Here is a 57,325-nt window from a genome sequence, read left to right on the forward strand (position 1 = left end):
CCAAACCAGCCGGCCGCGATCGTCCTTCAGCCAGGCGATGGTGTCGCTGCGATCCATGAAGGCGCGCAGCAGCAGGCTGTCGCGACGGATCAGATCGGACTCGGCGATGCGGAACTCGGCAGCCGACAGCTCAAGCTGCAGACGTGCGTTCTCGGCTTCCAGCGCGGCCAGGCGCGCCAGCGCAGGGTCGACGGCGGGCAGGCGATGGGCATCGGCAAGCGCAGCTGGGGAAAGTCGGGTCATCGGCATCGCGGGCACCAGGTCTGCAACGGAATGGGCGGCAGTCTGCGCGTTCGACTTCGTTCCCCGTCACCGACAATCCGTCTTTCACGACGGCCGGCAGCGATCCGCTGAAGCACGGCGGGCGGCGCTCCGGTGCGACGTAAATCCGTCGCCGAAACGGGGCCCGGATGGGGGTTTCGAGCCGGATTCCCGCGTGTTTGCGCGTGGAACAGGTCTTGCTCCCCGGCATGCAAACCCAGTCGGACCCGGCCATGAACTCCATCGACGTCAACCGCGTGCTGTCGCAGATCCGCACGTTGCAGGCCCAGGCCGGCAACCGTCCGGCCAGTGCGGCGGCGGCCGGCGCTCCGGCGGCGGAAGGCGCTGCCGCCAACGGCTTCAGCGGCCTGCTGAAGAACGCCGTCGATTCGGTCGCCAAGGCCCAGAACACGGCTGGAGACCTGCAGAAGAAATTCGAGCTGGGCGACCCGAACACCGATCTGGCCACCGTGATGCTGGCGACCTCGAAGTCGCAGGTGTCGTTCAAGGCGATGGTCGAGGTGCGCAACCGGATGGTGTCCGCGTACCAGGACATCATGAACATGCCGCTGTGATCTGAAGAACCCCTACGACCATGGCTGAAATCGCAGTTCAGGCGGGATTGGCGTCCCGCAAGCTCCAGGACCTTCCGGGCGTTCGCCAGCTGGTCGCGATCGCCGGCGTGGCGCTGGCGATCGCCGCCGGCATCACGCTGTTCTTCTGGGCCCAGAAGCCGAACCTGGCACCGCTCTATCCGAATCTGGGCGAGAAGGATTCCGCCGAAGTCGCCGATGCGCTGCGCGCCGCCGGCATCGAGTACCACCTGGACGCTGCTACTGGCAGCGTCACCGTGCCGGCCGACAAGCTGCATGAAGCGCGCCTGCGGCTGGCCTCGCAGGGCCTGCCGAAAGGTTCATCGCTGGGCATGGAGATGATCCGCGAGGAGCAGGGTTTCGGCACCAGCCAGTTCATCGAGACCGCGCGCTATCAGCTGGCGCTGGAAACCGAGCTGTCGCGGACCATCGGCAGCCTGATGGCGGTCAAGGGCGCACGTGTGCATCTGGCGCTGCCGAAGCCCTCGGCCTTTGCCCGCACCCGCGAGCAGGCCAGTGCCTCGGTGCTGCTGGAACTGCATCCGGGCCGGCAGCTGGAAGCCGGGCAGGTGGCGTCGATCGTCCACATGGTCGCGTCCAGCGTGCCGAACCTGCTGCCGTCGGCGGTCACCGTGATCGACCAGTACGGCCACCTGCTGACCAAGGACGGTGCCGACAGCGATGCCGATGCCTCCGCCGAGCAGTTCGCCTTCACGCGTCGCGTCGAAGCCGACTACGTGCGCCGCATCGAACAGCTGCTGGCGCCGATGATGGGCGCCGGCCGGGTCAGCGCGCAGGTCGCCGCCGATCTCGACTTCAGCGTCACCGAGGAAGCCCGCGAGGCCTACAACCCCAATCCGCAGGCGATCCGCAGCGAACAGACCAGCGAGGAAGCCAACCGCAACGGCAGCGGCACCCCGCCGCAGGGCGTGCCGGGCGCCACCTCCAACCAGCCGCCGAGCCCGGCCCAGGCCGTGCCGCTGAACACCGTCAACGGTCAGCCGGTGCCCGGCAGCGGCACGAGCGCCAGTGCCACGACGCCACCAACCAGCGAATCGCGCAGCGCCACCCGCAACTTCGAGCTGGACAAGACCGTCAGCCATACCCGGCGCGCGCCGGGCAGCGTCCGGCGGCTGTCGATCGCGGTGCTGGTCGACAACCTGCCGAAGGCCAACGACAAGGGCGTGATGGTGCCGACCGCGCTGAACGCCGATGAGCTGGCCAAGGTGCAGGCGCTGGTGCGCGAAGCGGTCGGCTTCGACGAGAAGCGCGGCGACACCGTGACCGTGCAGAACGCGCCGTTCATGCCGGCCGATGCGCTGGCCGAGATCGCGCCGCTGCCGATCTGGCAGCAGCCGGAAATGCGCGACTACGCGCGTCAGGGACTTGGCGCGCTGGTGGTGCTGCTGATCGCGCTGCTGGTGGTGCGGCCGATGCTGAAGAGCCTGATGTCGCCGGCCGCCGCGCCGCAGACCGTCGATGCGGTGCTGGAAACCATGGCCGAGCGGCGCGCGGTGGCCGCCGCCGCCGGCAACGAGCTGCCGGGCGAGGTCGCCGAAGACCGCCTGAGCCTGGGCACAAGTCCTGCACCGGAGGTGCCGAAGGTCTACGAGCAGAAGCTCGAAGTGGCCCGCGCCGCCGTCGCCCAGGACCCCAAGCGCGTCGCCCAGCTGGTCAAGAACTGGATCGGGAGTGAAGGATGAGTGCCGTTGCCAAGCAGGACATTCCGGGGCCCGAGCGCGCGGCGATCCTGCTGATGTCGCTCGGCGAGGCCGAGGCCGCCGAAGTGCTCAAGCACATGGGCGCCAAGGACGTGCAGAAGGTCGGCCAGGCGATGGCCACCTTGACCAACGTGTCGCGCGAGCGCGCCACCGAAGTGCTGGAAAGCTTCGTCACCGAACTCGATTCGCAGACCAGCCTCGGCGTCGGCGCCGACGACTACGTGCGCCGCGTGCTGGTCGGCGCGCTCGGCGAGGACAAGGCCAATGGTCTGATCGACCGCATTCTGCTGGGCCGCAATTCCAAGGGCCTGGAAGCGCTGAAGTGGATGGAAACCCGCGCCGTCGCCGATCTGGTCCGCAACGAACACCCGCAGATCGTCGCCATCGTGCTGGCCTATCTCGATCCCGACCAGGCGGCGGAAGTCGTCCAGCTGCTGCCGGAGCGGATGCGCACCGACGTGCTGATGCGCATCGCCAAGCTCGACGGCATCCAGCCGGCGGCGCTGAAGGAACTCGACGAGATCATGGAGCGCCAGTTCTCCGGCGGCTCCAACCTGAAGTCGTCGAGCGTCGGTGGCGTCAAGGTCGCGGCCAGCATTCTCAACCTGATGGATTCGGCGATCGAGTCGGCGATCACCTCCAGCATCGCCGCCGCCGACGAAGACCTCGGCCAGCGCATCCAGGACCTGATGTTCGTTTTCGACAACCTGGCCGATGTCGACGATCGCGGCATCCAGACCTTGCTGCGCGAGATCCAGACCGACCAGCTGGGCCTGGCGCTGAAGGGTGCGGATCCGAAGATCCGCGACAAGTTCCTGAAGAACATGTCCAAGCGCGCCGCCGACATGATGGTCGAGGACATGGAAGCCAAGGGCCCGGTGCGGCTGGCCGATGTCGAGGCCGCGCAGAAGGAGATCCTGGCCACCGCCCGCCGGCTCGGCGAATCCGGCGAGATCATGCTCGGCGGCAAGGGAGAATCCTTTGTCTGAAGCCTGCCCGCGTCCTGAGTCCGGAGTGCGCTGATGGCCGAAGCCGCCTACTGGTCTGCCGAAAGCCTCGGCACCGTGCAGCGCTGGGATCTGCCGGATTTCTCGCCGCCGCCGGTGGTCGAGCCGGTGCTGCCGCCGCACACCGCCGAACACTTCGACGAACTCGAACGCACCGCCTATGAAGACGGCTACGCCCGCGGCCATGCCGAAGGCCACGCCCAGGGTTACGGCGACGGTGCCGCCCGGGTGCGCGAACAGGCTGCCGCGCTGCGAGCGCTGTTCGATCACGCCGGGGCGCCGCTGAAGGCGCTCGACGCCGAGGTCGAACGGGCGCTGGTGGCGTTGGCGCTGGAAGTCGGCCGCCGGCTGGCCCAGGCCACCTTGCTGCAGTCGCCGGAGGCGGTCGCCGGCCTGATCCGCGAATCGCTCGGCGCGCTGGCGCAGCCAGCCCGCGACGCCCGCATCCACCTGCACCCGGCTGATGTCGAACTGGTGCGCGAAACGCTGGAACTGCCGGACGACTACGCCGGCTGGCGGCTGGTGGCGGACAAGGAGCTGATGCGCGGCGACTGCCTGATCGCCACCGATTCGGCGCGCGTCGACGCCCGGCTCGACAGCCGCGAAGCGGCCGTCGCCCAGGCGCTGCTCGGAGATCGCCGGTGAGCCTTGCCGCCGCCCGCGATGCCCGCCTGGTGCGCACGCTCGGCGCCGCCGCCGACCGCGTCGCCAACACTCGCAGCGTGATCGTCGAAGGCGTGCTCAAACGGGTCGTCGGCCTGACCCTGGAAGCGGTCGGCCTGCAGTCGCAGATCGGCAGCCGCTGTCGCGTGGTCAACGCCGATGGCGGCATGCTGGAAGCCGAAGTGGTCGGCTTCAGCGGCGATCGCACCTATCTGATGCCGACCGGCGAAATGGCCGGCCTCAAGCCCAATGCCCGGGTGATTCCGATGCAGCGGATGCCGCGGGTGCCGGTCGGCGACGGTCTGCTGGGCCGCGTCCTCGATTCCGAAGGCGAACCACTCGACGGCCTTGGCCATCTGCTCTGCGAGCGTCGGCCGGCCAGCCACACGCCGATCAACCCGCTGGCGCGGGCGCCGATCAAGGAGCCGCTGGATGTCGGCGTGCGCGCGATCAACGCGCTGCTGACTGTCGGCCGCGGCCAGCGGCTCGGCCTGTTCGCCGGCACCGGTGTCGGCAAGTCGACCCTGCTCGGCATGATGACCCGCTTCACGGCCGCCGATGTGATCGTCGTCGGCCTGGTCGGCGAACGCGGCCGGGAAGTGCGCGATTTCATCGACAACGCGCTCGGCCCCGAAGCGCTGAAGCGCGCCGTGGTCGTGGCCACGCCAGCGGACCGCTCGCCGCTGGCCCGCGTGCGCGGCGCCTGGCTGGCCACGCAGATCGCCGAAGCCTTCCGCGACCAGGGCAAGAACGTGCTGCTGCTGATGGATTCCTTGAGTCGCTACGCGCAGGCGCTGCGCGAGATCGGCCTGGCGGTCGGCGAGCCGCCGGCCACCCGCGGCTATCCGCCGAGCGTGTTCGCGCAACTGCCGAAGCTGGTCGAACGGGCCGGCAACGGCCTGCCGGGTGGCGGCTCGATCACTGCGTTCTACACCGTGCTCGCCGAAGGCGATGACCAGAACGACCCGATCGCCGACGCCGCGCGCGGCATCCTGGACGGTCATTTCGTGCTGTCGCGGGCGATCGCCGATGCCGGCATCTACCCGGCGATCGACATCGAGCAGTCGATCTCCCGCGTCGCCCACGAGGTCACGGCGCCGGAGCACCAGCGGCGCGCGCGCGCCTTCAAGCAGACGGTGTCGAGCTACCAGCGCAACCGCGACCTGATCAACATCGGCGCCTACAAGGCCGGTTCCGATCCCAAGGTCGATCAGGCGCTGGCGATGTGGCCGAAGCTCGAAGCCTTCCTGCGCCAGGACGTGCGCGAGCCGGCACTGTTTCCGGCCAGCCGCGATGCGCTGGCCGCCCTGTTCCCGTAAACCCCGAACCTGCCGATGAGCCTGTCCAAGAGCCGTCTCGAACTGCTGCACCGCGTGGCCGAACGCAACGAGCAGCAGGCGCTGGCCGCGCTGCGGGCCGCCGAAGCCCGGCAGGCCGAAGCGGCGTCGCTGCAGGACGAACTGCGCCGCTATCTCGACGACTACCAGGCGCGGCCGGTCGGCGTGCCGAACCCGCTGCTGCTCGACAACCAGCGGCAGTTCCTGGTCAAGCTCGATACCGCGCTGCGCGCGCAGGCGACGGCGGTCGATACCGCCAGCCAGCGGGTGGCGGTGGCGCGCGAAGCCTGGCTGGCGACGCGCCGCGAGCTGCGCATCAGCCTGCTGCTGCAGGAGCAGGGCGCGGCCGAGGACCGGCGGCTGGCCGATCGCCGCAGCCAGAAGGAAACCGACGAATTCGCGCTGAACCGCCACCTGGCCCACGGAGCCCCGCAGCCATGACCGCCGCCCTTGCCGCTATTGCCCCGGGCAGCGCCCGCGACCTTCGCCGCTGCAAGGCCGGCGACGCGGCCGATACCGACAGCGCGCCGTTCGCGAGCCTGCTCGGCAGCGAGCCGGCCGGCGCCGCACCCGCCAAGTCACCGGAGAAGTCCGCCGCCAAGGACGCGCCCGAAGACCCTGAGAGCCGCGACGCCAGCGACCCGGCCGACGGCGCGTCGGCGCTGCCGGCTTGGCTGCTGGCGCTGCGCGAGCCGCCGCCGCCCGCGACCAGCGGCGATCCGCTTGCGGCCGAAGGCGCGCTTGAGGACGGCGGCCTGCTGGCCGGTGCCGCGGCCGCTTCGGGTCCTGGCTCAGCGCTCGGTTCGGGCGCGGGCATGAGCCTCGACGAGCTGCGGGCGCTGAAAGGCGCGCCGGGCACCACGCCGCCGACCCAGACGCCGCCGCTGCCGACGGTCGCCGAAGCCGGTGCGGCAGCGGCCGCCGATACGCCGATCGGCGACGGCGCGTTCGCCCTGCCGTCGACGGTGGCGACCGGGGCGACGGCAGACCTGAGCCTCGACGCCCAGCAGAGCGCGGCGCTGGACGCCGCGCTGGCCCGGGTCGATGCCGGCAGCGCCGCCACCAGCCTGCCGGCGGCGGTGGCGGTCGACCGCGCGGCATCACCGGCGCTGGCCAGTGCGCCAGCGACGGCCGATCCGGCGGCGGCAGGCGCCCCGAACAGCGCGCTGGGCGGTGGTCTCGCCGACGCCGTCGATGCCTTCGGCGAGCCGCTGTCGCTGCAGGGGCACGATGCGGCGCTGCGGCTGGGCGAGCGGCTGCGCTGGCTGCGCGATTCCGGCGTGCAGGAAGCCCGGCTGCAGCTGCATCCGCGCGAACTGGGCAGCGTCGACATCCGCATCCGCATCGAAGGGCAGGGCGCGTCGGTGTGGTTCGGGGCCGATCATCCCGGCGCCCGGGCGGCGCTGGAAGCCAGCTTGCCGCAGCTGCGCGACCGGCTGGCCGGCGAAGGCCTGCAGCTGGCCCAGGCCTCGGTCGGCAGCCAGACGGCCGATCCCGGCGCCGGGCAGCCGCAGGGCGAGCGCGGCCGGTCGACGCCTTGGGCCGGCTTCGGCAACGGTGGCGACGACGCGGCCGCCGCGCGGTCATCGGTGGGATCGCAGCCGGCAGTGACGGGCCTTGCCCAGCGCCTCGGGCGCGGCCTGATCGACCGCTACGCCTGAGCGCTGACCACGGCGTCCGCCGCTACGGCGCGACGCAGATTTGACGCGCGGCCTGCCCCGGCGCGGCGAGAACAGGTCTTGCAACCCGCCCGGTGACAGGGGCGGACCACGGTCCTTCCCGCCGATCCGGAGGGCCGATGCCGAAGTCGATTTCCCAGTTCCTGAGCCAGCTGCGCGGCTTCGCGGGCAGCCGTGGCATGGCCGCTGGCATGGGCGCGCCGCTGATGCTGATGATCATCCTGGCGATGATCGTGGTGCCGCTGGCGCCGGTGGTGCTGGACCTGCTGTTCACCTTCAACATCGCGCTGGCCATCGTCATTCTGATGGCCGTGGTCTACGTGATGCGGCCGCTGGAATTCAGCGCTTTCCCGACCGTGCTGCTGCTGGTCACCCTGCTGCGGCTGGCGCTGAACGTGGCCTCCACCCGCGTGGTGCTGCTGCACGGCCACCAGGGCGGCGCGGCCGCCGGCCACGTGATCGAAGCCTTCGGCAACTTCGTGATCGGCGGCAACTACGCGATCGGCTTCATCGTCTTCGTGATCCTGACCCTGATCAATTTCATGGTCGTCACCAAGGGTGCCGAGCGCGTCTCGGAAGTGTCCGCGCGCTTCGTGCTCGATGCGCTGCCCGGCAAGCAGATGGCGATCGACGCTGATCTCAATGCCGGATTGTTGACGCGCGAGGAAGCCAAGCACCGCCGCGAGGAAGTGCGCGAGGAAGCGGACTTCTACGGCTCGATGGACGGCGCCTCGAAGTTCATTCGCGGCGACGCCATCGCCGGCATCCTGATCCTGTTCATCAACATCGTCGGCGGCCTGTTCATCGGCATGCTGAGTCACGGCCTGCCGTTCGCGGCGGCGCTGAAGAACTACACGCTGCTGACCATCGGCGACGGTCTGGTCGCCCAGATCCCGAGCCTGCTGATGTCGACCTCGGTGGCGATCCTGGTCACCCGCATGTCGAAGTCCGGGCAGATGGGCACCCAGGTGATGACCCAGGTGTTCGCCGAACCCAAGGTGCTCGGCGTCACCGCCGGCGTGCTGGGTTTGATCGGCGTCATTCCGGGCATGCCGAACCTGGTGTTCCTGAGCCTCGCCTGCATCTGCGGCGGTGTGGCCTGGGTGGCCGCGCAGCGGGTGAAGAAGAAGGCGGCGAGTGCCGCCAATCCGCCGCCGGCCGTGGCCAGCGCGCCGGCCGAGCTGGGCTGGGATGACGTCACCCAGGACGATCCGCTGGGTCTGGAAGTGGGTTATCGGCTGGTGCCGCTGGTCGACGCCAAGCAGGGCGGCGAGCTGATGGCGCGGATCAAGGGCGTGCGCAAGAAGCTGACCCAGGAGCTGGGCTTTCTGATCCAGCCGGTGCACATCCGCGACAACCTCGAACTGCAGCCGTCGAGCTACCGCATCACCCTGCACGGCGTGCCGATCGGTTCCGGGCAGGTCTATCCGGACCGCGACATGGCGCTCAATCCGGGCCGGGTGTTCGGCACCGTCGAAGGCATCCATGCCAAGGACCCGACCTTCGGCCTGGATGCCGTCTGGATCGAGCGCGGTGCCCGCGACCACGCCCAGACGCTGGGCTACACGGTGGTCGATCCAGCCACGGTGATCGCCACCCACCTGTCGCAGATCGTCAAGGACCACGCCCACGAACTGCTCGGCTTCGACGAGGCGCAGGCGCTGCTCAACGCGTTGGCCAAGAGCGCGCCGAAGCTGGTCGAGGACCTGGTGCCGAAGAGCCTGAGCCTGGCCGTGTTCGTGCGCGTGCTGCAGACGCTGCTGGCCGAGCGGGTCGGGCTCAAGAACCTGCGCGGCATCGCCGAGGCGCTGGCGGAAGCGGCTCCGCGCAGTCAGGAACCCGTCGTGCTGGCGGCGGCGGTGCGGGTCGCGCTGTCTCGTCAGATTGTTCAGGAAATCAATGGTATGGAGCCGGAACTGCCGGTGCTGACGCTGGCGCCTCAGCTGGAACGCGTCCTGCAGGACAGCGTGCAGGGAGGTGGTGCCGTGCTGGAACCGGGACTGGCGGAACGGATGCATCAGTCGCTGACCGAGCAGGTCCGGCGGCAGGCCCAGTCCGGGCAGCCGGCGGTGCTGCTGGTGGCCGCCAACCTGCGGCCCTGGCTCGCCAAGTTCACCCGCCAGTCGCTGCCTGACCTCCACGTGCTGGCCTACAACGAAGTGCCGGACAGCAAGCAGATTCGCCTGATCGGTGCGGTGTCCTGAGCACACGCCCCGACGCTTTCGACGGAGTCGACGCAACATGAAGATCAAGCGGTTCATCGGCAGGAACATGCGGGAAGCGATCCGCATGGTGCGCGAGGAACAGGGGCCGGATTCGGTGATCCTGTCGAATCGCCGCGTGCCCGGCGGCATCGAGGTGGTGGCGGCCGTCGACTATGACGAGGCGCTGATGCAGGCCAGCCTGCGCCGCCCGGCCGAGCCGGCAACGGCAGCCGCGCCGCAGCCGGAAGCGGAAGCCGAGCGGCTGCCGCCGAGGCCGCCGGTGGCGCCGCATCCGCTGGCTCATCCGCCGGTCGATCGTCTGCTGGCCGAGTTCGGCGAGCCGGACGCGGTTCCGCACAGCCCGTCGCGGCCATCGGCCGCCGCCGGCAACCAGGCGGCCAGCCTGGTCCACGCGGTGTCGGGCGCCCATGCGATGGCAGCCGCGCCGTCGGGCGAGTTCCTGGAACTGCAGCGGACCATGAGCCAGGAGCTGGGCGGCATGCGCCGGATGATCGAGGAGCAGCTCGCCGGGCTGGCCTGGAACGAGCTGCGCCGCAACCGCCCGCAGCGCTATGCGGTGCTGAAGACGCTGACCGATCTCGGCCTCGATGCGCCGCTGGCGCGCGAGATCGCCGATGCGCTGCCCGACGCCACCAGCGACGAGCGCGCCCGTTTCCTGCCGCTGGGCCTGCTGGCCCGGCGCATTCCGGTGGCGCGCGAGGACCTGATCCTGGAAGGCGGTGTGATCGCACTGGTCGGTCCGACCGGCGTCGGCAAGACCACCACGATCGCCAAGCTTGCCGCCCGCTATGCCGAACGCCACGGCCTGCGTGACATCGCGCTGGTGGCGATGGACCACTACCGGATCGGCGCTGCCGAACAGCTCTACACCTACGGCCGCCTGCTCGGCGTGCCGGTCTACACGGCGACACCGCAGCAGAGCCTGCGCGACGTGCTGACCCGCCTCGGTGATCGCCGGCTGGTGCTGATCGACACCGTCGGCATGAGTCCGCGCGACCACAACCTGCGGCAGCAGATCGAGATGCTGGCGGCGGCCAGTCCGCGGCTGAAGTTCTGGCTGACGATGTCGGCCACCAGCCAGTCGCACGATCAGGATGAGGTGATCCGCCGCTTCAGCGGGACCAGCGGCGACGGCGGCGACAGCCGGCTGGCCGCCTGCGTGATCTCCAAGCTCGACGAAACCACGCGGATCGGCGGCGCGCTGAGTGCCGCGATCCGCCACCGCCTGCCGCTGGCCTATGTCACCGACGGCCAGCGGGTACCCGAAGACCTCCAGATTGCCCGCGCCGATGGCCTCGTGATCCGCGCCCAGCAACTGGCCCGCAACGCCCCGATGGAACTGGACGACGACACCATGGCCCTGCGCTTTGCACCCCGTCTCGATGCGGCAACCACCACCGGAGCCCAGGTCCATGGCTAAGGCCCAGAACCCGGTGCTCGACCAGGCCGACGGCCTGCGCCGTCTGAAGCCGCCGTCGCCGGTCCGCGTGATCGCGGTGACCAGCGGCAAGGGCGGCGTCGGCAAGACCAATGTCTCGGTGAACCTGGCCGTGGCGATGGCCGGCAACGGCAAGCAGGTGATGCTGCTCGACGGCGACCTGGGCCTGGCCAACATCGACGTGATGCTGGGCCTGCAGCCGAGCTACAACCTGGCGCATGTGCTGGAAGGCAAGTGCCGCCTCGAAGACACGCTGATGTTCGGCCCGAACGGCGTGATGATCGTGCCGGCGTCCAGCGGCAAGCGGCACATGGCCGAGCTGTCGCCGGTCGAGCATGCCGGCCTCGTGCAGGCGTTCTCGGAACTGAGCAGGCCGCTCGACGTGCTGATCGTCGACACCGCCGCCGGCATCGCCGATTCGGTGATCACCTTCAGCCAGGCCTCGCAGGAAATCATCGTCGTGGTCACCGGCGATCCGACCTCGCTGACCGACGCCTACGCGCTGATCAAGGTGCTGAACCGCGATCACGGCATCAGCCGCGTACAGGTGCTGGCCAACATGGTCCGCGATGCCGGCGAAGCACAGAGCGTCTACGAAAGCTTGCGCCGCGTCGCCGAGCGCTTCCTCGACATCACCTTGAGCTTCGTCGGCGGCATTCCGCACGACGAATGGCTGAAGCGTGCCGTGCGCCGCCAGCGCGCGGTGGTCGAGGCCTATCCGAACTGCCCGGCCTCGGAAGCCTTCCGCCAGCTGGCCCGCAAGGCCGACAGCTGGGGCATGCCGGCCGGCGCCCGCGGCAATCTCGAATTCTTCGTCGAGCGGCTGGTCAATGCGCCGGTATCGCCGCTGCCCGCCGCGCTGCTCAACGGCCCGTCGATGGCCGGGGCGGTGCTGTCATGACCGCGATGCCGCCCGTGAAGGCCTATGCCCGCACCGTGGCCGCTGCCGACGAGGCGCGGCTGGTGCGCGAGCACCTGGAGCTGGTCAAGCGCATCGCCTGGCATCTGGCCGCGCGGCTGCCGGCGTCGGTGGACATCGACGATCTTGTGCAGGCCGGCGTCATCGGCTTGATCGAGGCCGCGCGCCACTACTGCGGCGATCGCGGCGCCAGCTTCGAGACCTACGCCGGCATCCGCATTCGCGGCGCGATGGTCGACGAGCTGCGCCGGGGCGACTGGGCGCCGCGCTCGGTGCACCGGCGGATGCGCGACGTCTCGGCCGCGATCCGCGCCATCGAACAGGATTCCGGCCGCGAGGCCCGCGATGCCGAGATCGCCGAGAAGATCGGCGCTTCCTTGAGCGAGTACCACGAGATCGTCCGCGACGCGACGCAGTGCCAGGTGCTGTCGATGCATGCCGCCGGCCGCGACGACGACGAGGACCGCGATTTCGAGGTCGCCGATCCCGGCGCCACGCCGTACGACGAGATCGAGCGCGCCGCCTTCATGACCGCGCTGACTGCCGCCATCGGCGAACTGCCGGAGCGCGAGAAGCTGGTGATGAGTCTGTACTACGACGACGAGCTGAACCTGCGCGAGATCGGTGAGGTGCTGGACGTCACCGAATCGCGGGTCTGCCAGCTGCACGGCCAGGCGCTGCTGCGCCTGCGCGCCCGCCTGGCCGAATGGCGCGATGCCCGCGATGGCAAGGCCCCGACCCCGCGCAACGAAACCCGCACGCGCAAGCCGCGCGCCGCTGCTGCACCCGCCCTTTCAACCGCCGCCTGACTCCGCGAGCCCCGAACGATGGACAAGAACCTCCGCATTTTGATCGTCGATGACTTCTCGACCATGCGCCGCATCGTCAAGAACCTGCTCGGCGACCTTGGCTTCACCAACACCGCCGAAGCCGACGACGGCAAGACCGCCTGGCCGATGCTGCAGGCCGGCGGCTTCGACTTCGTGGTCACCGACTGGAACATGCCGGGCATGACCGGCATCGACCTGCTGCGGGCGATCCGCAGCGACGACAAGCTGAAGGGCCTGCCGGTGCTGATGGTCACCGCCGAAGCGCAGCGCGACCAGATCATCGAGGCCGCCAAGGCCGGCGTGAACGGCTACATCATCAAGCCGTTCACCGCCGTCACGCTGAAGGAAAAGCTCGACAAGATCTTCCAGCGCTTCGAGGCGGCGGCGTAATGGCCGCCGTGGTGGTCAACATCAACGCGCGCTCGGCCGAGCGCGAAGCCGCGCCGTCGATCCCCGATCGCGCCGAGTACGTCAACCGCCTGCGCGAGATCCTGTCGGCGCTGGAGGCCGACGACCAGGCGCTGTTCGAATCGCGGCTGAACCAGCTGATGCGGCTGCGCGAGGACGGCCTGTTCGTCAACCTGGCCAAGCTGACCCGCGAGCTGCACCAGGCGGTCAAGGATCTGAACTTCGACGAACGCCTGCAGCAGCTGGCCGGCAGCGAGATTCCCGATGCCTGCGTGCGGCTCGACTACGTGGTCAAGATGGGCGAGGACGCGGCCCACAAGACGCTGGATGTCTGCGACGACAGCCGTGCGCTGGTCGATCGCCTGAACGGCTGCATCGGCACGCTGGACACGCTGCGCGAGCGGCTGCCGACGGTCGCGCCGCTGCCGATCAAGGGCCTGACCCTGGCCAACGACATCGAGCGCGTCGAACAGACGATGCGCGAGATCGGCGGCCAGCTGCGCAGCAACTTCTCGACCATCGCCCAGGCCCAGGAATACCAGGACCTGTCCGGCCAGGTGATCCGCCGGGTGATCGCGCTGGTGCACAACATCGAAGGCGCGCTGATCAAGCTGCTGATGGCGACCAACGAAGGCGTGCGCGGCCCGTCGACGGCCAGCGCGGTGACCGCCGGCGAACTGGCCGGGCCCACGGTGCCGGGACTCGGCAGCGGCGGCCAGAGCCAGCAGGACGCCGACAGCCTGCTCGCCGAACTGGGCTTCTGAGCCACGCCGCTACCCGAACTTCCCTCCGAGCACGCCATGAGCGCCAGTAACAACGGGATCGATGACGATATCCGGGCAGACTTCCTGACCGAGGCCGGCGAACTGCTGGACCGGCTGGGCGAGCAGCTGGTCGAGCTGGAACGCAATCCGCAGGACCGCGAGCTGCTGAACGCCGTGTTCCGCGCCTTTCACACGGTCAAGGGCGGCGCCGGCTTCCTGGCGCTGACCCACATGGTCGAGCTGTGCCATATCGCCGAGGAAGTGTTCGGCGTGGTGCGCGCCGGTGGCCGGCCGATGACGCCGGAGCTGATGGACGCGACCATGCAGTCGCTCGACCAGCTGGTGTCGATGATGGCCGAGGTGGCCGCCGGCCATGATCCGTCGCCGGCGCCGGCCGCGCTGCTGGCAGCGCTGAAGGCGCAGACCTCGGCGCCGCCGGCATCGGCTGCTGCTGCTGCCGTCGCGCCGGTGCCGGCCGAGGCCGCGCCCGCCGCGAAGCCGAAGGCAAAGCGGGTCCGCAAGCCGAAAGCAGCTGCGGCAAGCGGTAGCGATCTGATCAGCGAGGACGAATTCGAGGCCTTGCTCGACCAGCTGCATGGCGGCAAGCCGCCCGGCGTCGATACGCCCGCCACGCCCGCCCAGCCGGCCGCCGAGATGAGTCTGGAGGACGAGTTCGAGAAGCTGCTCGACCAGCTGCATGGCGGTGCCGCGCCGGGCATGACGGCACCCGCGCCGCCAGCGGCCGCGCCCGCGACGCCGCTGCGCGAGCCGGCGCTGCCGGCCGGGCCCGCCGCCGCTGCGCCGGCAGCGGAAACCACGGTGCGGGTCGATACCGTGCGCCTCGACCAGATGATGAATCTGGTCGGCGAGCTGGTGCTGGTGCGCAACCGCCTGAAGACTTTGCGGGCCCGCAATGCCACGCCCGAGGCGTACGCCAAGAGCGTCGGCGAGCTGGATCACATCACCCGCAGCCTGCAGGCAGCGGTGATGAAGATCCGCATGCAGCCGATCAGGAAGGTGTTTTCCAAGTTCCCGAAGCTGGCCCGCGATGTCGCCCGTGGCCTCGGCAAGCAGGTCGATGTCGAACTGATCGGCGAGGACACCGATCTCGACAAGAACCTGGTCGAGGCGCTGGCCGATCCGCTGGTGCACATGGTCCGCAACTCGGTCGACCACGGCATCGAGCTGCCGCAGGTGCGTGCCGCCGCCGGCAAGCCGGCGACCGGCAAGCTGCTGCTGTCGGCCGAGCAGCAGGGCGACCACATCCTGATTTCGGTGCGCGACGACGGTGCCGGCATCGACCCCGAGAAGCTGCGCCGCAAGGTCGTCGAGAAGGGGCTGATGGACCCGTCGCAGGCCGCCAAGCTGACCAGCGACGAATGCCTGCAGCTGGTGTTCATGGCCGGCTTCTCGACCAAGGAACAGGTGTCCGACCTGTCCGGACGTGGCGTCGGCATGGATGTCGTGAAATCCAAGATCACCGGCTTGAACGGCAGCGTGGTGATCGAATCGAAGGTGGGCCAGGGCTCCTGCGTGAAGCTGCGCGTGCCGCTGACCCTGGCAATCCTGCCGGCGCTTATGGTGTCGGTCGGCAACCGCCTGCTGGCGCTGCCGCTGGCCGATGTCTTCGACGTCTTCGCGCTCGACGAAACCCGGCTGCGCCGGCTCGACCACTGGCAGGCGCTGCTGTACCGCAACTCGACGCTGCGGCTGGTCGATCTGCAGGCCTGGAGCGGTGCCGGCCAGCCGCCGCCCGGCGAGCACGGCGATGCGCCGCGCCACGTGGTGGTGGCGCAGGCGCACGGCGAGCGCTACGGCTTCATCGTCCATTCGGTGAAGGCGCGCGAGGAAGTGGTGATCAAGCCGCTGGGCCTCGGTCTGCGCGGCCTCGCCGGGCTGGCCGGCGCGACGGTGACCGGCGAGGGCCGGGTGGCGCTGATCGTCGACTTCCCGGGCCTGGTGCGGGCCTGGTCGTCCGGCCTGCACGGCATCGCACTGTACTGACCCGCGGCCGGCGCTGACCCATGGATCTGCTGAGCATCATCGGCTTCGTGCTGGCGGCGGTCGCGATCGTCGGCGGCTCGATCCTGAAAGGCTCCGGCGTCGCCGCGCTGTGGGGGCCGGCGGCGTTCGTGATCGTCATCGTCGGCACGCTGGCGGCGATCACCGTGCACACGCCGATGGCCACCTTCAGGCGCGGCATGCAGATGGCGAAGTGGGTGTTCCAGCCGCCGCACGAGGATGGCCGGGCGCTGATCGCCCGGATCGTCGAATGGAGCAACAGCGCCCGCAAGCAGGGCCTGCTGGCGCTTGAGGGCGCGGTCGATGCCGAGACCGATCCGTTCATCCGCAAGGGTCTGCAGATGCTGGTCGACGGTGCCGAGCCCGACGTCATCCGCACGACGCTGGAAGTGCAGGTGTCGACCCGCGAACACTTCGACCTGGCCGGCGCCAAGGTCTGGGAAAGCATGGGCGTGTACGCGCCGACGCTCGGCATCATCGGCGCGGTGATGGGCCTGATGGCTGTGATGCAGAACCTGGCTGATCCCTCCAAGCTCGGCCACGGCATTTCGGCGGCGTTCGTCGCCACCATCTACGGCATCGCCAGCGCCAACCTGTTCTTCCTGCCGATCGCCTCCAAGCTCAAGGCCGCCGTGGCCGCCCAGGTGCGCACGCAGGAAATGATCATCGAAGGCCTGATCGCGATTTCCAACGGCGAGAACCCGAGGAACATCGAGGTCAAGCTGTCCGGCTTCCTGCACTGAGGCGCCCGGCCATGGCCCGCCGCCGCAGCCACGAGGAACACAGCAACCACGAAGCCTGGGCGATTCCCTATGGCGATCTGGTGACCCTGCTGCTGGCGCTGTTCGTGGTGCTGTACTCGATGTCCTCGGTCAACGAGGGCAAGTACCGGGTGCTGTCCGATTCGCTGAACGAGGCCTTCGGCGGCCGGCCGCGCAGCCCTTCGCCGATCCAGATCGGCGACAACCCGCAGCACGGCGCGGTGCCGACGCTGGTCAGCCTGCTGCCGCGTCCGGGCGCCGGCAGCGGTGCCGGCGGCACCCGGATCTCGCCGCTGCGGATGCCGCTGCCGTCCTACGGCCAGCCGCGCGGCGGCGCCCGCGATCTCGGCCGGATGGCCGCCGAAGTGGAAAAGGCGATGGGCTCGCTGGTCGATCGCCAGCTGGTCAGCGTGCGCGCCAACGGCCTGCGGCTGGAGATCGAGATCCGCGCCGACATCCTGTTTCCCAGCGGCGTGGCCGAGCTGTCCGAACCGGCCCGGCCGGTGCTGGCGCGGATCGCCGCCGTGCTGGCGCCGTTTCCGAACGCGGTGCGCGTCGAAGGCCACACCGACAACCTGCCGATCGCCACCCGCGCGTTTCCGTCGAACTGGCAGCTGTCGTCGGCGCGCGCGGCCAGCGTCGTCGCGCTGTTCATGGCCGATGGTCTGGACCCGAAGCGGCTCAGCGTCGCCGGCTTCGGCGAATTCCAGCCGAAGGCCGCCAACGACACGCCCGAGGGCCGCAACGCCAATCGCCGCGTGCTGATCGTGGTGCTCGGCACGCCGGACGCCGCCGAGGCCGCCCAGGACGCTGCCGCCGGACCGCTGCCAGCGCCCGTTCCGCCGGAAGCGGCTGCAGCCCTTGCGCCGCCGGCCGATCTGCCGGCAACCGATGCGCCGGCCCTGCCGCCGCTGCCGGTGTACAGCGCCGCCGATGCCGCGTCCGACGTGATGGTCGACCGCGTGCTGGAAAGCGAGCTGCTGCCGCACGGGCCGCCGGCAACGCCGTGAGGCCGTCGGTCCCCGTCACTGCCAACCCGAAGGTCGAAAGCCATGTCGATGAATGTCCGCCGCGCCCAGGATGACTCCACACGCTGGGTCACCTTTGAACTCGCCGGCCAGCTGTACGGGCTGGAAATCCTGAAAGTGCAGGAAGTGCTGGCCGACACCGAGATCGAATCGGTGCCCGGCGCCGCCGCGCAGATCCTGGGTGTCGCCAACCTGCGCGGCGCCATCGTCACCATTCTCGATCTGCGGCTGCGCCTGGGGCTGGCGGCGCGGCCACTGAGCACGCCGGTGTGCTGCGTGGTGGTCGACGGTCACGGCGAGTCGGTGGGCCTGCGGGTCGATCGGGTGGTCGATGTCCGGCGTATCGCCGATGGCGCGATCAAGCGCGCGCCGGCCACCGGCGGCGAAGCGGCCAGCTCTGGCGTGATCGGCGTCGTCACCCGGCCCGGCGAATTGCTGACCCTGCTCGACGCCGACCGCCTGGTGTCGGTGCTGGCGCCGGCGCCCAGCCTGCCGCGCGCCGCCTGAACCGGCCTGCCGCCGACGGAATTCCGCCAGCCGCGCCGGGAACAGGACTTGAAGGCGAGGCTGCAACGTCCGCTTCCATCCGCGCCGTCCCAAGGCCCCATCCGATGAACGATCCCGCTACCGATTCCAGCCCCGCACCGGCAGCCGCGCGGCCCGCCCGGCGCAGCCGCCGCAAGGCCGCCGCCCCGGCACCGCTGCTGCTGCCGGCCGATGTCGGCATCGAGGAAACCGGCCATCTGCGCGCGCTGCTGGCCGCGCGGCTGGACGATGCCGACCTGATGCTCGACGGCAGCCAGGTGCAGCGCGTGCATACCAGCGCGCTGCAGCTGCTGCTGATGTTCTGCCGCGACCGTGCCGCCGCCGGGCTCCGCACCGGCTGGCACGCCCCTTCCGCCACCCTGCTCGGCGCGGCGCGCCTGCTGGGTCTTGTCCCCTCCCTTGAACTCGCCCGGGAACTGTCATGAGCCACCGTGTCCTTGCTGTTGATGATTCCGCCTCGATGCGCCAGATGGTCGCCTTCACGCTGAAGTCCGCCGGCTTCGATGTCGCCGAGGCGGAAGACGGCGCGGTGGCGCTGCAGCTGGCGCAGAAGGAGAAATTCAAGCTGGTGCTGGCCGACGTCAACATGCCGAACATGGACGGCCTGACCCTGGTCAAGAACCTGCGCACGATGTCGGACTACAAGTTCACGCCGCTGCTGATGCTGACCACCGAGTCGACGCCGGAGAAGAAGGCCGAAGGCAAGGCGGCCGGCGCCACCGGCTGGCTGGTCAAGCCGTTCAATCCGGAGCAGCTGATCGCCACCATCCAGCGCGTGCTGGGGTGAACGTGGGCGCGGCGGCGGTCGCGGTCGGCGCCGGCTCGGCCGAGGCGCGGATCGCTGCGCTCGAGCAGCAGGTGCGCGAGCGCGACGCCGAGCTGCTGATGAACCAGCAGCAGATGAGCGCCGTCTATGGCTACCTGCTGGGCCTCTATGAAGTGATTCCCGGCGCGCTGCTGACCCTGTCGCCGCGTGGCGAGATCACCCGCACCAACCGCGAGTTCCACAGCCTGCTCGGCATCCGCGCCGGCAGCAGCATCCATCGTTCGCTGGCGCGCTTCTGGCCGACCGCGCCGGCGTTCATCGAACGCTGCCTGGCCGCCCGCGATGCGCTGCACCGGGCCGAGGACCGCTGGCAGAGCCGCGACGGCGCCAGCATCCCGGTGCTGCTGTCGGCGTCCTGCCAGCGCGACGAGGCCGGCGAGCCGCTGGCGATCCTGGTGGTGGCGATCGACCTGCGCGAACAGCGCAAGCTGGAAATGGAACTGCGCCAGGCGCAGAAGCTGGAATCGCTCGGCCAGCTGGCCGCCGGCATCGCCCACGAGATCAATACGCCGCTGCAGTTCGTCGGCGACAACCTGCATTTCATCCACGAATCCTTCGACGCACTCGGCAAGGTGGTCGACGCCGGTCGCGCGTTGCGCGACGGGCAGCTTGCGGCCGAGCGCTTCGACGCGGCGCTGGCCGACGCCGATGTCGACTACCTGCGCCAGCGGGTGCCGCGCGCCATCGGCCGCTCGATCGAAGGCGTGCACCGGGTCGCGGCGATCGTCGATGCGATGAAGCGCTTCTCGCACCCGCGCAGCGAGCTGGCCGAGGTGGACATCAACGCAAGCCTCGCCGACGCGCTGACCGTGGCCCACAACCAGTACAAGTACGTTGCCGACGTGGTCACCGACTACGGCGAGCTTCCCCGGGTGATCGCCCACGGCGGCGATCTGAACCAGGTGTTCCTGAACCTGCTGGTCAACGCCGCGCACGCCATCGAGGCGCGCGGCGACGGCCAGCGCGGCACCATCACCGTGCGTACTGCCGCTGTGGACGGTCAGGTGCAGATCGATATCGGCGACACCGGCACCGGCATTCCGGAGGCGATCCGCCAGCGCGTGTTCGATCCGTTCTTCACCACCAAGGCGGTCGGCAAGGGCACCGGCCAGGGGCTGGCGATTGCCCGCAGCGTGATCGTCGAACGCCACCACGGCGGTCTCGATTTCACGACCGAAGTCGGTACCGGCACCACCTTCACGATCCGCCTGCCGGTCGCCGGGCCGGGCGAACCGGGCGCAGCGACCGAGGCCGGCGCGCCATGATCAACGTGCTGTTCGTCGACGACGAGGCCGATGTCCTCGAAGGGCTGGAGAACCGCCTGCGGCCGTGGCGCAGCGAATGGCACCTGATGTTCGCCGGCAGCGGCGACGAAGCGCTGGCCGCGATGCGCCAGCGCCATGTCGACGTGGTGGTCAGCGACATGCGGATGCCCGGCATGGACGGCGCAAGCCTGCTGCGCGCGGTGCGCGAGCGGCAGCCGGAGACGGTGCGCATCATCCTGTCCGGCCAGGCCGACCGCGAAGGCGTGATGCGCTCGTTGCCGGTCGCCCACCAGTTCCTGTCCAAGCCCTGCGATGCGCGCCGGCTGCACGCCATCATCAGCCGCTGCCGGCTGCTGCAGGACGAACTGTTCTCCGACGCGGTCAAGCAGGCGATCGCCTCGGTCTCGACCCTGCCGGCGCTGCCGCGCCTGTACTGGGAGCTGGCCGAGGAGCTGGACCGGCCGGCCGCCACGCTGAAGCGCGTCGCCGCGATCATCGAGCAGGACGTGGCGATGACTGCGCGGCTGCTGCAGGTGGTCAATTCGGCGTTCTTCGCGTTCGCGCGGCCGATCTGCTCGGTGCGCGATGCGGTGACGCTGCTCGGCCTGGAGCCGGTGCGGGCGCTGGTGCTGACCAGCGAGCTGTTCCGCGGCATGGCGCCGCTGTGCCTCAGCGGCGGCCTTGATCTGGAACGGCTGCACGGCCACGCGCTGCGGGTGGCGACCATCGCCGAAACCTTGCCCGAAGATCCGCAGACGCGAACCATCGCGATGGCCGCCGGCATGCTGCACGACATCGGCCTGATGGTGCTGAGCCTGCCGCCGCAGCGCCCGGATGTCGCCGCGCCGCCGCCGCTGCCGCTGCACTGCGCCGAGCAGCAGCCGGTGTTCGGAACCAGTCATGCGTTGGTTGGCGGGCACCTGCTGGCGCTTTGGGGGCTGCCGCAGCCGCTGGTCGAAGCGGTGGCCTTCCACCATCGGCCGAGCCTGCTCGACGACCTGCACCTGTCGGCGGCCGGCGCCGTCCACATCGCCGACTGGCTGGCGCACGAACTGGCCGGCAGCCATGCCGGGCAGGGCGGCGACGAGGCCCTGGACAGCGCCTATCTGAGCCGTATCGACCGCCTGCACTGCCTGCCGCAGTGGCTGGAACGCCATCGCGGCAGCGGAGACGGCCATGCCCGATGACGGCGCGCGGCTGCGCGTGCTGCTGGTCGACGACGAGCCGGCGGTGCTGGAAGGGCTGGAACTGCAGCTCGGCCGCCGCTACGAGGTGCACGGCACCACCCAGCCGACACAGGCGCTGAAGATGATCGACACGATGGCGCCGTTCGCCATCGTGCTGTCCGACATGCGCATGCCGGGGATGGATGGCGCGGCGCTGCTGCGCGAGATCCGCAACCGCCAGCCGCACGGCGTGCGCATGCTGCTCAGCGGCCACGCCGATGTCGGCTCGGCGATCGCGGCGGTCAATGACGGCGGCGTGTTCCGCTTCCTGACCAAGCCCTGTCCGCCGGCGCAGCTGCTTGCCGCGTTCGATGCCGCCGCCCAGCACTACCGGGTGCAGGCGGCAGAGCGGGCGCTGCTGGAGCAGACGCTGCGCGGCGCGATCAAGGCGCTGGCCGAGGTGCTGGCGGTGGTCGATCCGGCCGGCCACGGCCAGGCGCTGCGCGTGCAGCAGCTGAGTCTGGAGCTGGCCAAGGAACTGGCCTTCGCGCCCGGCTGGTCGCTGGAAGTGGCGGCGCTGCTGTCGTCGATCGGCAGGGTCAGCCTGCCGGCCGAAGTGCTGCAGCGCCTGCACGCCGGCGAGATTCCGCTGCCCGACGAGGCGGCGATGCTGGCCCGGCTGCCGAAGCTCACCGACCGCCTGCTGGCGGCGATCCCGCGGCTGGAGCCGGCCCGGGCAATCCTGCTGCTGAGCCATGAACAGCCGCTGCCGGAAGGCTGGGCCACCGATTTCGGCAGCGGCACGCTGGCCACGCTCGGCCGCTGCGCCGCGATCCTGCGGGTGGCCGAAGGCTTCGACACCCTGCTGACGCACGGCTACGGCAGCGCCGAGGCGCTGGGCGTGCTGCGCGCCCGCAAGGTGGCCGGCGACGCCGCCGTGATCGACGCGCTGGAAAGCCTGCGTGCCCGCGACCAGGGTCGGGTGTCGGTGCGCCAGCTGCCGATCGCCATGCTGCAGCCGGGCATGGTGATCGCCGGTGACCTGTGCACCACCGCCGGCCAGCTGCTGGTGACGCGCGGCTTCGTGATCAGCGAAAGCTTTCTGGCGCGGCTGACCAACTTTTCGCGCGGCCGGGTCCGTGAACCGGTGCTGGTGATGGTGCCGGACGGCCAGACCACCCCGGCCGAGACCCGTTCCGACAGTCTGCAAACCGCCGAATCCCCATGATCCAGGTCCTGCTGGTCGAAGTGTCCGCCGCTGCCGGCGAGCAGCTGCTCAAGCGGCTGTCGGTGCTCGCCGATGAATGGTCGATGCGATGTGTGGTCGGCGAGGCCGCCGCGCTGGCGGCACTCGACCGGACGCCGGCCGACGTGGTGATCACCGAGCTGACCGGCCCCGGCTTCGATGGTGTTGCGCTGCTGCGCCAGGTGCGCGAGCGCTGGCCGACCACGGCGCGCTTCGTGCTGTCGGCCAATACCAGCACCCAGCTGCTGATGAAGGCGCTGCCGGCGGCGCACCAGATCCTCTGCCGGCCGTTCGATCCGGCGCAGCTGCAGCGCATCGTGTTCCGTACCTGCGCGCTCAGCGCACGGCTCTACAGCAATGGCGTGCGGGCCTCGCTCGGCGGGCTGCGCAGCCTGCCGGCGGTGCCGCGCCTGTACCAGCTGCTGAGTCAGGAACTCGACAGCGGCCGGGCCACACCGAAATCGGTGGCGACCATCATCGAGCAGGACATGTCGATGACCGCCCGCCTGCTGCAGCTGGTCAATTCGGCGTTCTTCGGCCTGTCGCGGCGCATCACCCACATTCGCGAGGCGGTCACCTATCTCGGCTTCGAGCCGATCCGCAACCTGGTGGTGTCCAGCGAGATGTTCCGGGCCATGTCGCGGCTGGCGGCGCCGGCCGGCTTTTCGCTGGACGCCGTGCAACAGCATTCGCAGCGGGTCGGCAGCATCGCCGCCGGCCTGCTGAGCGACCGCGAGCTGAGCCGTACCGCGTACTGCGCCGGCATGCTGCACGACATCGGCCGGGTGGTGCTGGCGGTGTCGATGCCGGAAGCGTTCTCGCGCGCCAGCGAACTGGCGCGCATCCGCGAACTGCCGCTGCACGTCGCCGAGCAGCAGGTGTTTGCCTGCACCCATGCCGAGATCGGCGCGCACCTGCTGGTGCTCTGGGGGCTGCCGCAAGCGCTGGTCGAAGCAGTGGCCTTCCACCATTCGCCGGCCGCGCTCGGCGAGCCGCAGTTCGGCATTGCCGGCGCCATCCATGTCGCCGATGCCATCGAGCACGCGCGCCTGGCGAGCCCCGGCGGCCTGCGGCCGGAAGCGGTGCTGGCGCGGATCGATACCGACTGGTTCGCCCGCTGCGGCGAAGCCGATGCGCTGCCGCGCTGGCTGGCCGGCCTCGACCACCCGGACGCGGCTGCCGCCTGAGCGCGCACGCCGGCCGCAACGGCCGGAGCGGATGTCAATTCCCCGTCATCGGCGCGCTGGAATGCGGCTTGCCTCGGGGCCTGCATCAGGCTGGCGCCGACCGTTTCATGGCGCTGGCCGGCCCTGACGCCCTCGCGCGTCGCCGCAACCGAGACCTGACATGAAGCCGAGCCGTCCGCCCCATGCCCGTCGCGCGCCGCAGGTGCGCCCGTGAGCATCGACCTGGAGCGATTCCACAAGAGCTTCTTCGAAGAAAGCTTCGAAGGGCTGGATTCGATGGAAACCGCGCTGCTGGCGCTGGACGTCGCGGCGGTCGATTCGGAAACCATCAACACCATTTTCCGAGCGGCGCACTCGATCAAGGGCGGCGCCGCCACCTTCGGCTTTGCCGGCGTCGCCGACTACACGCACGGCGTCGAGACGCTGCTGGACCAGATGCGCGCCGGCAAGCGGGTGATCACCCAGGGCGATGTCGATCTGCTGCTGCGCGTCGTCGACGTGCTGCGCGGCCTGCTGGGCGCGGCCCGCGACGGCACGCCGTTCGATGCCGCAGCGGTGGCCGCCACGCAGGCGGAAATCCATCGCGCGCTGCACGGCGAGCCGGCAGTCGCCGGGGTCGCCGCCGCTGCGGAAGCTGCAGTCGCGGTACCGGCGGCGGGCTGGAAGATCCGCTTCGCACCCCGGCCGGACCTGTTCCGCAGCGGCAATGATCCGCTGCGCATCATTCGCGGCCTGGAACTGCTGGGCCGGCTGGAGGTCGAGGCCGACACTGCGCAGCTGCCGTCGTTTGCCGACGCCGATGCCGAATCCTGTCATCTGGCCTGGAACCTGTGCCTGCATGGCGACGTGTCGCGCGCCGAGGTCGAGGAGCAGTTCTCCTGGGTGGAGGACGAGGCGCTGATCGAGATCAGCGCGCTGCCGGCCACCGTGGCCGCTGCTGCGCCCGAGGCTGCGCCTGCCGCGCGTCCGGCGCTGGCGCTGGTGCGCAGCAATCCGCCGGAGGCGCTGGCCGTCGCCGCGTCGGCGCCAGCCGCCGCGCCGGCCCCGGCCGCAACGACGCGCGCCAGCGGCGAGGGCAGCTCGATCCGCGTCGGCACCGAAAAGATCGACGCGCTGATCAACCTGGTCGGCGAGCTGGTGATCACCCAGGCCATGCTGACCCAGCAGGCCTCGACGCTCGACCCGGTGCAGTTCGAAAAGCTGCTCAACGGCCTGTCGCAGCTCGACCGCAACACCCGGATGCTGCAGGAAGCGGTGATGGCCACCCGCATGCTGCCGATGGAAGCGGTGTTCAGCCGCTTCCCGCGCGTGGTCCGCGACCTGGCCGCCAAGCTCAACAAGCAGGTGCGGCTGGTCACCGTCGGCGAGCAGACCGAGCTGGACAAATCCGTGATCGAGAAGATCACCGATCCGCTCAACCATCTGGTCCGCAACTCGCTCGACCACGGTCTGGAACTGCCGGAGGCGCGCGTTGCCGCCGGCAAGGACGCGACCGGCACCATCCGGCTGTCGGCCTCCCATGCCGGCGGCCACATCGTCATCGAAGTAGCCGACGACGGTCGCGGCCTCGATCGCGCCCGCATTCTCGCCAAGGCACAGGCCAATGGCCTGATCACGGCCGCGCAGGCGGAAACCATGCCCGATGCCGAGGTCTGGCAGCTGATCTTCTCGCCGGGCTTCTCCACCGCCGAGAAGGTCACCGATGTCTCCGGCCGCGGGGTCGGCATGGACGTGGTGAAGAAGAACATCCAGGCGCTCGGCGGCCAGGTCGAACTGTTCTCCGAGGCCGGGCGCGGCTCGCGCACCTTGATCCGCCTGCCGCTGACCCTGGCGATCCTCGATGGGATGACCGTCGCCGTGGCCGGCGAAACCTTCGTGCTGCCACTGAATGCGGTGGTCGAATCGCTGCAGCCGGCGCCGGAGCAGGTCAAGACCGTGGCCGGCGACGGGCAGGTGGTGCGAGTGCGCAACGAGTACCTGCCGATGGTCGCGCTGTGGCGGCTGTTCGGGCTGAACTCGGAGGTGCGCGAAGCCCACAAGGGCATCCTGGTGCTGCTCGAATCCGAAGGCCGCAAGGTCGCCCTGCTGGTCGACGAACTGGTTGGCCAGCAGCAGGTGGTGATCAAGAACCTGGAAGCCAACTACCGGCGGGTGCCGTGCATTTCCGGCGCCACGATCATGGGCGACGGCCATGTCGCGCTGATCTTGGATGTCGGCGAACTGGTGCGCAGCACCAGCCAGGCCGCAGCGGCCTGATCGCGATGCGCGCACCAGCCCATCGCCTGCTGCCCCGGCGTCTTCGCCTCTTCTTTGCTGATCGCAGCGCCATCACGGACGGCCGCGGCGCGCGTGCAGCGCGGCGTCTCCACATTGCAGCCCGGAATCCCGGCCTGCCTGAACCTTTTTGCATCAAGGAGCATTCCGATGTCTGAGTTCCTGAAATCCATGCGTCTGACCAGCAAGCTGGTCGTGATGATTTCCCTGGCAACCGTGCTGATCGGCCTCGCCACCGCGCAGTACGTTGGCCAGGTCAATCTGGCGCTGGAGGCCGTGACCGCCGAGCAGGCCGGCATCGCGCCGGTGCTGGCCGCGCTCGATGCCGGCGGCACGCAGGGCACGGCGGCCGCGCGCATCGAATGGCGCGATTCGCTGACCCGCATCGCCGACGAGTCGACGCTGTCGCTCGATCCGGAAGCCGGCACCTACCACCTGATGTCGGCCTCGATGCTCGAAGCGCCAGCGCTCATCGCGGTGCTTGGCGACGCTCGCCAGGGTGCCGCCAGCGGTGTCGCGCCGGCGGTGCTGGCCGACCGCCTCGCCACGACCACGCGCGGCTTCGATGAATCGCTGCGCAAGGCGATGGCCGCCGAGCCGGGCTTCCGCGACACGCTGGGCGAAACCCTGAAGACGGCCGATACCGCGACCCATGCGGCGCTGGCTGAACTGGCGCTGCCGGCCGCCAGTGCCGGCCGCGAGCAGATCCTGCTGCAGGCCGAGCGGGCGCAGCTCGAGTTGGCCAAGGCCTCGGTGGCGCTGATCGGCCATGCGCTGGATGCGCGCGGCAGTGCGCTGGCGGCCAGCCGCCTGCAGATGCTGCTGCTGGTCGGCATCGGGCTGGTTGGCTTCGCCGCCATCGCGCTGTGGATCATCCGCGGCGTCAATGCCGAACACGCCGCCGAGCGCGAACGCGCCAACCGTGAAGCCGAGCGCGCCGAAGCGATGAAGCACGAGGCCGACGTCAACCGCCGCATCCTGAATGCCCTCGACAACGTCACCACCAATGTGATGATCGCCGACGCCGACCGCACCATCGTCTACGTCAACCGCTCGGTGCAGGAGATGCTGTTGGCAGCCGAGTCCGACATCCGCCGCGACCTGCCGAACTTCGATGCCCGCAAGCTGATCGGCACCTCGATCGATTCGCTGCACAAGAACCCGGCGCACCAGACCCAGATGCTGGAGCGCATGCGCTCGACGATGCGTGCCTCGATCAAGGTCGGTGGTCGCAGCTTCGCGCTGACCGTCAACCCGATCGTCGGCGAAGACGGCACCCGCCTCGGCGCCGTCGTCGAATGGCTGGATCGGACGGTCGAGGTCGCCACCGAGCAAGAGGTGTCGCGGATCGTCGAGGCGGCCGGCCATGGCGATTTCACGCAGCGCATTTCGCTGGAAGGCAAGGCAGGCTACTTCGGCACGCTGGCCAAGGGCCTCAACCAGCTGCTGGAAACCAGCTCGGCGGGCTTGGGTGAAGTGGCGCGGGTGCTGGGCGCGCTGGCCAAGGGCGACCTGACCGAAACCATCAGCAACGACTACCAGGGCACCTTCGGCCAGCTGAAGACCGATTCCAACGCCAGCGTGCAGCAGCTGGCCAGCATCGTGTCGTCGATCAAGTCGGCGACCGACACCATCAATGTCGCGGCCAGCGAGATCGCCAGCGGCAACAGCGATCTTTCGGCGCGCACCGAACAGCAGGCGGCATCGCTGGAAGAAACCGCCAGCTCGATGGAAGAGCTGACCTCCACCGTCAAGCAGAACGCCGAGAACGCCCGCCAGGCCAACCAGCTGGCGATCGGCGCCTCGGAAGTGGCGGTCAAGGGCGGTACGGTGGTGTCCGACGTGGTCAGCATGATGGACGCGATCAACGATTCGTCGAAGAAGATCGTCGACATCATCAGCGTCATCGATGGCATTGCCTTCCAGACCAACATCCTGGCGCTCAATGCGGCGGTGGAAGCCGCGCGCGCCGGCGAGCAGGGCCGGGGCTTCGCGGTGGTGGCGGCGGAAGTGCGCAGCCTCGCGCAGCGTTCGGCGACGGCGGCCAAGGAGATCAAGGTGCTGATCGGCGATTCGGTCGAAAAGGTCGGCGCCGGCACCAAGCTGGTCGAACAGGCCGGCCGGACGATGAACGAGATCGTCACCAGCGTGAAGCGGGTCACCGACATCATGTCGGAGATCACGGCGGCGTCCGAGGAACAGAGCTCGGGTATCGAGCAGATCAATCAGGCCATCACCCAGATGGACGAGATGACGCAGCAGAACGCCGCGCTGGTCGAACAGGCGTCGGCAGCCGCCCGCTCGATGGAGCAGCAGGCCAGTGGTCTGGCCGGCACGGTGGCGTTCTTCGTGCTGTCGGCGGCGCAGCGCAGCCAGGGTGAAGCCGAAGGCGCAGCGGCAGGCGGCCGGGTGCTGCCGATGCCGGTGCGTGCCGCAGCACCTCGCGGCGGCCGCACGGTTGCAGCGCCGCGTCGTGCCAGCGCTGAAGCGCCCGCCAAGGCTGCTGATCAGTGGACGGAATTCTGATGAACGCGCCCTTGACCGCCATCATCGCGCTGGCTGTCGCCAGCCTTGGCGGCCCGGCGCTGGCCGAGCCGCTGAGCACGGATCGCCCCGACTTCGTGGAATCCAGCCTGACCGTCGGCGCCGGCACCTTCCAGATCGAGACCAGTGTCGCCATGGAGCGGCGCGACGGCTTCGGCCATCGCCCGCAGCAGATCGCCACGCCGACCCTGCTGCGCCTCGGCTTTGCCGAGAACTGGGAAGCGCGGCTGGAAACCGATGGCTCGCTGCACGAGCGCGCGGATGGCCAGTCGCCGCATGTCGACGGCATGGGCGACCTGTCGCTGGGCCTGAAGTACCACCTGCCGGCACCCGGTCCGGCCGATGCCTCGATGGCGCTGCTGTTCCATGTCGACATTCCGACCGGCAGCCAGGCCTTTCGCGGCCATGGCGACCGGCCGTCGCTGCGCGGCGTCGCCGAATGGGAGCTGCCGTACGAGTGCTCGCTGGGGGTGATGCCGGGCATCGCGCTGAACGAGGACGACGCCGGTAATGACTACGTCAGCGGCATCGCCGGTGTGACCTTCGCCCATGCCTGGACGCCGAACTGGCGCAGCTTCGTAGAACTGGCCAGCGAGGAACTCGGTTCCGCCGGCCACGGCAACACGCAATTTTCCTTCGATACCGGCCTGGTCTGGCTGGTGACCGACAACCTGCAGCTCGACACCGCCGCCTATGCCGGCCTGAACCACAGCACGCCGGACATCACTGTCGCCATCGGCCTGTCGGCGCGCTGGTAAGCGCGCCCGTCACTTTCACAGGACTCCCCAAGATGAAACTCAAGCAACGTCTGTTGATGCTCGGCGCAGCCGGCCTGGTGGCGGCCTGCACGATCGGCCTGGTCGGCTGGTTCGGCCAGAAGCTGCTGCTGGAAAGCACGGCGCGGCAATCGCTGGCGGCCAAGGCGGTGCGCGCGCAGATGCAGGTCGACATGATGCATGACGCCGTCAATTCGGACGTGCTGGCCGCGATGCTGGCCGCCGATGGCAAGGCCGATGCCGCACGCTTCGCCGAGATCCGCAAGGGCCTCGACGAGCACATCGCCAACATCAACGAGGCCCTGGCCTCGCTGCGCGCCGCGACCCTGGATGCCGGCGTGCATCAGCAGCTGGAGGCCGCCGACCCGCAGATCGAAGCCTATGCCGGAGCGGCCACCACGATCGTCGATCTGGCCGCCCACGATATCCGGGCGGCGCAGGCGCGGATGCCGGAGTTCCATGCCGCGTTCAGCACGCTGGAAGGCACGCTGTCCGGTGTCGGCGATGGCATCGAGGCGCTGATCGGGCGGCAGGGCGCGCAGGGCGAGGCGGTCGGCCGCGAGGTGACCTTGACCCAGTTCGGCAGCCTGGCCGTGCTGGCCGGCCTGCTGGCCTGGCTGAGCCTGGCGACGACGCGCCGCATCATGGCCCAGCTCGGCGCCGATCCCAGCGATGCCGGGGCGGTGGCCGAACGCATTGCCGGCGGCATGCTCGACCGCGAGGTCGAAGGTGCAACCGACCACCCGGGCAGCGTCATGGCTGCGCTCGACCGCATGCAGGCCGAGCTGCGCCGCCGCGCCGCGGTGGCAGCGGAGAACAGCGGCCAGCTGGCGGCGATCAATCGCGCGCAGGCGGTCATCGAATTCGGCCTGGACGGCAGCATCCTGCAGGCCAACGAGATCTTCCAGAAGACGTTCGGTTACGCGCTGGCCGACCTCGTCGGCAAGCCGCACAGCATGCTCTGCGATCCGGTCGAGGTCGCCCATCCGGACTACGCCGCGCACTGGAACCGCCTGCGGCGCGGCGAGTTCATCGCCGGCCGCTTCCGGCGCATCGCCCGCGACGGCCACGAGGTCTGGCTGGAAGCGTCGTACAACGCGCTGATGGACGCCGCCGGCAAGCCGGTGAAGGTCATCAATTACGCCCGCGACATCAGCCACGAAGTGGCCACCGAAGCCGAGGTGGCGCGCATCGTCATCGCCGCCGCTCATGGCGACTTCACGCAGCGCATCGCCATCGAAGGCAAGAGCGGCTTCTTCCTGGCGCTGGCGCAGGGCATCAACCAGCTGATGGACACCAGCTCGGTGGGCCTCGGCGAAGTGGTGCGGGTGCTGAGTGCGCTGGCCAAGGGCGATCTGACCGAAACCATCAGCGCCGACTACCAGGGCACCTTCGGCCAGGTGAAGCTGGACTCCAACCAGACCGTCGAGCAGCTGTCGCGGATCATCGCCACGATCAAGCAGGCCACCGAAACCATCCACACGGCATCGCGCGAGATCGCGGCCGGCAACCAGGATTTGTCGGCGCGCACCGAACAGCAGGCGGCCTCGCTGGAGGAAACCGCCAGCTCGATGGAAGAGCTGACCTCCACCGTCAAGCAGAATGCCGAAAGCGCGCGGCAGGCCAACCAGCTGGCGCGCGGCGCTTCGCAGATCGCGGTGAAGGGCGGCGAAGTGGTGTCCGATGTGGTGACCACGATGAGCGCGATCAACGATTCGTCGAAGAAGATCGTCGACATCATCAGCGTCATCGACGGCATTGCCTTCCAGACCAACATCCTGGCGCTCAACGCGGCGGTGGAAGCCGCCCGCGCCGGTGAGCAGGGGCGCGGCTTCGCGGTGGTGGCGTCGGAGGTGCGCAGCCTTGCGCAGCGTTCGGCGACCGCCGCCAAGGAGATCAAGGTGCTGATCGGCGATTCGGTCGAGAAGGTCGGCAACGGCACCAAGCTGGTCGAGCAGGCCGGCCGGACGATGGAGGAAGTGGTCGGCAGCGTGAAGCGGGTGACCGAGATCATCTCGGCGATCTCGGCAGCCTCGGAAGAACAGAGTTCGGGCATCGAGCAGGTCAATCAGGCGATCACCCAGATGGACGAGGTGACCCAGCAGAACGCGGCGCTGGTCGAACAGGCCTCGGCCTCCGCCCACGCGCTGGAGCAGCAGGCCGAAGCGCTGGCGCACACGGTGTCGGTGTTCGTGCTCGACGGCAGTCGCGCCGCCACGGTGGCCGATGCGGCCGTCGTGCAGGCCGCTGCCGCGCCTGCCAGGGCCGTGCCGGCCCGCACCCGTCCGGCCGCCCGGCGCAGCCCCGCCGCCAGTGCCGCGCCGGCGCTGCGCAAGGCCGTCGGCAGCGATGCCTGGACCGAATTCTGATGCCGCGCCCGAATCCCGAGACCCGCCATGAACACTGAAACGGCCGCCGCTGCGGCCCCGCACATCGCCGCCGCCCCGGTAGCCGGCTGCGAACTGCTGACCTTCTCGCTCGGTACCGAGTACTACGGGGTCGACATCCTGAAAGTGCAGGAGATCCGCGGCTACGATACCGTCTCCCGCATCCCGGATGCGCCGCTGTGGATCAAGGGCGTGATCAACCTGCGCGGCGCGATCGTTCCGGTGATCGACCTGCGCATCAAGTTCCGGCTCGATACCGTCGCCTACAACGAGTTCACGGTGATGATCATCCTGAACCTCGCCAGCCGGATCGTCGGCATCGTCGTCGACGGCGTCTCCGACGTGACCCGGCTGACGCCCGAGCAGGTCAAGCCGGCGCCAGAGTTCGGTACCGGCCTCGATACCCGCTACATCGCCGGCCTCGGCGCGCTGGACGACCGCATGCTTATCCTGGTCGACATCGAACGCCTGCTGCAGGCCGAGGATCTGGCCCGGCTGGCACCGGAGGCGGGCCGCGCGATGCACTGAGGCGGCGCGCACGGCTGTCGGAATTCCGGCGCTTGCGCCGGAGGCTCCGGTGGCCATTCCGGCTGCTGTCGTCATCAGGCCCCGCAAGGGGCCTTTTGCGTGGCGGCGACCGCCGGGCGGCTCTTGTCATTCCGACCGGCTGCGGCGGCTTGAAGGCCGGCCCGGACGGGCCCTGAACTTGCACCCGGTCTGGCCAAGCCCGCACGACAGGTTGCCTGCCGCCATGAACCCGACATCCGCTTCCCCGCTACCCGGCACCGATCCCGCGCATGCCGCGATCGGCCGCGAACTGCTGACCTTCACGCTTGGCAACGAGTACTACGGCGTCGACATCCTGAAAGTGCAGGAGATCCGCGGCTACGACACCGTGACCCGGATTCCCGGCGCGCCGGAGTTCATCAAGGGCGTGATCAACCTGCGCGGCGCCATCGTTCCGGTGATCGATCTGCGCATCAAGTTCAACCTCGACTCGGTGGTCTACAACGAGTTCACGGTGATGATCATCCTGAACATCGCGCGCCGGATCGTCGGCATCGTCGTCGACAGCGTCTCCGACGTGACCCAGCTGAGCCCCGAGCAGATCAAGCCGACGCCGGAATTCGGCAGCGCGCTCGATACCTCCTACATCACCGGATTGGGTGCGCTCGACGAGCGGATGCTGATCCTGGTCGACATCGAAAGCCTGATGTCGTCAACCGACATGGCCCTGGTCGATGTCCAGACCCAGGCCGTCCACTAGCCGCGCGCCTCGCCACGCGTCCCGAATTGCCATCACCCGCTGTCCGGAACTCCACGCCATGACTTCCCGATTCCTGCTGCTGCCGGCCGCCCGCTGCGGCGCGGCGCTGTCCCCACCTACTTCCGTCTTCCGCTGCGCCCTGCAGGTGTCGGCGTGAGCGCCGGCACGCTGTTGTCGAAGCTGTTCGGCGGCGCTGCCTCGGCGGAAGCCCGCGAGCTGAAGCTGGCCCGCGCCCAGCTGTACGCGATCGGCCGCCTGCGCGCCTATCTGGAGCTTGATGCGCGCGGCGTGATCGTCACCGCCAACGACAACTTCACCCAGCTGATCGGCCGGCCGCTGGACACGCTGCGCGGCCAGCCGCACCACGTGCTGATCGGCGCCGACGACCCGGCGTCCCGCGAGCTGCGCGACGGCTGGGACAAGCTGCTGCACGGCGAGCCGCTGGCCGGCCAGTTCCGCTTCCGCAACGGCAGCGGCGGCGAGCTGTGGCTGCAGGCCAACTACAACCCGGTGCTGGTCGACGGCCAGGTGGCCAAGGTCGCGATCTACGCCACCGACATCACCGCGCTGCGGCTGAAGACCGCCGACAGCGACGGCCAGCTGTCGGCGATCTCGAAATCGCAGGCGGTCATCGAGTTCAAGCTCGACGGCACCGTGCTGACCGCCAACGACAACTTCCTCAACACCCTCGGCTACACGCTGGACGAGGTGCGCGGCCGCCATCACTCGATGTTCGTCGAACCCGGCTATCGCGAATCGCCGGAGTACAAGGCGCTCTGGGAAAAGCTCGCGCGCGGCGAGTACGACATGCGCCAGTACAAGCGCATCGGCAAGGGCGGTCGCGAAATCTGGATTCAGGCCAGCTACAACCCGATCCTCGACATGAACGGCAAGCCGTTCAAGGTCGTCAAGTACGCCAGCGACATCACCGCCCAGGTGCTGACCCAGCAGGCGCTGGAGCGCGCCGTGGCGCAGACCCAGCAGGTGGTGGGAGCGGCCCGCGACGGCAACCTGATGCAGCGCATCACGCTTGATGGCATGAGCGGCGAGATCCGCGACCTGTGCAGCGGCGTCAACGTGCTGGTCGACACCATGGCCGCCGTGGTCGGCCAGATCCAGGCTTCGACCGAAACCATCAACACGGCGGCGCGCGAGATCGCCACCGGCAACAGCGATCTTTCGGCGCGCACCGAGCAGCAGGCGGCGTCGCTGGAAGAAACCGCCAGCTCGATGGAAGAGCTGACCTCTACCGTCAAGCAGAACGCCGAGAACGCCCGCCAGGCCAACCAGCTGGCGCTGGGCGCTTCGGACGTCGCCATCAAGGGCGGGCAGGTGGTCGGCCAGGTGGTGTCGACGATGTCGGCGATCAACGATTCCTCGCGCAAGATCGTCGACATCATCAGCGTCATCGATGGCATTGCCTTCCAGACCAACATCCTGGCGCTCAATGCGGCGGTGGAAGCCGCGCGCGCCGGCGAGCAGGGCCGAGGCTTCGCGGTGGTGGCGGCGGAAGTGCGCAGCCTGGCGCAGCGCAGCGCCTCGGCGGCCAAGGAGATCAAGACCCTGATCGGCGATTCGGTCGAGAAGGTCGATGTCGGCGCGCGGCTGGTCGAACAGGCCGGCAAGACCATGGACGAGGTGGTGACCAGCGTGAAGCGGGTCACCGACATCATGGCCGAGATCTCGGCGGCCTCGCAGGAGCAGTCGACCGGCATCGACCAGGTCAACCAGGCGATCACCCAGATGGATCAGGTCACCCAGCAGAACGCCGCGCTGGTCGAGGAAGCCTCGGCGGCGGCCCGTTCGATGGAAGACCAGGCGCGCAGCCTGGCGGCGGCGGTGTCCACGTTCACGGTGGCCGAGTCGGCATCCGGTGCCGGTGCCAGCGCCAGCAATGGCGCGGTGGCAGCCAGCCGCCGTGCGCCGGCCGTCGCCGCCAAGCCGGCCGTGGCACGCGGCCGCTCGGCACCGGCAGCGCCGCTGCGCCGGCCGGCGTCGGCGGCCGCTGGCCGCGCAGCCGCCGCGACCGACACCTGGACCGAGTTCTGATCCAACGTACCAGGGCCATCCGGGCCCCGCGATCCACGCCTTGCGGCGTCGGGTCGCGGGGCCTCTTTCTTTGCGCGAGGCAAAGACCGGCGGACGGCGCCGGAAATCCGGCATCGGCTGCCGGGAACCGGACTTGCAGCGGGCGTTGGCACGCGCCCGCCGCCCCCGATCTTCGCTCCACGTTCATCCGGAACCTGCCATGAAGCTTCTCGATTCGCTGTTCAGCCGCGCCGCCGACCGCAACCGCATTGCCGATCACGCCTGCCGGGCTGCGGCGATTGATCGCAGCTTGGCGGTCATCGAGTTCTCGATGGACGGCCGCATCCTGCACGCCAACGACAACTTCCTGAACACCTTCGGCTACCGGCTGGACGAGATCCAGGGCCAGCACCATTCGATGTTCGTGACGCCGGAGCAGCGCGCGTCGATCGACTACCGGCTGTTCTGGGAGAAGCTCGGCCGCGGCGAGTTCGACGCCGGCCAGTACCGGCGGCTGGCCAAGGGCGGCCGCGAGGTCTGGCTGCAGGCCACCTACAACCCGATCGACGGCCCTGACGGCAAGCCGGTCAAGGTCGTCAAGTACGCCAGCGACATCACCGAAGCCCGGCTGCGCGCCGCCGACCAGCAGGGACAGCTCGATGCGATCGCCAAGTCGCAGGCGGTCATCGAATTCACGCCGGACGGCAGGATCCTGCACGCCAACGACAACTTCCTGAAGGCGGTCGGCTACACGCTTGACGAGGTCTGCGGCCAGCACCATTCGATGTTCGTCACCGCCGAGGAGCGCGCTTCCGACGCCTACCGGCTGTTCTGGGCCAAGCTCGGGCGCGGCGAGTACGACGCCGGCCAGTACCGGCGCATCGGCAAGGGCGGCCGCGAGGTCTGGATCCAGGCCAGCTACAACCCGATCCTCGATCCCGCCGGCCGGCCGTACAAGATCGTCAAGTACGCCAGCGACATCACCCAGGCCAAGCTGCAGGCCGCCGAGTTCCACGGCCAGATCGCCGCGATCGGCAAGGCGCAGGCGGTGATCGAGTTTTCGCTGGACGGCCGCATCCTCAACGCCAATGACAACTTCTGCGCGGCAGTCGGCTATCGGATCGACGAGATCAAGGGCCAGCACCACGCGATGTTCGTGACGCCGGAGGAAGGCCAGAGCGCGGAGTACGCGGCGTTCTGGGCCAAGCTCGGTCGTGGCGATTTCGATGCCGGCCAGTACAAGCGGGTTGGCAAGGGCGGTCGCGAGATCTGGATCCAGGCCAGCTACAACCCGATCCTCGATCCCTCCGGCAAGCCGTTCAAGGTGGTCAAGTACGCCACCGACATCACCCTGGCCAAGCTGCAGGCCGCCGATTACGAAGGCCAGCTAAAGGCGATCTCCAAGGCGCAGGCGGTCATCGAGTTCACGCTGGACGGCAAGGTGCTGACCGCCAACGACAATTTCTGCGCCGCGCTCGGCTACCGGCTCGACGAGATCGTCGGCCAGCACCATTCGCTGTTCGTCGACGCCGATACCCGCAACAGCGCGGCCTACGCGCAGTTCTGGACCAAGCTCGGGCGCGGCGAGTTCGACGGCGGCACCTACAAGCGGATCGCCAAGGGCGGCCGCGAGATCTGGATCCAGGCCACCTACAACCCGATCATCGGGCCGGACGGCAAGCCGCTGAAGGTGGTCAAGTACGCCACCGACATCACCGAGGCAAAGCTCAAGGCGGCGGTCTACGAAAGCCAGCTCGACGCGATCTCCAAGACCCAGGCGGTCATCAAGTTCACGCTCGACGGCAAGATCGTCGACGCCAACCAGAACTTTCTCGATGCCACCGGCTACGCGCTGGACGAGATCGTCGGCAAGCACCACGCGATGTTCGTCGATCCGGCGCATCGCGCCTCGGCCGACTACAAGCAGTTCTGGGAGCGGCTCGGCCGCGGCGAGCCCGGCACCGGCCAGTTCCGCCGCTTCGGCAAGGATGGCCGCGAGGTCTGGCTGAACGCCTCGTACAACCCGATCCTCGATGCCGCCGGCCAGCCGCAGCAGATCATCAAGTACGCCACCGACATCACCGCCCAGAAGATCAAGGACACCGATGCCGCCGGGCAGATGGCGGCGGTCTACCGGGCGCGCTGCGCGATCCAGCTGGCGCTGGACGGCACCATCCTGATGGCCAACGACAACTTTTGCCGCGCCACCGGCTACACCCAGGAAGAGCTGGTCGGCCGTCACCACGACCTGCTGCTGGAGCAGAACGCCGCCGCACTCGCCGAAGGCCGCGAGCTGCTGGCGCGGATCGCGCGCGGCGACAGCCCCAACGGCCAGTACAAGCGCATCGGCCGCGACGGCAAGGTGGTCTGGTTCCAGGCCAACTACAACTCGATCCTCGATCTCGCCGGCAAGCCCTGCAAGGCCGCCGTGTTCGCCACCGACATCACCGAGCAGGTGCTGGCCCAGATGGCGCTGAACCGCGCGGTCGAACAGACCCAGGCGGTGGCGCTGGCCGCGCGTGAAGGCGACCTGACCCAGCGCGTGCCGCTGGACGACAAGGCCGGCCAGATTCGCGAGCTGTGCGGCGGCGTCAATGCGCTGGTCGACAACATGGCCGCCGTGGTCACCCGGATCAAGGAATCGACCGAAGCGATCAACACCGCTGCCCGCGAGATCGCCACCGGCAACAGCGATCTTTCGGCGCGCACCGAACAGCAGGCCGCGTCGCTGGAAGAAACCGCCAGCTCGATGGAAGAGCTGACCTCCACCGTCCGGCAGAACGCCGAGAACGCCCGCCAGGCCAACCAGCTGGCGCTGGGGGCCTCCGATGTCGCGCTGAAGGGCGGCAAGGTGGTCGGCGAAGTGGTCGGCACCATGAGCGCGATCCAGGCCTCGTCGAAGAAGATCGTCGACATCATCAGCGTCATCGACGGCATCGCCTTCCAGACCAACATCCTGGCGCTGAACGCTGCCGTTGAAGCGGCCCGTGCCGGCGAGCAGGGCAGAGGCTTCGCGGTGGTGGCGGCGGAAGTGCGCAGCCTGGCCCAGCGGTCCGCCGGCGCCGCCAAGGAGATCAAGAGCCTGATCGGCGATTCGGTCGAAAAGGTCGGCAACGGCACGCGCCTGGTCGAGCAGGCCGGCAAGACGATGGACGAGATCGTCACCAGCGTGAAGCGGGTCACCGACATCATGGCCGAGATCTCGGCGGCCTCGCAGGAGCAGAGCCAGGGCATCGAGCAGGTCAACCTGACCATCACCCAGATGGACGAGGTGACCCAGCAGAACGCCGCGCTGGTCGAGGAAGCCTCGGCGGCGGCCCGTTCGCTGGAATCGCAGGCCGAAGGACTCAGTGCCTCGGTCGCCAGCTTCCGGGTCAGCGCCAATGACAGCGGAGTGCCGGCCGATGCCAGAACGCCGGCGCTGTCGCCGGCCGCCGCGCCGGGCATCCGTCCGCCGGGCCGCACCATGCCGCCGGTCCGGCGCGTCGCTGCCGGCGCATCGGCACCGGCTGTCAAGCGGGCCAGCGGCAGCAGCGAGCAGTGGACCGAGTTCTGACGCCATGAGCCGAGCCGCCGCTGTCGCAGACGAACCGATCGTGGACGACGATCGCGATTTCACCTTCACTGCGCGCGATTTCGATCGCGTGCGCCAGCTGATCCACGGCCGCGCCGGCATCGCGCTGTCGGAATCCAAACGCGACATGGTCTACAGCCGGCTCGGGCGGCGCCTGCGGGCGCTGAACCTGGTGTCGTTCAAGGACTATCTCGACCAGCTCGAAGCGCGCGGCAGCGACGAGGAGTGGCAGGCCTTCACCAATGCGCTGACCACCAACCTGACCTCGTTCTTCCGCGAGGCGCACCACTTCGAGATCCTTCGGGAATTCCTGGCCGGCAAGGGGCGCCACACGCCGGCGAAGATCTGGTGCTCGGCGGCCAGCACCGGCGAGGAACCATATTCGCTGGCGATCACCGCCTGCGAGGCCTACGACTCCCTGACGCCGCCGGTGAAGATCCTGGCCACCGACATCGACACCAACGTGCTGGAAACGGCCGCCGCCGGAATCTATCCCGAGGAGCGGGTCGAGAAGCTCGACGAGGCCCGCAAGCGCCGCTATTTCCGGCGCGGCAGCGGCATCAACGCCGGCAAGGTCCGGGTGATCGACGAGCTGCGCGAGCTGATCACCTTCCGGCCGCTGAACCTGCTCGATGCGCGCTACCCGATGAAGGGGCCGTTCGACGCGCTGTTCTGCCGCAACGTGATGATCTACTTCGACAAGCCCACGCAGCGCGACATCCTGCTGAAGATGGCGCCGCTGTTGAGCCCCGACGGCCTGTTCTTCGCCGGCCATTCGGAAAGCTTCTTCCATGCGACCGACATCGTCACCTCGATCGGCCGTACCGTGTATCGCCGCACGCCGCCCCGGGGCTGAGCGCCATGTACGAGATGCGCAAGGTGCGCGACAAGGTGCAGAAGATCGCGGCGCCGACCACCTACTTCGATCCGAAGTTCAACGCCCATGCGATGAAGGTGCTGCCGGGCGAGTACATCGTCACCGATCGCGACGTGATGCTGGTGACCGTGCTCGGCTCCTGCGTCAGCGCCTGCATCCGCGATCCGCTGGCCGGCGTCGGCGGCATGAACCACTTCATGCTGCCGGACCTGGAGAACGGCGGCGCCGCCAACGAAAGCGCGCGCTACGGCTCCTATGCGATGGAAATGCTGATCAACGAACTGCTCAAGCGCGGCGCCGCGCGCAGCCGGCTGGAATGCAAGGTGTTCGGCGGCGGCGCGGTGCTGGCCGGCTTCACGCATTCGAACGTCGGCAAGCGCAACGGCGATTTCGTGCTGCGCTATCTGGCCACCGAAGGGATTCCCGTCGCGGCACAGGACTTGTACGACACCTGCCCGAGACGCGTGCACTACTTCCCGCTGACGGGCCGGGCGCTGGTCAAGCGCCTGGCGTCCGCCAATGACACCGAGGTTCTGGCCAGCGAAAGCCTGTACCGGCACAAGCTCGCCGAATCTCCCACTGCTGGCTCCGTGGAGCTTTTCTGATGCCCAACAAGATCATCAAGGTCCTGATCGTCGACGACTCCGCACTGATGCGGCAGTTGCTGACCGAAATCATGTCGAGCGACCGCGAACTCGAAGTGGTCGGCGCCGCGCCCGATCCTTTCGTCGCCCGCGACCTGATCAAGGCCCTGAACCCCGACGTGCTGACGCTGGACGTCGAGATGCCGAAGATGGATGGCCTGACCTTCCTCGAAAATCTGATGCGGCTGCGGCCGATGCCGGTGGTGATGGTGTCGTCGCTGACCGAGAAGGGCGCCGAAGTGACCCTGCAGGCGATGGAACTCGGTGCCGTGGATTTCGTCACCAAGCCGAAGATCGATCTCGCCGCCGGCATGCGCAGCTACACGGCCGACCTGATCGCCAAGGTGAAGTCGGCGGCCCGCAGCCATGTCCGGCCGCCGCCGTTCCCGAAGCCGGCGCCGAAAGGGCCGCTGGCCTCGGTCGGCAACCGCTACCGCACCACCGAGCGCCTGATCGCCATCGGCGCCTCCACCGGCGGCACCGAGGCGATCAAGGAAGTGCTGGAGCGGATGCCGGCCGATGCGCCGGCGATCGTCATCACCCAGCACATCCCGGCGATGTTCTCCGGGCCGTTCGCGCTGCGCATGGATCGCTCGTCGGCGATGGCGGTCTGCGAAGCGCGCGACGGCCAGCAGATCGTGCCCGGCCACGTCTACATCGCGCCGGGCGACCGCCATCTGGAAATCACCCGCAGCGGCGCCCGCTATGTCACCCGGCTGACGGACGCGCCGCCGGAAAATCGCCACCGGCCGAGCGTCGACGTGCTGTTCAAGTCGGTCGCGCGCTTCGCCGGCGCCAACGCGGTCGGCTGCATCCTGACCGGCATGGGCGATGACGGCGCCCGCGGCCTGCTGGAGATGCTCAAGGTCGGTGCTCACACGATCGTCCAGGACGAAGCGTCCAGCGTGGTCTGGGGCATGCCCGGCGCGGCTTTCAAGATGGGCGCGGCCGACCGGGCGATCAAGCTCGACAACATCGCCGCCGAACTGCTGAACCTGTGCGCCGCTGACCGGCGGGCGGCCTAGCAGGACCGCTGCCGTCAAGTATTCACCTGGCCCGCCGATCACTCCCCAGCATCCCGTATCCCGCCCTGCTGCAGCCGCTGCCCACGACCACCGACACGCCTTCCCGATCAACCGCGAACCCGGAACCACCGACATGAACGCGATCCAACACAAACCCTGGCTGTTGCCGCTGGCCGGCACCGCCGCCTTCTTCCTGCTGTTTGCCCTCGGTGCCTCGCCTGCTGCCGTCTGGGCCGGCGCCTTGCTGGCGCTGGGCGGCTGGATGGCGTTCGGCTGGGTGGCCCGGCGCGGCGATCGTCGCGAGCGACAGCTGGCCAGCGTGCACGAGGGCCAGCTGCACCATCACCGGCAGATGCTCGATGAACTGCGCGGCGGGCTGATCAACGAATCGACTGGCGTCCAGCACGAGGTGGAGCGGGTGCGCAGCCTGATCCTCGAAGCGGTGCGCAGCCTGACCAGCGCCTTCGAGACGATGAACCGCCAGAGCCAGGCGCAGGAGGCGGCGGTCGGTCGCATCCTGAGCCGTGCCGAAGGTTCCCACGGCGGCGGTGTCGACGTGCAGCACTTCGCCCGCACCGCCAGCCAGCTGATGGAAGGCTTGGTCGACATCCTGGCCGGCGTCAGCCGCCAGAGCGCGACCTCGGTGCAGCACATCGATGCAATGGTCAAGCATCTCGACGCCATCTTCGAGCTGCTGGGCGACGTCAAGACCATTGCTGACCAGACCAATCTGCTGGCGCTGAACGCGGCGATCGAAGCCGCCCGTGCCGGCGAAGCCGGACGCGGCTTCGCGGTGGTGGCCGAGGAAGTGCGCAACCTGTCGGAGCGTTCGACCAGCTTCAACGAGCAGATCCGCAAGCTGGTGTTCAGCTCCAAGGATTCGATCGCCAAGGTCCGCGAAGCGGTCGGCGAGATGGCGACCCGCGACATGAGCGCCAGCCACCAGGCACGCAACGAGGTTGGCCGGCTGATGCAGCAGGTCGAGGAGATCAACAGCGCGGTGGCGGTGTCGGCGCGCGAAGCGCATGCCGCCGGCGAGCAGATCAACGTCGCGGTCGGCCAGGCGGTGCGCTGCCTGCAGTTCGAGGACATCGCCACCCAGGCGCTGGGCTCGGCCCTGCTGCATCTGAACCGGCTGCGCCAGATCGGCGATGAAACCCAGAGTCTGCAGGCGGTGCTGGTCAACGAAGCGCTGCCGCACCCGGCGGCGCCGAGCCCGATGCCCGGCTACCCGCCGGCCGCGCCGGCCTATGTCGCGCCGAAGCCCGCACCAACGATGGCGACGCCGCCGCCTGCGGCGCCGACCGTTGCCGATTCGGGCAAGGCCGACTGGCGCGCGCCGGTGCACAAGCCGGTGGCGCAGCTGTCGATGCAGGCCGGTGCTGTCGAGCTGTTCTGACCCTCAACGGCAGGACCCAAGGGCGGGTGCGGGCGAGAGCGCCGCACTCGCCTTTTTTGATGTCGACGCGACGCGTCGTCGCCCCGATACTGCCGCCGCAATGACCAAACGGCTGCCAACCTGGGTGGAATGGGGTGCCTGGCTGCTGGCGATGAACGCCGGCGGCATCAATGCCGTTGGCCTGCTGAGCTTCGAGCATCAGGCGATCTCGCACGTCACCGGCTCGGTGTCGTGGCTGGGCCTGGAACTGGCGCGCGGGCATCTGGCGGCCAGCCTGCATCTGGCGCTGGTGGTGCTGGCTTTCTTCGCCGGCGCCGCGCTCAGCGGTGCGCTGCTGGAAGACAGCACCTTGCGGCTCGGCCGGCGCTACGGCATCTGCCTGCTGATCGAGGCCGCGCTGCTGGCGGCGGCGCTGCGCGGCTTCCATCACGATGCCCCGACCGCCGCGCTATGGGCCTCGGCGGCCTGCGGCATCCAGAACGCGATGGTGTCGACCTACAGCGGTGCGGTGATCCGCACCACCCACGTCACCGGCATCGTCACCGATCTCGGCATCGCGCTCGGCCACTGGCTGCGCCGGCTGCCGGTCGATGCCCGTCGCGTACGCCTGCACCTGCTGGTGCTGGCCGGTTTCACGGCCGGTGCCGTGGCCGGCGCCCGGGCCTGGCTGGAATGGGGATTCGCAGCGCTGTGGGGGCCGGTGCTGATCTGTCTGGCGCTGGCGGCGGCCTATGGCGTCGTCCACCTGCAGCGGCCGGCACCGGCCGACTGAAAGCGGAGACCGGGCTGGCGGCTGTGTGACCGGGTTCATCGTGGCCGCCGTGCGGCGCTGTCGGCGACCGATGCGCTTCGCTAGATTCGCAGCGCTGGCGGCGCCTGCCGCGCGACGGCCAGCATCTCGATTCCTGACGGAGGATCACGCCATGCCCAGCCTCACCGCCGCCCTGCGCAACGAGTACGAAGCCCTGTTCAACCGCTGCGTGATCAATCCGGGCAAGGCCAAGCTGGTCGCTGGCCTGGTCGACAAGCTGCTGGCGAATCGCGGCCGCTACGATGCGGTGTCGAAGCTGACCGGCGTGCCGTGGCATTTCATCGCCGTCACCCACAACATGGAGTCGAGCCAGAACTTCGCGCGCCATCTCCACAACGGCGATCCGCTGACGGCGCGCACCGTGCAGGTGCCGGCCGGTCGGCCCGCCAGCGGCTCGCCGCCCTTCACCTGGGAAGCCAGCGCCGTCGACGCGCTGGCGATGAAGAAGCTCGGCCCCGACATCGACTGGAGCCTGGCCGGCACGCTGTACCGGCTGGAGCTGTACAACGGCTGGGGCTATCGCACCTATCATCCGGAAACCCTGTCGCCGTACCTGTGGGGCGGCTCGAACCACTACGTCAGTGGCAAGTACGTGAAGGACGGCGTCTGGTCGCCGACGGCGGTCAGCGACCAGTGTGGTGCGGCGGTGCTGCTGCGCCGGCTCGCGGAGCTGGGTCAGGTTCGCTTCGTGACCGCTGCGCAGACGCTGCCGCGCTATGCGACGACGCGGCCCAAGGAGACTGCGGTGGCGAGCCAGGTCGAGTCGCTGCAGCGCTGGCTGAGCGGCTTCCCGCAGATCTTCCTGAAGGTGGACGGCGTGCCGGGCCCGAATACCTCGAACGCCTACAAGGCGGTGACCGGCCAGTACCTGCCCGGCGATCCGCGCGGTTGATCGGTCACTGACGCCGGCGGTTTCTGCGGGGGCCGGCGCGCCAGCGGCGGGTCAGGACGACGAGGCGGTCGGCGGCGCGCGGTCCAGCGGCCGGCGCGAACTGAGGCCCCAGCGCCACAGCGCGTCGGCCGGAATCGGCAGCACCAGGAACCAGTGCTCCAGCACCGCCAGCGACAGCAGGGTGGCGAGGAAGCCGAGCGACACGGCGTCATGGCTGCCGTCGTCGGCGTTGATGGCCAGCCGCCAGAGCAGCGTGGCGATGGTGGTGGCGGCGATCACCGGCCACGGGAACAGCAGGTTCATCGGCCGCCGCGCGAAGTAGGTCTGCAGGTAGCGCAGGTGGTCGGGCAGAAAACTTTCCGACAGGTTGCGGACGCCGAGGAACACGTTGAGCTTGGCGCTGGTGCGCATCGCCCACAGGATCAGGAAGGTCCACAAGCCGGTGCTGTTCGGCGCATCCCAGGTCACCACCGTCACCAGCAGCGCGCCGGCCGCCAGGGCGATCTCGTGGTGCAGCACCGCTTCCAGCGCGTAGCGCGCGCGTTGCAGGCCGCGCGCGCCGGGCGGGCAGGGGGAACGCCGGGGGCCGGTGATGAAGCCCATCAGAAAGCTCATCTCCAGCCAGCCCCAGACCGCGAGGCTGGCGGTGAACGCCAGCGTCGCGCCGACCGGGCTCGGGTCGCCGGCGCTGCTCGACAGCAGTTGCACGGCACCCAGCAGCAGCACCGACGCGGCGCCCAGGCTGTAGCGGTAGGTGCGCGGCGGCAGGCCGTCGAGCCACAGGATCGCGCCGGTGGCGAACCACCAGACGAACAGCGTGTAGGCGACGGTCAGGGCGAGGTCGGTCATCGCGGCCGGAGAACGGTCGGGAGCGGGCGGCTCGGCGGTCGCGGTCCGCAGGCGGACGCGTGACGCGCGGCGCTACCAGCTCGGCGACAGCCGGACATCGGCCGGCAACCGGTGTTCGATGACCGGGATCGTGTACAGGCGCAGGAAGGTCAGTGCCGCCGAAGCGCCGTAGCCGATGCGCCGGATCGCGTTCAGCAGGCCGCCGCCAGCACGGGCCCGGTCATTGGCGGTGGAGATCGCCAGCAACTTTTCCAGGCAGGCGCGGAAGCGCGGGTGATCGATGTCGACGGTGAACGGGAACACCTGCTTGGAGATCTCCGAGGTGATGCGGAACACCTCGTAGTCGTACTGGCGCGGGTCGATCGCCAGCGCATCGTGCATCTCCGGGCGCGACTGGTCGCGCACGAACATGGTGGCGTAGACGGCCAGCACGAAGAAGCGGATCCACAGCCGGTTGCGGCCTTCCAGCAGCTTCGGATTGGCCCGCATCAGCAGCGCGAAGCTTTCGCCGTGGCGGAATTCGTCGTTGCACCACTGGTCGAACCAGCCAAAGATCGGGTGGAACTTGAGCTCCGGGTGCTTCTCGATCTGCCGGAAGATGGTGATGTAGCGGGCATAGCCGATCTTTTCGCTGAGGTAGGTGGCGTAGAAGATGAACTTGGGCTTGAAGTAGGTGTACTTCTTGGCCCGGGTCAGGAAGCCGAGATCCACCGCGATGCCGAAGTCCTTCAGCCACTGGTTGATGAAGCCGGCATGGCGGGCTTCATCGCGCGCCATGTAGCCGAACAGTTCCTTCATGTCCGGGTTGTCGACGTTCTTCTTGATCTCGTTATAGAGCACGCAGCCGGAGTATTCGGAGGTGATCGACGACACCATGAAGTCGACGAACTCCTTGTGCAGCCCTTCCGGCAGATCCGAGTAGTCGGCCATCAGATTGGCCGGCCGGGTGAAATGGACCTTGTTGTTGTCGGCCTTGTACTCGTCCATCAGCGACTGCCACTGGGCGCGGATCGGCGATACGTCGATCGCGTCCATCGCTTTCATGTCCGTGGTGTAGAAGCGCGGCGTCAGCAGCGTGTCTTCCTGCGCGCGGCGCGTGGTCTCGTTCGGCAGTCGGGCTGCGGCGGGGGCGCTGGCGGTGGCTGTGCTCATGGGATGCTCGGCAGGACAGAATTCAAGGGAATCGACGGCGATCAGCCGGCAGGCGCGTGCAGCGAATGGCCACCCGCCGCGTTGACGGCCGCGCCGGCAGGCAGCAGGCGGGCGAAATCGCTGATGTTTTCCGAGCCGAACGAGCCCAGGTCCAGGCGCTCGCCGGTCGCCGGATCGGCCAGCAGCAGGTGGCCGTCGCCATGCAGGCTCAAGTGGAACGGCAGTTCGCGGCCGATGCCGGCCTTGCGCCGCTCGCGGACCAGCGCCCGCACCATGCCGCGCATGAAGTTGTCCTGACCGGGCGCGATGGTGTCGATCCGCTCGCCGCTGGCGTCGTCAAAGATGCCGATGTCGCCACCCTGCAGATCCTCGAAACGCAGCGCGCGCTCGGAGACGATCGCGGCATCGGTCACCGCGCTGCCGGCCGGGGCGCCGCCGTGGCGGGCATCGAGGCGGCTGTCGATGGCCAGCGCGAAGGCCAGCCCGATCGCGGTCAGCACCGCATACAGCGGCAGGCGCAGGTTGGTTTCGCGGCGATCGGCAGGTGTGGCGTTCATCGGGCGGGTCCGGGCGGGCAAGGGAAGGGCGATCAGCCGCCGACGGTTGCCGACAGGTCGGCCAGCGGCCGCGTGCGGATCGACGTCGACTGACCCACCGGCAGCGCCGTGCCGCCGCTGGCCTGGGCGATCGCCTGCGCCAGCAGTGCCGCGACCTGACGCGGCTGCTCGATCGACCGCAGCATCGGCTCGGTCTGGCGGAACTGCCAGGGCTTGGCGTGCGGCCACAGATGCGCGTAGGCGATGCTGTTGCCGTCGCTGAAGCGCAGCGGGATGTCGCCGGTGCCTTCGGCGTGTTCGCGCAGTCCGGCCGAGGCGACCACGGCATGCGGGAAGTTGAAGGTGATCTCCAGCACCACGCCAACCCGCATCAGCACCCGCCGGCTGGTGATCGTGTACCAGGTCGCGCGCGCCGTGAGCCAGGCGACCAGCGCCAGCATCGCCAAGCCGGCGCCCGCCAGCGGCAGCAGGTAGCTCATCGCCTGCAGGGCATCCGCCGGATGGCCGCCGCTGGCCAGCACCGCCACGCCGCGCGAGCCGATCAGCAGCGCGAAGTAGATGGCGATGCTGCGGCCGTGAAAGGCGCGCCGGTACAGCGAGGTCCAGCGCGGCGCGCCCTGCCAGAGCACGCGTTCGCCATCCGGCAGCGGCTCTGGCAGTTCGCGCACGCCAGCGAAGTTGTAGTCGTCGTGGTGCGGCGCGCGGTCGCTCACAGCAGCGGCCCGAGGCGATCCGGCGTGGCGTACAGCGTGCCGGCGCCGTAGTAGCCGGCGATCATGTCTTCCTCGCGCAAGGTCACCTGCTGCGGCGTGCGGATCTTCGGCACATCGGCGAACTGGCTGCCGAGGATCGCGCCGACCTTCACCGTGCCGTCGCCGGCCACGGTCGCGAAGTTCCAGGGCAGCAGCACCGTGCTGCCGTCGGCGACCTGCACTTCGAAGTAGCGGAACAGCCGCTCGGAGCGATCGACCCACAGATCGACGCAGATGCCGCCGGACTTGCCGTCGGCGCCGAGCACGCGCTTGCCGCGCGGGTCCGGATCACCCTTGGCGACGCCGTAGTCCGGGTCGCTGCGCAGCGGCACGATCTTCGGCGTGCCGGTCAGCTCCAGGTCCGGATGATCGTCGCGCTCGGTCCAGGCGCCGGGGCCGACGCCGGCCAGCAGCGGGTTGCCGGTCGGCACCAGCGGCGAATCCGGGTTGCGGTCGAGGCGACGCGCCTTCAGCTGCTCCGGCGGGCCGGCCTTCCAGGCTTCCGGCACGGTCTTGGTACCGCCGTGCGGCAGCAGATAGGTCTTCGGGTCCGGGCGGCCGCCCAGACCTTCCTGCAGCTGGTTCGGCGAGCGGTCGGCAGTTTCCAGCGGATAGCCTTCGCGCTGGCCCTCGCGATGCAGGTAGATGACCAGGGCAGCGAAGAAGCCCCAGAACAGATAGAGCGCGACTTGGGCGATATCGATGCTCGCCGTGATGGCACCGTGATTCATTGTGTTACCTCCTCCCGTAGATTCATCGACTGCAGGTTGGGCCAGACGGCGTCGTCGCCGCCGGTACCGACAAGTTCATCGCGTTCGGCCGAATGGCGAACCAGCGGGCCGATCGCCACCAGCGTCGCGAACAGCAGACCGAGTTCCAGGTGATAGACGACCGTGTAGCCGGTGGCCGGTCCTGCGAGTCCTTCGCCGAGTGCGCCGCTCAGCGCCAGATGGGCGATCGCGTCGCGCAGCAATCCGCTGATGGCGATCGCGCCGCCGGCGGCCGTCGCCTGCACCGCGCCCCAGACGCCGAGCGCCAGTCCGATCTGCTGCTGCGGCGCCAGGCTCATCGCGGCGGTCAGCGTGCAGTGGCCGAACAGGCCGCTGCCGATGCCGATGCCGGCGACGCCGATCGCGAACAGCAGGGTCGAGGCCATTGGCGCCGACAGGATCAGCGCCGAGAACGCGGCGATGCCGACCACCGCGCCATAGGCCGCCATCCGGTAGGGATCGACGCCGCGCACCAGGGCGCGTGCGGCGATCACGAAGCCGGCCAGTCCGCCCAGCGCCAGCGCGGCGGTCAGCGCCGTGGTCGACGCCACGGCCAGATGCAGCACCTCGCCGCCGAAGGGTTCGAGCAGGATGTCCTGCATCGAGAACGCCACGGTGCCGAGGCCGAGCGCGATCAGCCGGCGCCGCGCATGGCTGCGGTGGCTGAAGCTCCGCCAGGATTCGCGGAACGACGGTGTCGGCAGCGCGTGCGCAGTGCGGGCCGGAGCGCGCGCCTCCTGCTTCCACAGCGCCACCAGATTGAGCAGCATCGTCACTGCCGCCGATCCCTGGATCACCTGGATCAGCCGCAGCTGGCTGAAATCGCGCAGCAGCAGGCCGAACAGCAGCGCACTGAGCGCCATGCCGATCAGCAGCATCGAACACATCAGCGCCACGACTCTGGGCTGCGATTCGACCGGCGCCAGGTCGGTGGCCAGCGCCAGACCGACGGTCTGCGTGGTGTGCAGTCCGGCGCCGACCAGTAGGAAGGCGATGGCGGCACCGATCTGGCCGACGATAGGGTGCTGCAGCGAATCGCCGGACAGCAGGATCAGCGCGAACGGCATGATCGCCAGTCCGCCGAACTGCAGCATCGAGCCGAACCAGATGTACGGTACCCGCCGCCAGCCGAGAAAGGACTTGTGGGTGTCGGACTTGAAGCCGATCAGCGCCCGGAACGGCGCGAACACTAGCGGCAGCGCCACCATGAAGCCGACCAGCCAGGCCGGCACGTGCAGCTCGACGATCATCACCCGGTTCAGCGTGCCGATCAGCAGCGCCAGTGCCATGCCGACCGACACCTGGAACAGCGACAGCCGCAGCAGCCGCGACAGCGGCAGCTCGACGGTCGCGGCATCGGCGAACGGCAGAAAGCGGGTCGACACCCGGCTCCAGGTCGATGCGAAGGTCGGCCGCGCTGGCAGGGGCTCGCTCATGCGCGTTGCAATTCGAAAGCCTGGCTCTTGTAGAAGCCGCTGGTCACCAGCCGGGTCTGCGCGAACGTCCAGCCGCTGGCTTCGGGCCGGTTCTTCAGCAGGCCGCACAGCGTCTGCGCGGTGACCGGCACGATGGCCGGTGCCCGGTCGCCGCGCGGAAACAGCAGGCCGATGCTGTGCATGACCGTCAGCAGCGCGGTCTTCGGCGCGAAGGTGATGGCCATGCTGTGACGCGTGCGCTGCATCAGCGCGGCCACGGTGTCGGCGATGTCGGCCGGCTGGTAGTGGATCAGCGAATCCATCGCCACCACATGGTCGAACATGCCAAGCGCCGGGTTCAGCATGTCGCCGACGTGAAATTCGATGGTGCCTTTCAGATCGGTCGGTGCGCGCTCGCGGGCGACGTTGACCAGGTTGCCGGCGATGTCGATGGCGACCACGTCGGCCCCGCGCCGTGCGGCTTCCACCGCCAGCGCGCCGGTGCCGCAACCGGCATCGAGGATACGCCGGCCGCTGAGGTCATCCGGCAGCCAGCCGAGCAGCGTGCCGCGCATCTCGTCGCGGCCGGCGCGCACGGTTTCGCGGATGCGGCTGACCTTGGCGGTCGAGGTCAGCCGCGCCCAGGTATCGGCCGCCGTACGGTCGAAGTAGGTTTCCAGCTGGCCGCGCCGGCTGTCGTAACGGGCGCGCGCGGTGTCCGGGGCGGCGCTCATCACTCGAACCCGAGAAGGTCGAAGATCTCGCGATCCTTCAGCGGCGAGGTCAGCTGCGGCTTGGTGCCGAGCCAGAGTCCGGCGGCGAGGCGCAGGTACTCGTCCTGCACGGCACGGATTTCCGGCACGTCTTCCATCTCGAACATGGTCGCCTTCTTGAGCCGCGAGCGGCGGATGGCATCGAGGTCGGGAAAGCGGGCCAGGGTGGTCAGCCCGATCGCGGCGTTGTACTTGTCGATCTGGTCGGTTTCTCGCGAGCGATTGGCGATCACGCCACCGAGCCGGACGTTGTAGTTCTTCTGCTTGGAGCCGATCGCGGCGACGATGCGGTTCATCGCGAAGATCGAGTCGAAATCGTTGGCGGCGACGATCAGCGCGCGGTCGGCATGCTGCAAAGGCGCGGCGAAGCCGCCGCAGACGACATCGCCCAGCACGTCGAAGATCACCACGTCGGTGTCTTCCAGCAGGTGGTGTTCCTTCAGCAGCTTCACCGTCTGGCCGACCACATAGCCACCGCAACCGGTGCCGGCCGGCGGGCCGCCGGCTTCGACACACATCACGCCGTTGTAGCCCTCGTAGACGAAGTCTTCCGGGCGCAGCTCCTCGCCATGGAAATCGACCGACTCCAGGATGTCGATGACGGTCGGCACCAGCCGCTTGGTCAAGGTGAAGGTGGAGTCGTGCTTGGGATCACAGCCGATCTGCAGCACGCGCTTGCCGAGCTTGGAGAACGCCGCTGACAGGTTGGAGGACGTGGTGCTCTTGCCGATGCCGCCCTTGCCGTAGACGGCAAACACCTTGGCGTTGCCGATCTTCTGCGATTCGTCCAGGTGCACCTGCACGCTGCCGGCGCCATCCGGCGGTGGCATGACGCGACGGACGGTGGAAACGGGGATATTGCCAATGGTGCTCATGCAGCCTCCGCGAGGTGAACGCCTTCGAGCCGGTCCTCGAGTTCGAGGCCGGCGGACTTGAGCGCTTCGAGTGTCTTGTCGTCCGGGCACCAGTAGCTGCGCTCGGTGGCTTCCAGCAGGCGGCTCGCGACTTTCGCGGAGGCCGTCGGATTCAGGCTGGCGAGGCGTTCGCGCATCGCCGGGTCCAGCACGAAGGTTTCGGCCAGCTGCTGGTAAACCCAGGGCTGGACCTGTCCGGTGGTCGCTGACCACGCGAAGGTGTTGGTGATGTGGCTCTCGATCTGGCGCACGCCTTCGTAGCCGTGCTTGAGCATCCCCTCGTACCACTTGGGATTCAGCATCCGCGTGCGGGTTTCCAGCGACACCTGTTCGGAAAGCGTGCGCACCGTGCCGGCGCCTGTGGTCTGGTCGCCGATGTAGACCGGTGCCGCCGCGCCGCCCTTGGCACGCTGCACGGCGCGGCTGATGCCGCCCAGCGTGTCGAAGTAGGTGTCGATGGTGGTGACGCCGAGCTCCACCGAATCGAGGTTCTGGTAGGCCAGGTCGACGTTCTTGAGGATGCTCTGCATCAGCGCCGGCTGGGCGCTGGGCGTGCCGTGGCGGCCGAAGGCGAAGCTCTTGCGGCGGCTGTAGGTTTCGGCCAGCTCGTCTTCCTGGTCCCAGCGGCTCGATTCGATCAGGTTGTTGACGTTGGCGCCGTAAGCCCCATCGGCATTGCCGTAGACGCGCAAGCTGGCCGTTTCCAGATCGCAGCCATGCACCGCCTGATAGGCCAGCGCGTGCTTGCGGACGTAGTTCAGCTCCAGCGGCTCGTCGGCGCTGGCGGCCAGGAAGGCGGCTTCGGCCAGCAGCTTGATCTGCAGCGGCAGCAGGTCGCGGAAGATGCCAGACAGGCTGATGACCACGTCGATTCTCGGCCGGCCGAGTTCGGCCTGCGGAATCAGCGTTGCGCCGGCCAGCCGGCCGTAGGCATCGAAGCGCGGCTTCACCCCCATCAGCGCCAGCGCCTGGGCGATCGGCGCGCCTTCGGATTTCAGGTTGTCGGTACCCCAGAGCACCAGCGCCACGGTTTCCGGCAGCGCGTGGCCCTCGTCGAGATGGCGCAGCAGCAGCCGCTGCGTCTGCCGGGCGCCGTCGGCCACGGCAAAGGCGCTCGGAATCCGGAACGGATCGAAGCCGTGCAGGTTGCGGCCGGTCGGCAGGATGTCCGGCGTGCGCAGCAGATCACCGCCCGGCGCCGGCCGGATGAAGCCGCCGTCGAGCGCCTTCAGGATGCCCTCGATCTCGTGCTCTTCGCCGAGCTGGCGATTGATCGTCGACAGCTGTTGCAGCGCATCGCGATGGCTCGGCGTATCGGCCAGCTGGCCATCGGCCAGCGCCCGTTCGAGCGGCAGGCCGGCGACCAGGGCCTCGATGCCGGCGCGTGCCGGCCGCAGCCCGTGCGAGGCCTCGGCGACCGACAGCAGCAGGTCGGTGCGCTCGGCGTCGGAGGGCAGCGCGCCGACCACATGCAGGCCATTCGGGATCAGCGTGTACTCCAGCTCCAGCACCTGGCTGCCGAGCTGCGCAATCCGCGCATCGGCGTCGGCATCGGTCCATTGCGGCTCGGCAGCGGCCAGATCGAGCAACGCCGCCTGCGATTGCAGCAGCGCAGCAAGCGATTCCCGGGCGTGAGCTTCGTCCGGCGTCAGCCCGCGCCAGCGGTCGATCGACGATTTCAGCTCCACAAGGCCGCGATAGAGGCCGGCATGGGCCACCGGCGGCGTCAGGTAGGAGATCAGCGTCGCCTGCGAGCGGCGCTTGGCGATCGCGCCTTCGCTCGGGTTGTTGGCGGCATACAGATACAGGTTCGGCAATGCGCCGATCAGGCGGTCCGGCCAGCAGTCGCCGGACAGGCCGCTCTGCTTGCCGGGCATGAATTCCAGCGCGCCGTGGGTGCCGAAGTGGAGCACCGCATGGGCGCCGAAGTCTTCGCGGATCCAGCGGTAGAACGCGGAGAACGCGTGGGTCGGCGCGAAACCCTTTTCGAACAGCAGGCGCATCGGATCGCCTTCGTAGCCGGGGCCGGGCTGCACTGCGATGGCGACGTTGCCGAAGCACTCGCCGAGAATCTGGATGCTGGCGCCGTCGCTGTTCTGACGGCCCGGAGCGGGGCCCCACTGCGCTTCGATCGCTTTCAGCCAGGGCTCGCGGCGCACGTGGTCGTCGGTTGGAATGCGCGCCATGACATTGGCATCGGCGCCAAAGCGCGCCGCGTTGCCGTGGATGATCCGCTCGCGCAGATCATCGACGGTGACCGGCACGTCGACCCGGTAGCCCTGGGCCTTCATCGCCTTCAGCAGGTGATGCAGCGATTCGAACACCGACAGGTGCGCGGCGGTGCCGATGTTGCCGGCGTTTGGCGGGAAGTTGAACAGCACCACGGCGACCTTGCGTTCGGCGCGTTCGGCGCGCTTCATCGCCACCAGCTTGTCGACCCGCGCGGCCAGCGATTCCGCGCGTTCGACGCAGGTCTGCATGTCTCGGGCGGTGGTCGACGGCGGGAACACGCAGCCGCGCTGGCAGCCCGTGCATTTCGCGCCGGCGGAATCCGAACGGCCGCCGAAGGTGGTCATGCCGGTGGCGCCGTCGAGTTCCGGAATCGCGACCATGATCGTCGACTCCACCGGCATCAGGCCGCGTTCGCCGGCGCCCCATTGTTCGAGCGTCTGGAATTCCAGCGGGTGAGCGGCGACATAGGGCACGTCGAGCTTGGCGAGGATGTCCTCGGCGGCGCGGGCATCGTTGTAGGCCGGGCCGCCGACCAGGCTGAAGCCGGTCAACGACACCACGGCATCGACCGTCGTGCGGCCGTCCTTGATGAAGAACTCCTCGATTGCCGGCCGCGAATCCAGTCCCGACGCAAACGCCGGCACCACGTTCAGACCGCGCGCCTCCAGGGCATTGATGACGCCGTCGTAGTGCGCCGCATTGCCGGCCAGCGGATACGAGCGCAGCAGCAGCACGCCGACGGTACCGCGCTTGCCCTTGCGCGGCAGCGCGTCGGGGGTCTCGGCGATACGGCTCTTCATGCGCGGGTGGTAGATGCCGACGTCCGGGTATTCGGCCGGCAGCTCGGACGAAAGCCGACCGCGCAAGTGACGGCGCGGGCCATCGGCATAACGGTCGACCAGGAAGCGAACCATGTTGACGATGTTGTCTTCCGAGCCGGCCAGCCAGTACTGCAGGGTCAGGAAGTAGGCGCGCACGTCCTGCGCGGTGCCGGGAATGAAGCGCAGCAGCTTGGGGAGCCGGCGCAGCATCTTCATCTGCTCGGCGCCGGCCGTGGTCTTGGCGGCGTTGCCTTCCTTGGCCTTCGGCCTCAGGCGCTTCAGCAGCGCCATTGCACCGCTGGCTTCCTGCTTGCCGTCCATGTTGAAGCGGCCGATGCGGGTCAGCTTGGCAATCTCGGTGGCCGACATGCAGCCGATCATCGCGTCGCAGTGCTCGCGCCTGGCCTGCAGCGCCGGCAGCACCGCATTGAAGTGCTCTTCGACGAACAGCATGGTGTTGATGATCAGATCGCCGCGCGCGATATCGTCATGGCAGCGTTGCAGCGCGGCGGCATCGTTCGCCCATTCGGCGGCGGTGTGCATGCTCAGCACCAGGCCCGGCACTTCGCGGGCCAGCCGTGCGGCGGCCCGCTGCGTGGCGCTGGCCAGGTGGTTGTCCATGGTGACGATGACGACGCGCATCGGCGTCGGCTGCGTCACCGGATCAGCGGCTGAAATGGGCTTTGGCATCGTAGAGCGCCTCGACGGTGATCACCCGGACGCCGCGCTCGCGGGCCCAGCTCTCGGTATTGCGCCGTGCCTTGCCGCGCACGAAGAACGGAATCTTTCCGAGTTCCTTCTCGCCGTCGGTCGACCACACCGGAATGCCGTCCCAGGCCGCGTCGGCCGCAGGTCGGCTGTCAATCGGGGCGACATCGTTGTCGCATGCAGCGCTGACGGCGGCGTTGGCGTCGGCTGGCGCGTCGTTGCGCCGTTCCGTGGCCGGCCCGCCCAGATGCGAGGGCGTGGCTTCGGCATGGAATTCGAAATCGTCCCGGAACATGCCGAGCAGGTGTTCCTCGAGGCCCATCATCAGCGGATGGACCCAGGTATCGAAGATCACGTTGGCGCCTTCGAAACCCATCTGCGGGCTGTAGCGCGCCGGGTAGTCCTGCACGTGCACCGGCGCCGAGATCACCGCGCAAGGCAGGCCCAGCCGCTTGGCGATGTGGCGTTCCATCTGGGTGCCGAGCACCAGTTCCGGCTGCAGCTCGGCGATCTTCGCTTCGACTTCCAGGTAGTCGTCGCTGATCACCGCTTCGACGCCGTAGCCCTTGGCGGCTTCGCGGATCTCGCGGGCCATTTCCCGGCTGTAGGTGCCCAGGCCGACGACCTGGAAGCCGAGTTCGCGGCTGGCGATGCGGGCGGCGGCCAACGCATGGCTGCCGTCGCCGAACACGAACACGCGCTTGCCCGTCAGATAGGTGGAGTCCACCGATTTCGCGTACCACGGCGCGCGCGACGTGGCTTCGTCCAGCGCGGCGGTCGGATCGACGCCAGCCAGCGCGGCGACTTCGCGGATGAATTCGCAGGTCGCGCCGATGCCGATCGGTACCGTCTTGACCATCGGCTGGGCAAAGCTGCGCAGCAGCCAGCTGGCGGCCGGGTTGGCGATTTCCGGATACAGCACGACATTGAAATCGGCATCCGGCAGTCGCCGCAGGTCGTCGATCGAGGCATCGAGCGGCGCCACCACGTTGACGATCACGCCGAGCTTGCCGAGCAGCCCGCGAATCTCGCGGACGTCGTCGCGATGACGGAAGCCCAGTGCGGTCGGGCCGAGCAGATTGCAGCGCGCCGGGCGGTTCGGCGCGCGGTCTTCGCGACGGCTGCCAGGCGGCGGCATCAGCGGGCTGCAGATCGCACGGACCAGCTGGTAGAAGGTTTCCGCCGCGCCCCAGTTTTCCTTCTTCTGGTACGACGGCAGTTCCAGCGCCACCACCGGAATCGGCAGTTCCAGCGCCGCTGCGAGGCCGCCGGGGTCGTCCTGGATCAGCTCGGCGGTGCAGGAAGCGCCGACCAGCATCGCCGCCGGCTTGAAGCGTTCGAACGATTCCCGCACGGCTTCCTGGAACAGCTGGGCGGTATCGCCGCCGAGGTCGCGCGCCTGGAAGGTGGTGTAGGTGACCGGCGGGCGCTTGCCGCGCCGCTCGATCATCGTGAACAGCAGGTCGGCGTAGGTGTCGCCCTGGGGCGCGTGCAGCACGTAATGGACGTCGGTCATCGCCGTGGCGATGCGCATCGCGCCGACGTGCGGCGGGCCTTCGTAAGTCCAGACCGTCAGTTGCATGGCGATTGCTCAGGCGGCCAGCAGGGCGCGGCGATGCAGCGGCCGAGCGAACAGGCCGGCCAGGTCGGCCGCCTGGTCGAAGCCCTGGATCGGCGTGAACACCAGTTCGATCGCCCACTTGGTGGTCATGCCTTCGGCTTCCAGCGGATTGGCCAGGCCGAGGCCACAGACCACCAGGTCCGGCGCGGCGGTGCGGCAGCGATCGAGCTGCCTGTCGACATCCTGGCCTTCACTGAGCACGGTGCCGGCCGGCAGCCAGGCCAGTTCCTGCGCCAGATGGCTGCGGTGCAGGAACGGCGTGCCGACTTCGACCAGCGCCACGCCCAGCTCGCGATGCAGGAAGCGGGCGATCGGGATTTCCAGCTGCGAATCCGGGAAGAAGAACAGGCGCTTGCCTTCGAGCTGCGGAC

General features: G+C 69.0%; 49 protein-coding genes (2 of these 49 cut by a window edge). 37 read left to right on the forward strand and 12 right to left on the reverse strand.

The window, feature by feature from the left end; genetic code table 11:
• Positions 1-243, reverse strand: partial view of a diguanylate cyclase domain-containing protein gene (locus ACTIGJ_RS03260; protein WP_439638848.1) — the beginning only. The gene continues 768 nt to the left of window position 1, outside the view; only the first 243 of its 1,011 coding nucleotides appear in the window; its start codon is at positions 241-243; its stop codon lies beyond the left edge, outside the window.
• Positions 244-494: 251 nt separating this feature from the next.
• On the opposite strand from ACTIGJ_RS03260, the gene fliE reads away from it, so the two are divergent.
• The 37 genes from fliE (at position 495) to ACTIGJ_RS03445 (ending at position 44,390) form a co-directional block, all read left to right on the forward strand.
• On the forward strand, positions 495-836 hold the full coding sequence (gene fliE, locus ACTIGJ_RS03265; RefSeq protein ID WP_439638849.1) for a flagellar hook-basal body complex protein FliE: 342 nt from the start codon (positions 495-497) through the stop codon (positions 834-836).
• A 20-nt stretch (positions 837-856) separates the two neighbouring features.
• Complete coding sequence (gene fliF / locus ACTIGJ_RS03270) at positions 857-2,557, forward strand: flagellar basal-body MS-ring/collar protein FliF (protein WP_439638850.1); 1,701 nt, start codon at positions 857-859, stop codon at positions 2,555-2,557.
• 20 nt (positions 2,558-2,577) lie between these two features.
• Positions 2,578-3,564, forward strand: a complete 987-nt coding sequence (gene fliG / locus ACTIGJ_RS03275) for a flagellar motor switch protein FliG (RefSeq protein WP_439638926.1) — start codon at positions 2,578-2,580, stop codon at positions 3,562-3,564.
• A 33-nt stretch (positions 3,565-3,597) separates the two neighbouring features.
• The gene (locus ACTIGJ_RS03280; protein ID WP_439638851.1) at positions 3,598-4,227 is read left to right on the forward strand and encodes a FliH/SctL family protein; all 630 of its coding nucleotides are present in this window, start codon (positions 3,598-3,600) and stop codon (positions 4,225-4,227) included.
• Positions 4,224-5,564, forward strand: a complete 1,341-nt coding sequence (gene fliI, locus ACTIGJ_RS03285) for a flagellar protein export ATPase FliI (RefSeq protein ID WP_439638852.1) — start codon at positions 4,224-4,226, stop codon at positions 5,562-5,564. Before ACTIGJ_RS03280 ends, fliI begins: the two co-directional genes overlap by 4 nt.
• Before the next feature lie 15 nt (positions 5,565-5,579).
• The gene (gene fliJ / locus ACTIGJ_RS03290) at positions 5,580-6,023 is read left to right on the forward strand and encodes a flagellar export protein FliJ (RefSeq protein WP_439638853.1); all 444 of its coding nucleotides are present in this window, start codon (positions 5,580-5,582) and stop codon (positions 6,021-6,023) included.
• On the forward strand, positions 6,020-7,243 hold the full coding sequence (locus ACTIGJ_RS03295; RefSeq protein WP_439638854.1) for a flagellar hook-length control protein FliK: 1,224 nt from the start codon (positions 6,020-6,022) through the stop codon (positions 7,241-7,243). The genes fliJ and ACTIGJ_RS03295 overlap by 4 nt, the downstream gene beginning before the upstream one ends.
• 197 nt (positions 7,244-7,440) lie before the next feature.
• Positions 7,441-9,465: a flagellar biosynthesis protein FlhA gene (gene flhA / locus ACTIGJ_RS03300; RefSeq protein WP_439638927.1), complete on the forward strand. Its 2,025-nt coding sequence runs from the start codon at positions 7,441-7,443 to the stop codon at positions 9,463-9,465.
• 37 nt (positions 9,466-9,502) lie between these two features.
• Positions 9,503-10,906, forward strand: a complete 1,404-nt coding sequence (gene flhF / locus ACTIGJ_RS03305; RefSeq protein ID WP_439638855.1) for a flagellar biosynthesis protein FlhF — start codon at positions 9,503-9,505, stop codon at positions 10,904-10,906.
• On the forward strand, positions 10,899-11,825 hold the full coding sequence (locus ACTIGJ_RS03310; protein ID WP_439638856.1) for a MinD/ParA family protein: 927 nt from the start codon (positions 10,899-10,901) through the stop codon (positions 11,823-11,825). Before flhF ends, ACTIGJ_RS03310 begins: the two co-directional genes overlap by 8 nt.
• On the forward strand, positions 11,822-12,652 hold the full coding sequence (locus ACTIGJ_RS03315) for an RNA polymerase sigma factor FliA (protein ID WP_439638857.1): 831 nt from the start codon (positions 11,822-11,824) through the stop codon (positions 12,650-12,652). Before ACTIGJ_RS03310 ends, ACTIGJ_RS03315 begins: the two co-directional genes overlap by 4 nt.
• 18 nt (positions 12,653-12,670) lie before the next feature.
• A complete protein-coding gene (locus ACTIGJ_RS03320) occupies positions 12,671-13,063 on the forward strand; it encodes a chemotaxis response regulator CheY (protein WP_439638858.1) in 393 nt (130 codons plus the stop codon).
• Entirely contained in the window at positions 13,063-13,845 is a 783-nt protein-coding gene (locus ACTIGJ_RS03325; protein WP_439638859.1) for a protein phosphatase CheZ, read from the forward strand. The genes ACTIGJ_RS03320 and ACTIGJ_RS03325 overlap by 1 nt, the downstream gene beginning before the upstream one ends.
• 36 nt (positions 13,846-13,881) lie before the next feature.
• On the forward strand, positions 13,882-15,849 hold the full coding sequence (locus ACTIGJ_RS03330; RefSeq protein ID WP_439638860.1) for a chemotaxis protein CheA: 1,968 nt from the start codon (positions 13,882-13,884) through the stop codon (positions 15,847-15,849).
• Between the two features lie 20 nt (positions 15,850-15,869).
• The gene (locus ACTIGJ_RS03335; RefSeq protein WP_439638861.1) at positions 15,870-16,610 is read left to right on the forward strand and encodes a flagellar motor protein; all 741 of its coding nucleotides are present in this window, start codon (positions 15,870-15,872) and stop codon (positions 16,608-16,610) included.
• Positions 16,611-16,621: 11 nt separating this feature from the next.
• The gene (motD, locus tag ACTIGJ_RS03340) at positions 16,622-17,638 is read left to right on the forward strand and encodes a flagellar motor protein MotD (RefSeq protein ID WP_439638862.1); all 1,017 of its coding nucleotides are present in this window, start codon (positions 16,622-16,624) and stop codon (positions 17,636-17,638) included.
• A gap of 42 nt (positions 17,639-17,680) precedes the next feature.
• The gene (locus ACTIGJ_RS03345) at positions 17,681-18,163 is read left to right on the forward strand and encodes a chemotaxis protein CheW (RefSeq protein ID WP_439638863.1); all 483 of its coding nucleotides are present in this window, start codon (positions 17,681-17,683) and stop codon (positions 18,161-18,163) included.
• Positions 18,164-18,267: 104 nt separating this feature from the next.
• Positions 18,268-18,627: an STAS domain-containing protein gene (locus ACTIGJ_RS03350; protein ID WP_439638864.1), complete on the forward strand. Its 360-nt coding sequence runs from the start codon at positions 18,268-18,270 to the stop codon at positions 18,625-18,627.
• A complete protein-coding gene (locus tag ACTIGJ_RS03355; protein ID WP_439638865.1) occupies positions 18,624-18,989 on the forward strand; it encodes a response regulator in 366 nt (121 codons plus the stop codon). Before ACTIGJ_RS03350 ends, ACTIGJ_RS03355 begins: the two co-directional genes overlap by 4 nt.
• The gene (locus ACTIGJ_RS03360; protein WP_439638866.1) at positions 18,986-20,293 is read left to right on the forward strand and encodes a two-component system sensor histidine kinase NtrB; all 1,308 of its coding nucleotides are present in this window, start codon (positions 18,986-18,988) and stop codon (positions 20,291-20,293) included. Before ACTIGJ_RS03355 ends, ACTIGJ_RS03360 begins: the two co-directional genes overlap by 4 nt.
• Positions 20,290-21,480 (forward strand): HDOD domain-containing protein, encoded by a 1,191-nt coding sequence (locus ACTIGJ_RS03365; protein ID WP_439638867.1) that lies wholly within the window; start codon positions 20,290-20,292, stop codon positions 21,478-21,480. Before ACTIGJ_RS03360 ends, ACTIGJ_RS03365 begins: the two co-directional genes overlap by 4 nt.
• Positions 21,470-22,687 carry a response regulator gene (locus tag ACTIGJ_RS03370; protein WP_439638868.1) on the forward strand — a complete coding sequence of 406 codons (1,218 nt, stop codon included), beginning with the start codon at positions 21,470-21,472 and terminating at the stop codon, positions 22,685-22,687. Before ACTIGJ_RS03365 ends, ACTIGJ_RS03370 begins: the two co-directional genes overlap by 11 nt.
• On the forward strand, positions 22,684-23,892 hold the full coding sequence (locus ACTIGJ_RS03375) for an HDOD domain-containing protein (RefSeq protein WP_439638869.1): 1,209 nt from the start codon (positions 22,684-22,686) through the stop codon (positions 23,890-23,892). The genes ACTIGJ_RS03370 and ACTIGJ_RS03375 overlap by 4 nt, the downstream gene beginning before the upstream one ends.
• A 210-nt stretch (positions 23,893-24,102) precedes the next feature.
• Entirely contained in the window at positions 24,103-26,148 is a 2,046-nt protein-coding gene (locus ACTIGJ_RS03380) for a chemotaxis protein CheA (RefSeq protein ID WP_439638870.1), read from the forward strand.
• 189 nt (positions 26,149-26,337) lie between these two features.
• Positions 26,338-28,692, forward strand: coding sequence for a methyl-accepting chemotaxis protein (locus ACTIGJ_RS03385; protein ID WP_439638871.1), 2,355 nt, complete (start codon positions 26,338-26,340; stop codon positions 28,690-28,692).
• Complete coding sequence (locus ACTIGJ_RS03390) at positions 28,692-29,468, forward strand: transporter (RefSeq protein WP_439638872.1); 777 nt, start codon at positions 28,692-28,694, stop codon at positions 29,466-29,468. Before ACTIGJ_RS03385 ends, ACTIGJ_RS03390 begins: the two co-directional genes overlap by 1 nt.
• A 32-nt stretch (positions 29,469-29,500) precedes the next feature.
• On the forward strand, positions 29,501-31,855 hold the full coding sequence (locus ACTIGJ_RS03395; protein WP_439638873.1) for a methyl-accepting chemotaxis protein: 2,355 nt from the start codon (positions 29,501-29,503) through the stop codon (positions 31,853-31,855).
• Between the two features lie 27 nt (positions 31,856-31,882).
• Positions 31,883-32,401, forward strand: coding sequence for a chemotaxis protein CheW (locus ACTIGJ_RS03400; RefSeq protein WP_439638874.1), 519 nt, complete (start codon positions 31,883-31,885; stop codon positions 32,399-32,401).
• Between the two features lie 223 nt (positions 32,402-32,624).
• The gene (locus tag ACTIGJ_RS03405; RefSeq protein WP_439638875.1) at positions 32,625-33,140 is read left to right on the forward strand and encodes a chemotaxis protein CheW; all 516 of its coding nucleotides are present in this window, start codon (positions 32,625-32,627) and stop codon (positions 33,138-33,140) included.
• A gap of 171 nt (positions 33,141-33,311) precedes the next feature.
• The gene (locus ACTIGJ_RS03410) at positions 33,312-35,189 is read left to right on the forward strand and encodes a methyl-accepting chemotaxis protein (protein ID WP_439638928.1); all 1,878 of its coding nucleotides are present in this window, start codon (positions 33,312-33,314) and stop codon (positions 35,187-35,189) included.
• 199 nt (positions 35,190-35,388) lie between these two features.
• Positions 35,389-38,724, forward strand: coding sequence for a methyl-accepting chemotaxis protein (locus ACTIGJ_RS03415; RefSeq protein WP_439638876.1), 3,336 nt, complete (start codon positions 35,389-35,391; stop codon positions 38,722-38,724).
• Between the two features lie 4 nt (positions 38,725-38,728).
• Positions 38,729-39,598, forward strand: a complete 870-nt coding sequence (locus ACTIGJ_RS03420) for a CheR family methyltransferase (RefSeq protein WP_439638877.1) — start codon at positions 38,729-38,731, stop codon at positions 39,596-39,598.
• Between the two features lie 5 nt (positions 39,599-39,603).
• Complete coding sequence (cheD, locus tag ACTIGJ_RS03425) at positions 39,604-40,224, forward strand: chemoreceptor glutamine deamidase CheD (protein WP_439638878.1); 621 nt, start codon at positions 39,604-39,606, stop codon at positions 40,222-40,224.
• A complete protein-coding gene (locus ACTIGJ_RS03430; RefSeq protein WP_439638879.1) occupies positions 40,224-41,288 on the forward strand; it encodes a protein-glutamate methylesterase/protein-glutamine glutaminase in 1,065 nt (354 codons plus the stop codon). Before cheD ends, ACTIGJ_RS03430 begins: the two co-directional genes overlap by 1 nt.
• A 133-nt stretch (positions 41,289-41,421) precedes the next feature.
• Positions 41,422-42,687 (forward strand): methyl-accepting chemotaxis protein, encoded by a 1,266-nt coding sequence (locus tag ACTIGJ_RS03435; RefSeq protein ID WP_439638880.1) that lies wholly within the window; start codon positions 41,422-41,424, stop codon positions 42,685-42,687.
• Positions 42,688-42,787: 100 nt separating this feature from the next.
• Positions 42,788-43,459 (forward strand): YoaK family protein, encoded by a 672-nt coding sequence (locus tag ACTIGJ_RS03440; RefSeq protein WP_439638881.1) that lies wholly within the window; start codon positions 42,788-42,790, stop codon positions 43,457-43,459.
• Positions 43,460-43,610: 151 nt separating this feature from the next.
• A complete protein-coding gene (locus ACTIGJ_RS03445; protein WP_439638882.1) occupies positions 43,611-44,390 on the forward strand; it encodes a hypothetical protein in 780 nt (259 codons plus the stop codon).
• Positions 44,391-44,441: 51 nt separating this feature from the next.
• Here ACTIGJ_RS03445 and puhE read toward each other — a convergent pair whose 3' ends face one another.
• From puhE to ACTIGJ_RS03500, 11 genes are all read right to left on the reverse strand, one after another.
• Positions 44,442-45,239, reverse strand: coding sequence for a putative photosynthetic complex assembly protein PuhE (gene puhE / locus ACTIGJ_RS03450; RefSeq protein ID WP_439638883.1), 798 nt, complete (start codon positions 45,237-45,239; stop codon positions 44,442-44,444).
• A 72-nt stretch (positions 45,240-45,311) separates the two neighbouring features.
• Positions 45,312-46,391 carry a magnesium-protoporphyrin IX monomethyl ester (oxidative) cyclase gene (gene acsF, locus ACTIGJ_RS03455; protein WP_439638884.1) on the reverse strand — a complete coding sequence of 360 codons (1,080 nt, stop codon included), beginning with the start codon at positions 46,389-46,391 and terminating at the stop codon, positions 45,312-45,314.
• A 41-nt stretch (positions 46,392-46,432) separates the two neighbouring features.
• Complete coding sequence (gene puhC, locus ACTIGJ_RS03460; RefSeq protein WP_439638885.1) at positions 46,433-46,948, reverse strand: photosynthetic complex assembly protein PuhC; 516 nt, start codon at positions 46,946-46,948, stop codon at positions 46,433-46,435.
• Positions 46,949-46,980: 32 nt separating this feature from the next.
• On the reverse strand, positions 46,981-47,661 hold the full coding sequence (puhB, locus tag ACTIGJ_RS03465; protein ID WP_439638886.1) for a photosynthetic complex putative assembly protein PuhB: 681 nt from the start codon (positions 47,659-47,661) through the stop codon (positions 46,981-46,983).
• Positions 47,658-48,431, reverse strand: coding sequence for a photosynthetic reaction center subunit H (gene puhA, locus ACTIGJ_RS03470; RefSeq protein WP_439638887.1), 774 nt, complete (start codon positions 48,429-48,431; stop codon positions 47,658-47,660). The genes puhB and puhA overlap by 4 nt, the downstream gene beginning before the upstream one ends.
• Complete coding sequence (locus ACTIGJ_RS03475; protein ID WP_439638888.1) at positions 48,428-49,906, reverse strand: BCD family MFS transporter; 1,479 nt, start codon at positions 49,904-49,906, stop codon at positions 48,428-48,430. The genes puhA and ACTIGJ_RS03475 overlap by 4 nt, the downstream gene beginning before the upstream one ends.
• Positions 49,903-50,619, reverse strand: a complete 717-nt coding sequence (gene bchM, locus ACTIGJ_RS03480; protein ID WP_439638889.1) for a magnesium protoporphyrin IX methyltransferase — start codon at positions 50,617-50,619, stop codon at positions 49,903-49,905. Before bchM ends, ACTIGJ_RS03475 begins: the two co-directional genes overlap by 4 nt.
• Positions 50,619-51,533, reverse strand: a complete 915-nt coding sequence (gene bchL / locus ACTIGJ_RS03485) for a ferredoxin:protochlorophyllide reductase (ATP-dependent) iron-sulfur ATP-binding protein (RefSeq protein WP_439638890.1) — start codon at positions 51,531-51,533, stop codon at positions 50,619-50,621. Before bchL ends, bchM begins: the two co-directional genes overlap by 1 nt.
• Positions 51,530-55,315, reverse strand: a complete 3,786-nt coding sequence (locus ACTIGJ_RS03490; RefSeq protein WP_439638891.1) for a magnesium chelatase subunit H — start codon at positions 55,313-55,315, stop codon at positions 51,530-51,532. Before ACTIGJ_RS03490 ends, bchL begins: the two co-directional genes overlap by 4 nt.
• On the reverse strand, positions 55,290-56,915 hold the full coding sequence (bchB, locus tag ACTIGJ_RS03495) for a ferredoxin:protochlorophyllide reductase (ATP-dependent) subunit B (protein ID WP_439638892.1): 1,626 nt from the start codon (positions 56,913-56,915) through the stop codon (positions 55,290-55,292). The genes ACTIGJ_RS03490 and bchB overlap by 26 nt, the downstream gene beginning before the upstream one ends.
• A 9-nt stretch (positions 56,916-56,924) precedes the next feature.
• Positions 56,925-57,325, reverse strand: the 3' portion of a protein-coding gene (locus tag ACTIGJ_RS03500) for a ferredoxin:protochlorophyllide reductase (ATP-dependent) subunit N (protein ID WP_439638893.1). 895 nt of this gene lie beyond the right edge of the window; the window shows 401 of its 1,296 coding nt (coding positions 896-1,296); its start codon lies off the right edge, out of view; its stop codon occupies positions 56,925-56,927.

This window comes from Nevskia sp. (assembly GCF_051860985.1).
Classification (GTDB): Bacteria; Pseudomonadota; Gammaproteobacteria; order Nevskiales; family Nevskiaceae; genus Nevskia.

What these genes read in the sequence shown, in the direction of transcription:
- fliE (WP_439638849.1), top strand. Translation starts at nt 495, where the DNA reads ATGAACTCCATCGACGTCAACCGCGTGCTGTCGCAGATCCGCACGTTG.
- fliF (WP_439638850.1), top strand. Translation starts at nt 857, where the DNA reads ATGGCTGAAATCGCAGTTCAGGCGGGATTGGCGTCCCGCAAGCTCCAG.
- ACTIGJ_RS03280 (WP_439638851.1), top strand. Translation starts at nt 3,598, where the DNA reads ATGGCCGAAGCCGCCTACTGGTCTGCCGAAAGCCTCGGCACCGTGCAG.
- fliJ (WP_439638853.1), top strand. Translation starts at nt 5,580, where the DNA reads ATGAGCCTGTCCAAGAGCCGTCTCGAACTGCTGCACCGCGTGGCCGAA.
- ACTIGJ_RS03295 (WP_439638854.1), top strand. Translation starts at nt 6,020, where the DNA reads ATGACCGCCGCCCTTGCCGCTATTGCCCCGGGCAGCGCCCGCGACCTT.
- flhA (WP_439638927.1), top strand. Translation starts at nt 7,441, where the DNA reads ATGGCCGCTGGCATGGGCGCGCCGCTGATGCTGATGATCATCCTGGCG.
- flhF (WP_439638855.1), top strand. Translation starts at nt 9,503, where the DNA reads ATGAAGATCAAGCGGTTCATCGGCAGGAACATGCGGGAAGCGATCCGC.
- ACTIGJ_RS03310 (WP_439638856.1), top strand. Translation starts at nt 10,899, where the DNA reads ATGGCTAAGGCCCAGAACCCGGTGCTCGACCAGGCCGACGGCCTGCGC.
- ACTIGJ_RS03315 (WP_439638857.1), top strand. Translation starts at nt 11,822, where the DNA reads ATGACCGCGATGCCGCCCGTGAAGGCCTATGCCCGCACCGTGGCCGCT.
- ACTIGJ_RS03320 (WP_439638858.1), top strand. Translation starts at nt 12,671, where the DNA reads ATGGACAAGAACCTCCGCATTTTGATCGTCGATGACTTCTCGACCATG.
- ACTIGJ_RS03325 (WP_439638859.1), top strand. Translation starts at nt 13,063, where the DNA reads ATGGCCGCCGTGGTGGTCAACATCAACGCGCGCTCGGCCGAGCGCGAA.
- ACTIGJ_RS03330 (WP_439638860.1), top strand. Translation starts at nt 13,882, where the DNA reads ATGAGCGCCAGTAACAACGGGATCGATGACGATATCCGGGCAGACTTC.
- ACTIGJ_RS03335 (WP_439638861.1), top strand. Translation starts at nt 15,870, where the DNA reads ATGGATCTGCTGAGCATCATCGGCTTCGTGCTGGCGGCGGTCGCGATC.
- motD (WP_439638862.1), top strand. Translation starts at nt 16,622, where the DNA reads ATGGCCCGCCGCCGCAGCCACGAGGAACACAGCAACCACGAAGCCTGG.
- ACTIGJ_RS03345 (WP_439638863.1), top strand. Translation starts at nt 17,681, where the DNA reads ATGTCGATGAATGTCCGCCGCGCCCAGGATGACTCCACACGCTGGGTC.
- ACTIGJ_RS03350 (WP_439638864.1), top strand. Translation starts at nt 18,268, where the DNA reads ATGAACGATCCCGCTACCGATTCCAGCCCCGCACCGGCAGCCGCGCGG.
- ACTIGJ_RS03355 (WP_439638865.1), top strand. Translation starts at nt 18,624, where the DNA reads ATGAGCCACCGTGTCCTTGCTGTTGATGATTCCGCCTCGATGCGCCAG.
- ACTIGJ_RS03365 (WP_439638867.1), top strand. Translation starts at nt 20,290, where the DNA reads ATGATCAACGTGCTGTTCGTCGACGACGAGGCCGATGTCCTCGAAGGG.
- ACTIGJ_RS03370 (WP_439638868.1), top strand. Translation starts at nt 21,470, where the DNA reads ATGCCCGATGACGGCGCGCGGCTGCGCGTGCTGCTGGTCGACGACGAG.
- ACTIGJ_RS03375 (WP_439638869.1), top strand. Translation starts at nt 22,684, where the DNA reads ATGATCCAGGTCCTGCTGGTCGAAGTGTCCGCCGCTGCCGGCGAGCAG.
- ACTIGJ_RS03385 (WP_439638871.1), top strand. Translation starts at nt 26,338, where the DNA reads ATGCGTCTGACCAGCAAGCTGGTCGTGATGATTTCCCTGGCAACCGTG.
- ACTIGJ_RS03390 (WP_439638872.1), top strand. Translation starts at nt 28,692, where the DNA reads ATGAACGCGCCCTTGACCGCCATCATCGCGCTGGCTGTCGCCAGCCTT.
- ACTIGJ_RS03395 (WP_439638873.1), top strand. Translation starts at nt 29,501, where the DNA reads ATGAAACTCAAGCAACGTCTGTTGATGCTCGGCGCAGCCGGCCTGGTG.
- ACTIGJ_RS03400 (WP_439638874.1), top strand. Translation starts at nt 31,883, where the DNA reads ATGAACACTGAAACGGCCGCCGCTGCGGCCCCGCACATCGCCGCCGCC.
- ACTIGJ_RS03405 (WP_439638875.1), top strand. Translation starts at nt 32,625, where the DNA reads ATGAACCCGACATCCGCTTCCCCGCTACCCGGCACCGATCCCGCGCAT.
- ACTIGJ_RS03415 (WP_439638876.1), top strand. Translation starts at nt 35,389, where the DNA reads ATGAAGCTTCTCGATTCGCTGTTCAGCCGCGCCGCCGACCGCAACCGC.
- ACTIGJ_RS03420 (WP_439638877.1), top strand. Translation starts at nt 38,729, where the DNA reads ATGAGCCGAGCCGCCGCTGTCGCAGACGAACCGATCGTGGACGACGAT.
- cheD (WP_439638878.1), top strand. Translation starts at nt 39,604, where the DNA reads ATGTACGAGATGCGCAAGGTGCGCGACAAGGTGCAGAAGATCGCGGCG.
- ACTIGJ_RS03430 (WP_439638879.1), top strand. Translation starts at nt 40,224, where the DNA reads ATGCCCAACAAGATCATCAAGGTCCTGATCGTCGACGACTCCGCACTG.
- ACTIGJ_RS03435 (WP_439638880.1), top strand. Translation starts at nt 41,422, where the DNA reads ATGAACGCGATCCAACACAAACCCTGGCTGTTGCCGCTGGCCGGCACC.
- ACTIGJ_RS03440 (WP_439638881.1), top strand. Translation starts at nt 42,788, where the DNA reads ATGACCAAACGGCTGCCAACCTGGGTGGAATGGGGTGCCTGGCTGCTG.
- ACTIGJ_RS03445 (WP_439638882.1), top strand. Translation starts at nt 43,611, where the DNA reads ATGCCCAGCCTCACCGCCGCCCTGCGCAACGAGTACGAAGCCCTGTTC.
- puhE (WP_439638883.1), bottom strand. Translation starts at nt 45,239, where the DNA reads ATGACCGACCTCGCCCTGACCGTCGCCTACACGCTGTTCGTCTGGTGG.
- acsF (WP_439638884.1), bottom strand. Translation starts at nt 46,391, where the DNA reads ATGAGCACAGCCACCGCCAGCGCCCCCGCCGCAGCCCGACTGCCGAAC.
- puhC (WP_439638885.1), bottom strand. Translation starts at nt 46,948, where the DNA reads ATGAACGCCACACCTGCCGATCGCCGCGAAACCAACCTGCGCCTGCCG.
- puhA (WP_439638887.1), bottom strand. Translation starts at nt 48,431, where the DNA reads ATGAATCACGGTGCCATCACGGCGAGCATCGATATCGCCCAAGTCGCG.
- ACTIGJ_RS03475 (WP_439638888.1), bottom strand. Translation starts at nt 49,906, where the DNA reads ATGAGCGAGCCCCTGCCAGCGCGGCCGACCTTCGCATCGACCTGGAGC.
- bchM (WP_439638889.1), bottom strand. Translation starts at nt 50,619, where the DNA reads ATGAGCGCCGCCCCGGACACCGCGCGCGCCCGTTACGACAGCCGGCGC.
- bchL (WP_439638890.1), bottom strand. Translation starts at nt 51,533, where the DNA reads ATGAGCACCATTGGCAATATCCCCGTTTCCACCGTCCGTCGCGTCATG.
- ACTIGJ_RS03490 (WP_439638891.1), bottom strand. Translation starts at nt 55,315, where the DNA reads ATGCCAAAGCCCATTTCAGCCGCTGATCCGGTGACGCAGCCGACGCCG.
- bchB (WP_439638892.1), bottom strand. Translation starts at nt 56,915, where the DNA reads ATGCAACTGACGGTCTGGACTTACGAAGGCCCGCCGCACGTCGGCGCG.